General features: G+C 59.2%; 48 protein-coding genes and 5 pseudogenes. 19 read left to right on the top strand and 34 right to left on the bottom strand.

Annotation, left to right across the window (positions count from 1 at the left end; translation table 11 throughout):
- Nucleotides 1-67 precede the first annotated feature (67 nt).
- Nucleotides 68-631: pseudogene (locus JZX87_RS32075) on the bottom strand (M81 family metallopeptidase).
- 472 nt (nt 632-1,103) lie between these two features.
- Nucleotides 1,104-1,382: an HU family DNA-binding protein gene (locus JZX87_RS26315; RefSeq protein ID WP_148147172.1), complete on the bottom strand. Its 279-nt coding sequence runs from the start codon at nt 1,380-1,382 to the stop codon at nt 1,104-1,106.
- Nucleotides 1,383-1,611: 229 nt separating this feature from the next.
- On the opposite strand from JZX87_RS26315, the gene ligD reads away from it, so the two are divergent.
- The 12 genes and pseudogenes from ligD (at nt 1,612) to JZX87_RS26375 (ending at nt 14,735) form a co-directional block, all read left to right on the top strand.
- Entirely contained in the window at nt 1,612-2,661 is a 1,050-nt protein-coding gene (gene ligD / locus JZX87_RS26320) for a non-homologous end-joining DNA ligase (protein ID WP_206828853.1), read from the top strand.
- Between the two features lie 172 nt (nt 2,662-2,833).
- A complete protein-coding gene (locus tag JZX87_RS26325; RefSeq protein ID WP_183687445.1) occupies nt 2,834-3,844 on the top strand; it encodes a LacI family DNA-binding transcriptional regulator in 1,011 nt (336 codons plus the stop codon).
- 35 nt (nt 3,845-3,879) lie between these two features.
- Complete coding sequence (locus tag JZX87_RS26330; protein ID WP_148147169.1) at nt 3,880-5,157, top strand: ABC transporter substrate-binding protein; 1,278 nt, start codon at nt 3,880-3,882, stop codon at nt 5,155-5,157.
- A 148-nt stretch (nt 5,158-5,305) separates the two neighbouring features.
- Nucleotides 5,306-6,157, top strand: coding sequence for a carbohydrate ABC transporter permease (locus tag JZX87_RS26335; RefSeq protein WP_148147168.1), 852 nt, complete (start codon nt 5,306-5,308; stop codon nt 6,155-6,157).
- Nucleotides 6,158-6,165: 8 nt separating this feature from the next.
- Nucleotides 6,166-6,996, top strand: coding sequence for a carbohydrate ABC transporter permease (locus JZX87_RS26340; protein WP_148147177.1), 831 nt, complete (start codon nt 6,166-6,168; stop codon nt 6,994-6,996).
- A gap of 11 nt (nt 6,997-7,007) precedes the next feature.
- Nucleotides 7,008-8,060, top strand: a complete 1,053-nt coding sequence (locus tag JZX87_RS26345) for an ABC transporter ATP-binding protein (RefSeq protein WP_183687449.1) — start codon at nt 7,008-7,010, stop codon at nt 8,058-8,060.
- Between the two features lie 17 nt (nt 8,061-8,077).
- Complete coding sequence (locus tag JZX87_RS26350; protein WP_148147166.1) at nt 8,078-9,343, top strand: MGH1-like glycoside hydrolase domain-containing protein; 1,266 nt, start codon at nt 8,078-8,080, stop codon at nt 9,341-9,343.
- A gap of 131 nt (nt 9,344-9,474) precedes the next feature.
- Nucleotides 9,475-9,665: pseudogene (locus tag JZX87_RS31525) on the top strand (DUF4147 domain-containing protein); the annotation flags it as partial.
- An 8-nt stretch (nt 9,666-9,673) separates the two neighbouring features.
- Nucleotides 9,674-10,440 (top strand): annotated as a pseudogene (locus tag JZX87_RS31530) (molybdopterin dinucleotide binding domain-containing protein); the annotation flags it as partial.
- Nucleotides 10,441-10,912: 472 nt separating this feature from the next.
- Nucleotides 10,913-11,803, top strand: a complete 891-nt coding sequence (locus JZX87_RS26365; protein ID WP_206828856.1) for an N-formylglutamate amidohydrolase — start codon at nt 10,913-10,915, stop codon at nt 11,801-11,803.
- Nucleotides 11,800-13,689 carry a flavohemoglobin expression-modulating QEGLA motif protein gene (locus JZX87_RS26370; protein WP_206828857.1) on the top strand — a complete coding sequence of 630 codons (1,890 nt, stop codon included), beginning with the start codon at nt 11,800-11,802 and terminating at the stop codon, nt 13,687-13,689. Before JZX87_RS26365 ends, JZX87_RS26370 begins: the two co-directional genes overlap by 4 nt.
- The gene (locus JZX87_RS26375) at nt 13,689-14,735 is read left to right on the top strand and encodes a glutathione synthase (protein WP_183687460.1); all 1,047 of its coding nucleotides are present in this window, start codon (nt 13,689-13,691) and stop codon (nt 14,733-14,735) included. The genes JZX87_RS26370 and JZX87_RS26375 overlap by 1 nt, the downstream gene beginning before the upstream one ends.
- A gap of 184 nt (nt 14,736-14,919) precedes the next feature.
- On the opposite strand, the gene JZX87_RS26380 is transcribed toward JZX87_RS26375, so the two are convergent.
- From JZX87_RS26380 to JZX87_RS26395, 5 genes are all read right to left on the bottom strand, one after another.
- The gene (locus tag JZX87_RS26380; protein ID WP_353654266.1) at nt 14,920-15,888 is read right to left on the bottom strand and encodes an aldo/keto reductase; all 969 of its coding nucleotides are present in this window, start codon (nt 15,886-15,888) and stop codon (nt 14,920-14,922) included.
- A complete protein-coding gene (locus tag JZX87_RS31900; protein WP_353654264.1) occupies nt 15,821-16,375 on the bottom strand; it encodes a hypothetical protein in 555 nt (184 codons plus the stop codon). Before JZX87_RS31900 ends, JZX87_RS26380 begins: the two co-directional genes overlap by 68 nt.
- A 518-nt stretch (nt 16,376-16,893) precedes the next feature.
- On the bottom strand, nt 16,894-20,148 hold the full coding sequence (locus JZX87_RS26385; RefSeq protein ID WP_206828859.1) for an error-prone DNA polymerase: 3,255 nt from the start codon (nt 20,146-20,148) through the stop codon (nt 16,894-16,896).
- A 14-nt stretch (nt 20,149-20,162) separates the two neighbouring features.
- Nucleotides 20,163-21,677, bottom strand: a complete 1,515-nt coding sequence (locus JZX87_RS26390) for a Y-family DNA polymerase (RefSeq protein WP_206828860.1) — start codon at nt 21,675-21,677, stop codon at nt 20,163-20,165.
- Nucleotides 21,595-22,353: an ImuA family protein gene (locus tag JZX87_RS26395; protein WP_206828861.1), complete on the bottom strand. Its 759-nt coding sequence runs from the start codon at nt 22,351-22,353 to the stop codon at nt 21,595-21,597. Before JZX87_RS26395 ends, JZX87_RS26390 begins: the two co-directional genes overlap by 83 nt.
- A gap of 296 nt (nt 22,354-22,649) precedes the next feature.
- Between JZX87_RS26395 and JZX87_RS26400 the strand changes: the two genes are divergently transcribed.
- The gene (locus JZX87_RS26400; RefSeq protein WP_206828862.1) at nt 22,650-23,243 is read left to right on the top strand and encodes a DUF6088 family protein; all 594 of its coding nucleotides are present in this window, start codon (nt 22,650-22,652) and stop codon (nt 23,241-23,243) included.
- Nucleotides 23,236-23,489: pseudogene (locus JZX87_RS26405) on the top strand (nucleotidyl transferase AbiEii/AbiGii toxin family protein); the annotation flags it as partial. The gene JZX87_RS26400 and the pseudogene JZX87_RS26405, both read left to right, overlap by 8 nt.
- A gap of 318 nt (nt 23,490-23,807) precedes the next feature.
- Here JZX87_RS26405 and JZX87_RS26410 read toward each other — a convergent pair.
- From JZX87_RS26410 to JZX87_RS26420, 3 genes are all read right to left on the bottom strand, one after another.
- Nucleotides 23,808-24,416: a TetR/AcrR family transcriptional regulator gene (locus tag JZX87_RS26410; RefSeq protein ID WP_353654265.1), complete on the bottom strand. Its 609-nt coding sequence runs from the start codon at nt 24,414-24,416 to the stop codon at nt 23,808-23,810.
- 66 nt (nt 24,417-24,482) lie between these two features.
- The gene (locus JZX87_RS26415; RefSeq protein ID WP_206828864.1) at nt 24,483-27,599 is read right to left on the bottom strand and encodes an efflux RND transporter permease subunit; all 3,117 of its coding nucleotides are present in this window, start codon (nt 27,597-27,599) and stop codon (nt 24,483-24,485) included.
- Nucleotides 27,599-28,714, bottom strand: coding sequence for an efflux RND transporter periplasmic adaptor subunit (locus tag JZX87_RS26420; RefSeq protein WP_206828865.1), 1,116 nt, complete (start codon nt 28,712-28,714; stop codon nt 27,599-27,601). The genes JZX87_RS26415 and JZX87_RS26420 overlap by 1 nt, the downstream gene beginning before the upstream one ends.
- 99 nt (nt 28,715-28,813) lie before the next feature.
- Between JZX87_RS26420 and JZX87_RS26425 the strand changes: the two genes are divergently transcribed.
- Nucleotides 28,814-29,401: a TetR/AcrR family transcriptional regulator gene (locus JZX87_RS26425; protein ID WP_148147152.1), complete on the top strand. Its 588-nt coding sequence runs from the start codon at nt 28,814-28,816 to the stop codon at nt 29,399-29,401.
- A gap of 178 nt (nt 29,402-29,579) precedes the next feature.
- Nucleotides 29,580-30,878 carry a beta-ketoacyl-ACP synthase II gene (gene fabF, locus JZX87_RS26430; protein WP_206828866.1) on the top strand — a complete coding sequence of 433 codons (1,299 nt, stop codon included), beginning with the start codon at nt 29,580-29,582 and terminating at the stop codon, nt 30,876-30,878.
- Between the two features lie 80 nt (nt 30,879-30,958).
- On the opposite strand, the gene tnpB is transcribed toward fabF, so the two are convergent.
- The 6 genes from tnpB to JZX87_RS26460 all read right to left on the bottom strand — a co-directional run bounded on the left by tnpB (nt 30,959) and on the right by JZX87_RS26460 (nt 32,929).
- On the bottom strand, nt 30,959-31,099 hold the full coding sequence (gene tnpB / locus JZX87_RS26435; RefSeq protein WP_206828867.1) for an IS66 family insertion sequence element accessory protein TnpB: 141 nt from the start codon (nt 31,097-31,099) through the stop codon (nt 30,959-30,961).
- Entirely contained in the window at nt 31,080-31,502 is a 423-nt protein-coding gene (tnpA, locus tag JZX87_RS26440) for an IS66-like element accessory protein TnpA (RefSeq protein ID WP_148147149.1), read from the bottom strand. Before tnpA ends, tnpB begins: the two co-directional genes overlap by 20 nt.
- Before the next feature lie 88 nt (nt 31,503-31,590).
- On the bottom strand, nt 31,591-31,866 hold the full coding sequence (locus tag JZX87_RS26445) for a hypothetical protein (RefSeq protein WP_148147148.1): 276 nt from the start codon (nt 31,864-31,866) through the stop codon (nt 31,591-31,593).
- A 98-nt stretch (nt 31,867-31,964) separates the two neighbouring features.
- Nucleotides 31,965-32,345, bottom strand: coding sequence for a DUF6481 family protein (locus tag JZX87_RS26450; protein ID WP_148147147.1), 381 nt, complete (start codon nt 32,343-32,345; stop codon nt 31,965-31,967).
- Between the two features lie 30 nt (nt 32,346-32,375).
- Nucleotides 32,376-32,600 (bottom strand): hypothetical protein, encoded by a 225-nt coding sequence (locus tag JZX87_RS26455; protein ID WP_206828868.1) that lies wholly within the window; start codon nt 32,598-32,600, stop codon nt 32,376-32,378.
- Nucleotides 32,601-32,719: 119 nt separating this feature from the next.
- The gene (locus JZX87_RS26460; RefSeq protein ID WP_018902430.1) at nt 32,720-32,929 is read right to left on the bottom strand and encodes a cold-shock protein; all 210 of its coding nucleotides are present in this window, start codon (nt 32,927-32,929) and stop codon (nt 32,720-32,722) included.
- Between the two features lie 832 nt (nt 32,930-33,761).
- On the opposite strand from JZX87_RS26460, the gene JZX87_RS26465 reads away from it, so the two are divergent.
- Nucleotides 33,762-36,866 carry a hybrid sensor histidine kinase/response regulator gene (locus JZX87_RS26465; protein ID WP_206828886.1) on the top strand — a complete coding sequence of 1,035 codons (3,105 nt, stop codon included), beginning with the start codon at nt 33,762-33,764 and terminating at the stop codon, nt 36,864-36,866.
- Between the two features lie 121 nt (nt 36,867-36,987).
- On the opposite strand, the gene JZX87_RS26470 is transcribed toward JZX87_RS26465, so the two are convergent.
- The 8 genes from JZX87_RS26470 to JZX87_RS26505 form a co-directional block, all read right to left on the bottom strand.
- Entirely contained in the window at nt 36,988-37,944 is a 957-nt protein-coding gene (locus JZX87_RS26470) for an ABC transporter substrate-binding protein (RefSeq protein WP_206828869.1), read from the bottom strand.
- A complete protein-coding gene (locus tag JZX87_RS26475) occupies nt 37,941-38,990 on the bottom strand; it encodes a FecCD family ABC transporter permease (RefSeq protein WP_206828870.1) in 1,050 nt (349 codons plus the stop codon). Before JZX87_RS26475 ends, JZX87_RS26470 begins: the two co-directional genes overlap by 4 nt.
- Nucleotides 38,987-40,015 carry a FecCD family ABC transporter permease gene (locus JZX87_RS26480; RefSeq protein ID WP_206828871.1) on the bottom strand — a complete coding sequence of 343 codons (1,029 nt, stop codon included), beginning with the start codon at nt 40,013-40,015 and terminating at the stop codon, nt 38,987-38,989. Before JZX87_RS26480 ends, JZX87_RS26475 begins: the two co-directional genes overlap by 4 nt.
- Complete coding sequence (locus JZX87_RS26485) at nt 40,008-40,841, bottom strand: ABC transporter ATP-binding protein (protein ID WP_206828872.1); 834 nt, start codon at nt 40,839-40,841, stop codon at nt 40,008-40,010. The genes JZX87_RS26480 and JZX87_RS26485 overlap by 8 nt, the downstream gene beginning before the upstream one ends.
- 14 nt (nt 40,842-40,855) lie before the next feature.
- Entirely contained in the window at nt 40,856-43,249 is a 2,394-nt protein-coding gene (locus JZX87_RS26490) for a TonB-dependent siderophore receptor (RefSeq protein ID WP_206828873.1), read from the bottom strand.
- 163 nt (nt 43,250-43,412) lie between these two features.
- Nucleotides 43,413-44,399, bottom strand: a complete 987-nt coding sequence (locus JZX87_RS26495; protein ID WP_206828874.1) for a FecR family protein — start codon at nt 44,397-44,399, stop codon at nt 43,413-43,415.
- A gap of 32 nt (nt 44,400-44,431) precedes the next feature.
- On the bottom strand, nt 44,432-44,935 hold the full coding sequence (locus JZX87_RS26500; RefSeq protein ID WP_206828875.1) for an RNA polymerase sigma factor: 504 nt from the start codon (nt 44,933-44,935) through the stop codon (nt 44,432-44,434).
- A gap of 244 nt (nt 44,936-45,179) precedes the next feature.
- Nucleotides 45,180-45,914, bottom strand: a complete 735-nt coding sequence (locus JZX87_RS26505; protein ID WP_206828876.1) for a sulfite exporter TauE/SafE family protein — start codon at nt 45,912-45,914, stop codon at nt 45,180-45,182.
- Nucleotides 45,915-46,052: 138 nt separating this feature from the next.
- Here JZX87_RS26505 and JZX87_RS26510 point away from each other — a divergent pair, with 138 nt between their 5' ends.
- On the top strand, nt 46,053-46,160 hold the full coding sequence (locus JZX87_RS26510) for a hypothetical protein (protein WP_286195088.1): 108 nt from the start codon (nt 46,053-46,055) through the stop codon (nt 46,158-46,160).
- A 50-nt stretch (nt 46,161-46,210) separates the two neighbouring features.
- Here the strand turns inward: JZX87_RS26510 and JZX87_RS26515 are convergent, their stop codons facing one another.
- Genes JZX87_RS26515 through JZX87_RS26525 form a run of 3 tightly spaced genes read right to left on the bottom strand, consistent with a single transcriptional unit; the run spans nt 46,211 to nt 49,191 of the window.
- Entirely contained in the window at nt 46,211-46,900 is a 690-nt protein-coding gene (locus JZX87_RS26515; protein ID WP_206828877.1) for an RraA family protein, read from the bottom strand.
- Between the two features lie 22 nt (nt 46,901-46,922).
- A complete protein-coding gene (locus JZX87_RS26520) occupies nt 46,923-47,795 on the bottom strand; it encodes an NAD(P)-dependent oxidoreductase (RefSeq protein ID WP_206828878.1) in 873 nt (290 codons plus the stop codon).
- A 37-nt stretch (nt 47,796-47,832) separates the two neighbouring features.
- Nucleotides 47,833-49,191, bottom strand: a complete 1,359-nt coding sequence (locus JZX87_RS26525) for a CitMHS family transporter (protein ID WP_206828879.1) — start codon at nt 49,189-49,191, stop codon at nt 47,833-47,835.
- Nucleotides 49,192-49,383: 192 nt separating this feature from the next.
- Between JZX87_RS26525 and JZX87_RS26530 the strand changes: the two genes are divergently transcribed.
- A complete protein-coding gene (locus JZX87_RS26530) occupies nt 49,384-50,271 on the top strand; it encodes a LysR family transcriptional regulator (protein ID WP_183687510.1) in 888 nt (295 codons plus the stop codon).
- Between the two features lie 148 nt (nt 50,272-50,419).
- Here JZX87_RS26530 and JZX87_RS26535 read toward each other — a convergent pair whose 3' ends face one another.
- The 7 genes and pseudogenes from JZX87_RS26535 to JZX87_RS26565 form a co-directional block, all read right to left on the bottom strand.
- Nucleotides 50,420-51,367 (bottom strand): D-2-hydroxyacid dehydrogenase family protein, encoded by a 948-nt coding sequence (locus JZX87_RS26535; RefSeq protein WP_206828880.1) that lies wholly within the window; start codon nt 51,365-51,367, stop codon nt 50,420-50,422.
- Between the two features lie 27 nt (nt 51,368-51,394).
- A complete protein-coding gene (curA, locus tag JZX87_RS26540) occupies nt 51,395-52,411 on the bottom strand; it encodes an NADPH-dependent curcumin/dihydrocurcumin reductase (RefSeq protein WP_206828881.1) in 1,017 nt (338 codons plus the stop codon).
- 138 nt (nt 52,412-52,549) lie between these two features.
- On the bottom strand, nt 52,550-53,344 hold the full coding sequence (locus JZX87_RS26545) for an ABC transporter ATP-binding protein (RefSeq protein ID WP_206828882.1): 795 nt from the start codon (nt 53,342-53,344) through the stop codon (nt 52,550-52,552).
- Between the two features lie 12 nt (nt 53,345-53,356).
- A complete protein-coding gene (locus JZX87_RS26550; RefSeq protein WP_206828883.1) occupies nt 53,357-54,049 on the bottom strand; it encodes an ABC transporter permease in 693 nt (230 codons plus the stop codon).
- 70 nt (nt 54,050-54,119) lie between these two features.
- On the bottom strand, nt 54,120-55,142 hold the full coding sequence (locus JZX87_RS26555) for an ABC transporter substrate-binding protein (RefSeq protein ID WP_206828884.1): 1,023 nt from the start codon (nt 55,140-55,142) through the stop codon (nt 54,120-54,122).
- Complete coding sequence (locus tag JZX87_RS26560) at nt 55,142-55,999, bottom strand: ABC transporter substrate-binding protein (protein WP_206828885.1); 858 nt, start codon at nt 55,997-55,999, stop codon at nt 55,142-55,144. Before JZX87_RS26560 ends, JZX87_RS26555 begins: the two co-directional genes overlap by 1 nt.
- Nucleotides 56,000-56,335: 336 nt before the next feature.
- Nucleotides 56,336-56,455 (bottom strand): annotated as a pseudogene (locus tag JZX87_RS26565) (IS6 family transposase); the annotation flags it as partial.

The following is a 56,455-nucleotide window of genomic DNA, read 5'->3' on the forward strand; positions in this document are numbered from 1 at the left end:
GGGAAGCGATGGCGCTTGTAACTGACTGGCGAGATGGTCATGCACGTGCGTCTATCGCAACCGCTCCTCACAAGGCGTTACCGTGACTCGCCCCACAGGCGGCTATGTCGGCGGCGGGAAAACCGAAGGAGGACATGGACACCATGTCGAGCTTTTCTTCCAATGCGCCGACCAGTGCATAGATGGACTTTACAGGCTCCACCATCGTGCATTGCCAGGAGATGGGGATGAGATAATCGATCTGTCGGTAGGCCTTGGCGAAACGCTCTCCTCAACCTGTCAAGAAGTTCGGCCGCTCTTCGCCCCGTCACGGCCATATCGATATGCGGATAGGTCCGATAGCCGACAAGCATGTCGGCATCGGTCATCGACTGCTCGGTTATGTTTCCGTGCAGATCGAGGCATACGGAAATGGGAACATCGTAACCGATCGCCCGGCGAATACGGGAAAGCAGCTCCCTTCACCGTCATCGACATGCTCAGCCACCATGGCCCCATGCAGATCGAGAAAGATGCCGTCGAGCGGCAGGCTTGCAACGAGACAACACTGGGCCGGACTCTTGCGCCTTGCGGCCTCCATCACCACGCGTACCGTCGGACCGTCGGCTAGGATCTCAAGACCAAGTAGCATCCTAGATGCACCGGGTCCTCAAGTTGTTGCCTGCGGCTTGCTGCCTCTCGTCTTATGCGCACCAGCCGCCCTTCCCAGAAGCCAACCGCCAGCATGACGAGCGTGGTGAGCCAACCCATGGTCAGCAGATCGACGAATGGCGCGACGGGAATGAACGCCAGAAGCGCCACTACACCGGTTGTCCGTCATCAAATGATTTGAGACTTTTGGGGCTCTGGAAGAATGGAGTTTCCGGCTCGGTCTGCATGGGCGTGGCAAGCGTCGCGGCAACGTTTTTGGAGAGATCCTCTACTCAAAACGATCCGGGTTCAATTTCTGTGAGAGACAATTTGGCGGGCTCAACGAACTACCGTGCCCTCGAGCGGATACAGGCCTGCCACCCTACAATTCGCCTGATTTTTGGTCCGTCCGCTATGACCGTTCAGCGCCGACGTATGGCGGCCTGCGCTCCAAGGGCGTGGCCGCCACCACTTTACTTGTTGAGCGTATCTTTCAATGCCTTTGCCGGCGAGAAGGTCAATTTCTTTGCGGCCGCGACTTTGATCATTGCTCCTGTGGCTGGATTTCGGGCCTCGCGCTCCGGAGTATCTTTAACCTTGAACTTTCCAAATCCCGGGATCGACGTCTCGGCACCGGACGTTGCTGCTGATGTGATAGCAGCGAATACTGCCTCGACTACCGCTTTGCCCTGAGCTTTTGTCAGGCTATGCTCAGAAGCAATCTTGTCGGCGATTTCATTTGTTGTCGTCATAACAGTCCTCGTTCAATTGAAAGATCAAAGCTTTCTCCAGTTGGGATCAACTGTCAGCAGGAACTGCGATAGATGAGCCTAGAGGGCGACGATTTCCACAGCTTAGGTGCCAAACCGGCCGAAGACTTCGCCCGTAACCGATCCAAGCAAATAAGCCCAACTGCGTGGTCGGCCGGAACGATTTCCGTGGCTCGAACTTGAGTCGCGTCACATGGAAGGGAGTTCCGTAATGCGTCAGTCCCGGAAGCGTCGCACCAGCCCACTGTTGCAGAGCGACCAGATTGCCCAGTCGCAGCCGCGTCGTCGACGAGACCCCGCCCAACCCAACCTCCCGTTCGACCCGATGCCTAACCGGATCGAGCCCTGTCTGGCGCTCCTCAAATCCTCCCCTCCTACCGGACCCGACTGGATATATGAGGTTAAGTGGGACGGTTACCGGCTCGCAGTCCATGTAGAGCCGGACGGCGTCAGGATCATCACGAGAGGCGGTCACGATTGGACGAGCAGATTTCCGGCAATCGCTGACGCGGCAAAGCGACTTGGCGTTCGCAGCGCGATCCTTGACGGCGAGGCCGTTGTCCTTGATGGAAACGGCCGGTCGGATTTCGGGGCGCTGCAGAAATCGCTCGGAGGACGTGGCGGAAAGAGGGCGTCGACTGAAGCGATCCTATATGCCTTCGATCTGTTGTATTTCGATGGGCATGACCTGACAGGAACGGAACTCTCGGTGCGCCGGCACCTGCTCGGTGACCTTCTTGATGGCTTCGATAGCGCCATTCAGTTTTCCGAAGACGTTTCCGGTGATCCGGACGAGGCTCTTGCGAATGCCTGCAGCCTGGGTCTTGAAGGCGTGATCGCCAAGCATCGTGACAGACCCTACCACTCCGGCCGAACCGGGGACTGGCTGAAAATCAAATGCATCCAAAGCGAAAGTTTCATGGTCGTCGGTTACGAACAGTCGAGCGTCGCGCGCGGCGGAATCGGAAGCCTGCTTCTCGCCGCTCGGCGCGGCTCAGGCTGGATCTCGGTCGGATCAGTTGGAACCGGGTTCAAGGGACGAGATGCGGTCTATCTCAAGACAACGCTCGACAAGCTGAAGACGAAACAGCCGGTCGTGCCGATGAAGGGAAAGAACCTCGTGTTTGCACAGCCGACCTTGATTGCCGAGATCGAGTTTCGCGGCTGGACCGATGACGGCAACCTTCGCCACGCGTCTTACAAGGGTTTGCGCGAGGTTCAGGACAATGCCGCAGTGTTCGACATCGAGGACAAGCCCTGAAACGAAAAAGCCTGCCGCGGGAGGAGGTGCGGCAGGCTTTTCGAATGATGTGAACGACGACGATGCATAGCTGACCGTGATGGCTATTGAAGCATCGGAACCAACAATCAAAACGTTTCGGGTTGACTTCCAAAACGTTTTGGACAACTCTTCGGCGGTCTGGGAGGACAATTTGGCCAATCTCAAGCAACTCGCCCAATCGCTGGGGCTTTCGATCACCACCGTCTCGAGGGCGCTCGACGGTTATTCCGACGTATCGGCCGCCACCCGAAAGCGAGTGCAGGAAGCCGCCGACAGGGCCGGTTACCGCCCCAATGCTTCGGCCCGTCGTCTGCGCAAGCAGCGCGCCGAACTCGTGGCAGTAACGCTTCCAAGCGAACCCGGCCACATCGGCCCGCTGCATTTCCTCGACATGCTGTCGGGCTGTGCGGAACATCTGGCCGGTGCCGGCCTCAACCTAGTGATCGCGCCCGTTCCTCACGGAGAGAGCGAACTCGACATGTGCCGCCGTTTCGTCGATGGCCACAGGGTCGATGCCATGCTGCTGGTGCGTACCAAGCGCCATGACGAACGAGTCGAATTTCTGCAGTCACGCGGTTTTCCCTTCGTCACCAACGGGCGGACGGAATCGGCGATCCAGCATCCTTATATCGATGGCGACGGATTTTCCGGCTTTCACGCCGCGACGATGCGTTTCCATCGCGCCGGCCATCGCCGCATTGGACATGTCGGCGGCCCGCAGGACTATTTTTTCGCCCATGTCCGCCGTCAGGGCTGGGAGGCCGCGATGACCGAATGCGGGCTTGCCACCGATCTCTATGTCGAACGGATGCCGACCGAACAGGGCGGTTACGAAGCCGCACTTTCCCTGCTCGGACAGCCGGATCGACCGACGGCAATGGTCTGCGCCACGGATGAAATGGCGATCGGGGTGCTCAGGGCGCTGCGTGAGGTCGATGGCGGACAGTCCATCAGCGTCGTCGGACATGACGACCTGCCGATCGGCGCCTTCACCAGCCCGGCACTTTCCACCATGCGCATGACCGGCGGCAATCTCGGCCGCAGCTTCGCCTCGCTGCTTCTGCGCACAATCGCCGGAGAACCCGCCGAAGCGCTGCAGGAATTGCATGCGATCGAATTCGTCGATCGCGACAGCCACCGCCTGCCGCCGATTGCGGCCTGACATTCATTTAACAGAGAACACCCGGAGGAAAAGTAATGAAAGGACTCTTGTCCATCGCCATCCTGGCATCGACCGCCATCGGCTTCGCCGGCCAGGCCCAATCGCAAACGGTTTTCCTGTCCACCCAGCTCCGCCCGATCGAGGAGGCGACGGCGGTGCGAGAGGAGCTGTTGAGCGGTCTCGACAAGCCGGTCGACTACGTGGTCGAGGAGCCGCCACAGTTTGCCGTCCGCATGGAGGCAGAACGTCAGGCAGGCAAGCACACGATCAGCCTCGTTGGCGCATTGCACGGTGAACTATCGCCGCTTGCCGACAAGCAGATGCTCGAGCCCCTCGACGATCTGGCCAAGAAGCTGGCAGATGCCGGCATGCCGCAGTCGCTGATCGATCTCGGCAAGCTCGGCAAGACCGAACAGCAATATATCCCGTGGATGCAGGCAACCTATGTCATGGCCGCCACCAAGGACGCGCTGCAATACCTGCCTGAAGGCGCCGACATCAACAAGCTCACCTATGATCAGCTGATCGAGTGGGGCAACAAGATGAAGGACGAAACCGGCGCGCCGCAGATCGGCTTCCCGGCAGGACCGAAAGGCCTGATGCCGCGTTTTTTCCAGGGCTATTTCTACCCGTCCTTTACCGGCGGCGTGGTGCGCACCTTCAGAAACGCCGATGCCGTAGCCGGCTGGGAAAAGCTGAAGGAACTATGGACCGTCGTCAGCCCCAACTCGACCAATTACGATTTCATGCAGGAGCCGCTGGCTTCCGGTGAAGTCATGGTTGCCTGGGATCACGTTGCCCGCCTCAAGAACGCCATATCCGGCTCGCCGGACAATTACGTCGTCTTCCCGGCACCGGCTGGTCCGAAGGGCCGCGGTTACATGCCGGTCGTCGCCGGCCTCGCTATCCCCAAGGGCGCACCGGACGCGGCGAACGCCACCGCCGTTATCGAACACCTCGCCACCCAGGATGTGCAGCTGCAGACGGCCTCGCTCGTCGGCTTTTTCCCGACCCTGAATGTGCAATTGCCGGAAGATCTTGACCCGGGTGTTGCCCTGCTTGCCGGTGCCGTCACCGCCACCCAGAGCGCACCGGATGCCGTGATTTCGCTGCTGCCGGTCGGCCTCGGCGATAAGGGTGGCGAGTTCAACAAGGTCTATATGGACGCCTTCCAGCGGATCATCCTGCAGAACCAGCCGGTTGCCGACGTCCTGAAGATACAGGGTGATACCATGACCAAGCTGATGGCCGACACCAAGGCCCCCTGCTGGGCCCCCGACGCCAAAAGTGACGGCGCCTGCCCGGTCGAGTGATGGTTTCGGCCTGCCTGGGCTTCGGCCCGTCGATAGCATGGCAGCCCCTTATCCGCCTGCCGGCACCTTCTCCCCGCTCGCGGGGAGAGGGCTAAGGTGAGGGCCTTTGGCCGCTCATCGCAAAATTCAAAAAAACAAAGGGTAACCGATGACCCAAAGCCGAAGCTGGATCCCCTACGCGCTGATCCTTCCCTCCGTCGTATTTCTAGGTCTGTTGTTCGTCGTACCGCTAGTGCAGACGCTGTGGCTGGCGGTATCCGACAACGGCACGCCGTCGCTTGCCAACATGACGACGATGGTGACCGACCTCAATTTCGGTCGTTCTGTGCTGAACACGTTTGTGCTGACGCTCGCCGTTGTGCCGATCCAGATCATCATGGCGCTGACTATGGGCTCGATGGTCGCCAAGATGAACGGCGGCCGCGAGACGATCCTGTGGATCTGGACCATCCCGCTCGGCATTTCCGATCTCGCCGCCGGCATGGTCTGGCTGTCGATCCTGCAGAATACCGGTTATCTCAACTCGATCCTCTTCGGTATGGGCCTGATCGAGCGGCAGACAGCTTGGCTCACCTACCAGACACCAGTCGCCCTCTTTATCGGCATCGCCATTGCCGAGATCTGGCGCGGCACCGCGATCGTCATGATCATTATCGTCGCCGGCCTCAACCAGGTGCCGAAGGAGTTCAAGGAGGCGGCCGAAATCTTCGGCGCCAGCCCCTGGACCCGCTTTACCCGCATCACCCTGCCACTGATCCGCCCTGCCCTGCAGTCGGCACTGATCCTGCGCACCGTCCTTGCCTTCGAAGTTTTTGCCGTCGTCTACGCGCTCGGCGGCCGCAATTTCCCGGTCCTCGTCGGCGAGGCCTATAACTGGCAGAACCAGAACCAGAATTATGGTGTTGCCGCCGCCTATGCGGTGCTGATCATGGTCATCTCGCTCGCCGCTACCCTCGTTTATTTGAAGGCCGTCAAGGTCGATCCGGAGCGTCTGCCATGAGCAACACCATGAACACTTCCAGCACTGCCGGTTTCATCTCGGCCCGACGACTGCTATTCTGGAGCGGCATCGTTGCGCTCTGCGCCTGGGTTCTCGTCCCGATCTATCTGGTGGCGCTCGGCGCGCTGGGCGGCCGCACCGGCGCCTATCAGTGGCCGAAGAATTTTCTGCCCACCGATATTTCGCTACAGCCCTTCCTGCTGTTCCTGAGGACGGAAGGCGTCTTCCAGTCTTTTCTCAATTCGCTGGGAGCTGCCGGCATCACTGTAGCGCTGTCGATCGCGCTCGGCGCACCGGCCGGTTATGCTCTGGCGCGCTACAATTTCCGCGGCAAGGACAGCTACCGGCTTCTGGTTCTGCTCACCCGAGCCTTCCCGCTCGCCATTCTGGCCCTGCCGCTGACGGTTTCCTATATCCGGCTCGGCCTCTACGACACCGTCCTCGGTGTCGGCCTCATCCACACCGTTCTGGCACTACCCTTCGCGGCACTGGTCACGCAAGGGATCTTTCTCGGCGTCCCACGCGAGCTGGAAGAGGCTGCCTGGGTGTTCGGCTGCACCCGCATCCAGGCCTTCTTCAAGGTCGTTGCACCGCTTGCCCTGCCCGGTCTGGTGGCAACAGCTGTCTTTGCCTTCGTCATCTCATGGAATGAGGTTTTTGCAGCCTCGGTACTTACCGTGCGGCATCGCACTTTAACGGCCTATCTGCTCACCGTGCTATCGGAAAGCCCGATGCACTACCGCTTTGCCGGCGGCCTCATGCTCATCCTCCCCTCGGTTGTCTTCATCTTCGCGGTCAGGCGTTACCTGTTTGCGATCTGGGGCGTCTCTTCAAAATAGCAGGTAAACTCATGGCCAACATTGTCATCGAAAACATCAAGAAGAGTTTTGGTGCCTTCCAGGCGCTCAAAGGCGTCTCGCTAACGATCAATGACGGCGAGTTCGTCTCGCTGCTCGGACCGTCCGGATGTGGCAAGACCACGCTTTTGCGCATTATCGCAGGTCTGGAAACATCCACCTCGGGCGACGTCCTTATCGGCGAAAAATCCGTCATCGGCTTGCCACCGAAGGATCGCGGCCTTGCCATGGTGTTTCAGAACTATGCCGTCTTTCCGCACATGACCGTTTACGAAAACGTCGCCTTCGGCCTGCGCATGCAGAAGGCGGATGATGCTCGTGTTAAAAAGCAGGTCGAAAAGGCGGCCGGCCTTTTGCATATCGAACCCTATCTCGACCGTTATCCCAACAAGCTCTCCGGCGGCCAGCGCCAGCGTGTCGCGGTTGCCCGCGCGCTTGCCGTTGAACCCGGCGTGCTTCTGATGGACGAGCCGCTCTCCAATCTCGATGCACTCCTGCGTCTGGAAATGCGCACCGAACTGAAGACCGTGCTGCAGGAGGCCGGTACCACGACCATCTACGTCACCCATGACCAGACGGAGGCAATGGGCCTGTCGGACCGTATCGCCGTCGTCCATGACGGGCGTATCGAACAGGTCGGAACACCGGTCGAGGTCTATAACCACCCCGCCACCCGCTTCGTCGGCGGCTTCATCGGCAATCCGCCAATGAACTTCATCACCATGCCGGTAACCAACGGGCAGGTCGCTGCCGGTTCGCAGCAATTTGCGGTTCCTGCCCAGGGCGGCGAGATCGTGCTTGGCCTGCGTGGCGAAACCGTCGAGCGGGCACAGAGCGGGCAGGGACTGGACATGCAGGTTCGCGTCGCCGAACCAATGGGCTCGCACCTGCTCCTCACCGGCAGCATTTTCGGCCAGCCGGCCCGCGTCATCCTGCCCGCCACCGAAACCGTGAAGAACGGCGAGACTGTCGGCCTGACCCTTGACCCCAAACGTCTGACATGGCTGTCGCCCGAGAGCGGCGTCTCTTATCCGGCAGCAGCTTAAAATTCTGGAGTTCCAAAATGACCAAGCACTTTGACGAGGCTTACCGTATCCTCGCGGCCAATGATCGCGGCGGCTACACCGTGCCAACCGATCGTCTGTATCCCTTTCAGTGGAACTGGGATTCCGCTTTCGTTGCAATGGGTTTCGCCACCTATGACATCGACCGCGCCTATCGTGAACTGGAAAGACTGGTTGAGGGCCAGTGGGAAGACGGCATGATCCCGCATATCGTCTTCCACCAGCCGAGCGACACCTATTTCCCCGGCCCCGGCGTCTGGCGCACCGGGCATACGATCCCGACATCCGGCATTACCCAGCCCCCGGTCTTTGGCATCGCGCTGCGGGCCGTCCATGAAGCCGCGGAAAAGGCCGGTACCGCAAACGCCAGGGCACGCACGCTCGCCCTTTTCCATGCCGGCCTTAAATGGCATCGCTGGTGGTATTCCGCGCGCGATCCCGAGGGCACCGGCCTCGTCGCCCTGCTTCATCCGTGGGAAAGCGGCAGCGACAATTCTCCCGCCTGGGATATCGCCCTTGCTCGCGTACCGACCACGACCGACACCGCCGTCGTGCGCAAGGATACCGGCCATGTCGATGCCGCCATGCGCCCGCGTGACGAAGATTACCGCCGTTTCATCCATCTGGTCGATACCTATGCCGCCTGCGGCTGGGAGCCGGCAAAACAGTGGGAAAAGGCCCCGTTCAAGGTTGCCGAAGTCCAGACCACCGCGATCCTGCTCAAGGCTGGAGAGGACTTGGTACATCTTGCCGGCATCCTCGGTTTGGATGAGGCGGCTGAGGAACTGGCCGTCTATAACACGCTTACCCGCGAAGCCCTGTTGGCACAGTGGCGGCCGAAGCTTTCCCGTTTCGTATCGCGCGATCTAATCTCAAACGAGGATATCGAAGCGCCGACCCATGCCGGTTTCATTCCGCTCCTTGCGCTCGATCTGGACAAGGGCATGGCCGATGCGGCGGCAGCCGAAATGAAACTCTGGTCGGATGGCATGAAGGTAGCGTTTCCGACCACCAAGCCATTCGTCGGAAGTTTCGAAGCAAAGCGTTACTGGCGCGGTCCATCCTGGGCGATCATCAACTGGCTGCTGATCGACGGACTGACGCGCAACGGTCTGGCCGACATGGCTGTATCTCTACGCTCAAGCACAGTCAGCGCCATCGAGACCGAGGGTTTTGCCGAATATTTCGATCCAATCACCGGTGAGGGATGTGGCGGTCTCGGCTTCTCCTGGACGGGCGCGGCCTATCTCTGCCTGGCGGCGTAACTTCGGCGTGCCTGCCGTCGCATCAAGCAATGTTGGCGATCTAGTCCGTACAATGAACGGTGGGGCGAAGACCGCCCCACCGTTCAGGCCCAATAGCCACCGATGCTGCAAGTTATAAGGCAGAATTGATTATGTCGTGGAATGATCAAACGGTTCGAACTCTGTGCGCCGGATGTTTGACGCTGCAGTCGAAAGCGCCTCACCGTCTGCGGCGGTGTTGCGTAACCTGCCCCCGAAACCGTCAGGCAGATGCATTGTCATTGGGGCCGGCAAAGCATCGGCTGCAATGGCAGCAGCACTTAATGCAGCCTGGCCGGACGTGGCTAGCAAGCCTACATCCTTCCCTGCCTTTCGCGCCTGGAAATGGATAGGCAGGCGAGTGGATCTCAGACAGTCACGACGGAAGACAGTTTCTCTCATATTTTGGCTTCAATCGGAAAGCGGACACCGGCGTCGCCGCACCTCAAGAGCGAGCTGGCGATCGTTGCCGGCATCGCCAAGGCCACGCTTTCCGATAACCCGAAGTTGAAATGGGATGAATGGACCGCCGATTACGGACTGGTTCGCGACCTGATTGAGGCAAGCTATCCCAAGGACTTCAAAGACTACAATCAACGCATGTTTCAGCCGGGGGGGGCTTTTTTCGGGGTAATGATGCACATGATCGCGTTTGGAATACGGATGAGAAAAAGGCTGTGTTCACTACTCCGGAACGGCTGAATGCTCTGTCCTTCGAAGAACGTGCTGGCCGATACCGCCTCGTCACCATGCGCTCCAACGATCAGTTCAATACAACGATCTACGGCTATTCGGACCGTTTCCGTGGCATTGAAGGGACACGCGACGGGGTCATGATGTGCGAGGAGGACATCGAGGCGGCGGGCCTTTCTGCCGGACAAAGTATCCGACTGGTCAGTGATTTTGACGATGGAAAACGGCGGGAACTCGGGGGACTGATCGTTACCCCCCATAATCTGCCCCGTGGTACGATTGGCGCCTATTATCCGGAAAGCAATGTCCTTAACGCGATCGATCATCACGATCGACTTTCCAAAACGCCTGCCTCGAAGGCTATCCCTGTCCGGATCGAGACGTAGCGACCTCGGCTGTCTTTATGTGACATGAACAGAGCGGAGCACTGGGACAAATGGAAACCACACGGACATTCAACGCCGTCGACGGCGATGTAACAGCGCGACGATTATCGAGGTAACTACGATGTCTGATATTGACAAGACACACCAGGGTACAGAGGGCCCATTGGGACGGCCCTTCAGCGTGGAAGCTGGAGAAAGCCTAGATCCGCAAGACGACGGCTCGTTCGTTGGAACCGAGACGAGAAAGGTTTACACCACGTCGTAATCGGTAGTCCTGGGATCCAGAGGTATTGACTGGTTATGATTGCCTAAAACTCTGAAATTAAGACAAGCTCTCGAACGGAATCGAACCACCTGACATCGGCGATATCTGATTGGACGGCCACTAAACCGCTTCGGCGATCAAATTCTTTCTATTCTTCGTAACAAACGATCGGCAAGTGCGTTCTCCCGTGGCACTGGAGAACGCACTATGCAATCTGCAAGGTCTACCGATCACTTCAAGACAGCGTCGACAACGGAAGTCGAGCTCGAACGGGCATTCTCGCCGAAAACTCTGATCACACCACCAGTTGCACCTACAGCGCTGTGGACCATCGAACGGGGCATGTCGCCTGTAATCGCAACTGCGGTCCATGAGGGACACTCTACACGACTGAACCTACAGCCTTTATTCGGCTTGGATCATCAGGAGCGGTTACGGGAGGAGGATCCCTACACCGAGTTCACCATTCGCGATGTTCCCAATCGCATCGTCTTTCATCGCTCGCGTTTCGAAGTGGACATCAACCGCAATCGGGAGGGCGCCATATATCTGACGCCGGAACAGGCATGGGGTTTAAATGTGTGGGCAGGAGCACTTGCGGACGACGAGATAGAAGCCTCCCTACAAACCCATGACGCCTATTACGATATGCTGCTGGCTTTCCTGAAGGGTATCGAGCGCCAATTCGGCCGATTTGTCGTTCTCGACATCCACAGCTACAATCATCGCCGTGATGGGCCAGCCGCTCGACCTACGCCGCCGGAGCGGGCACCGGACATCAATATAGGCACATTCTCGATGGACAGCGAGCGCTGGGCGCCGGTAGTCGATGCACTCATCGGCCATCTCCGATCGCATACGATCAATGGCAGCCCTCTGGACGTGCGCGAAAACGTAGCATTCCAGGGCAAGGGAGAACAGACCCGGTTCATCCACGAGCATTTTCCCAAAACGGGCTGCGCAATCGCGGTCGAATTTAAAAAGTTTTTCATGGATGAATGGACGGGTGAACCAAATACTGGTGTCCTCGACCAGCTTCGCCAGGTCGTTGCAACAGCCGTCCCGATACTCGAGAAGACGCTCGCGAGCCAGCCATGACCAACGCCTCGTCGCAAACTCGCAGCAGTGACGACAACTGGCTCGACGAGATCGTATTCTGCCTTGCCCACGGCAAGTCGATCCGGCGCGACCTGCCCGGCGGAGGACGGCTGCATATCGACCGGCCGCTTCCCTTCCTTTGCGTCCATATCGCCGAGGACGGAGCAGAGCCGGCCGCCCGCGACATCGCACAAGCAAACGCGTCCTATCTCATAACTCCGCATGCGGCCTCCGCGATCATGGTGATCGAGGCCATAGAGGCTCCGCTGCGCAAACAGTTCGGCGCATTCATCCTGTTCGACATCGGCGAGTTGAAGCAGGATCGGTTCCTGACCGACGATGCGCCTTTCCTGCCTCCATTCGAAATTGCTATATGGGCGAGCGCGGACATGGCGGAGGCGGCTGAAACATTCTCCGCCGCGATAAGCGACAGCGAGACAAGGTTTCGAACGCCGCGAGTCGAACGCGCGGAAGCGCCTCCGGCGCGCGAAGATAAGGCGTTGGGGCGTGACCTCGGCTGTTCGACACTTGCCGTCAGGTTTGCCCCCGTCTACCGGCAACCCGGCAGCGACCAGATTTATCCGGAACTTCACGACCAATTGGTGTCGGTCCTGTTCGACGCGGGTCTGCGAGCCATCGCGTGTGTCGTCGAAGCCGGAAAAATCCTCCAGCCGAAGACGCATCGGGCACTCGGACGCAGGGCCTTCGTGGATGCGGTCTCGCGTGTCGACCGAAGCATTGACGAGGTGGCCTCGACATTCGATTTCCTCCTGGCGGTCACGCCGATCAATGCCGAGTCGGCTTTCGAAGCGTTCAAGCAAGAGGGCCATCAACCCGTCTTTCTGTACCGTCCTCTTTCCCTGCAGGTCGAGGCGGCAAAACGGAAGCTCTTTTCGATTTCCTTCGACCATCTCGAAGACCCGGTCCTGCACCAGCTTTATCGCGAAAAACAACAGGAACTCGATCTTCAGCTCTCGCTCCTTTCCTCCCGCCAGAAACCGCAGTTCGTCGAATTCGGTCGCGCGCTATACGGTCCGGTGGAACCCTCGCTGCTGCGCGAGGCGCAGATCATTCTGTCGCAGCTTACCAATACGGAACCGAGCGGTGACGACGACGGGGCGGCACAGGGCCGGATGGCCGACTGCTTTCAGGTGGAACGACGTGCCCGCACGATGATTGCCGCCTATCATCGCCGGCTGAAGGAGTTCGACGTCTCCGTCGAGCTTCGCGACGACCTGCCGTCCGGCCTCATGGTATCTGGCCATCGCTTGTTGATCGCACGCAGCACCGTGATGGACATGGCTCGGGTCGAGCCGCTGCTGTCGCATGAGATCGGTGTCCACCTGCTAACCTATTTCAACGGATCGGCCCAGGGCCTGCGGCTGTTTCGCTCCGGCCTTGCGGGATATGAGGGCATGCAAGAAGGTCTGGCCGTTTTCGCCGAATACCTGTCGGGCGGCATGACGCCGGCGCGCTTGAGGCTGATTGCCGGACGGGTGGTCGGATGTGCGTCGATGCTGGACGGAGCAACCTTTACCGAAACCTACTCTCTTCTTGTCGAGCAGCATAATTTTACGCCGCCGGCCGCGTTCAATATCGTTCTGCGGCTTTATCGCGGCGGCGGCCTGGCCAAGGACGCGATCTATCTGCGCGGTCTGCTTGCCCTGCTCGATCATCTGCGCACCGGTGGCGCACTCGAACCCTTCTGGATGGGTAAGATAGCCGCCTCGCATTTCGGTGTGATGCAGGAGTTGGCAGAGCGCGGCCTGCTGCGCCTGCCGGCGGTTCGTCCCCTCTTTCTCGAAACCGAAGACGGCCGCACCCGACTGGCACGCGCCAGAGACGGCATGCGTCCTCTCGACATGATTCAACGACAGGAGGCGTGATGCGGATTGCATTTTTTGTGAACTCGATTGCCGATGAGGCCGCATTCTATACGACTACGGCGCTAGCGCTTGCCGCAATCGCCCGCGGCCATGAGGTTTGCTACCTGACACCCGGCGATTTCGTGTTGCGCCCCGATGACAGCCTGATGGTGCGCGCGACCACTGTCAAAAAAGGCAAGACCAGGAAGCCAGATACATTCATAGCGGCGTTGCAGGGCGAGCAGGCTGAGATCCATACGATCCCAATCGAGGAGATTGACGTCCTGTTGCTGCGGAATGACCCCTCTCAGGACGCTGATGAGCGGCCTTGGGCAGCCCATGCCGGCATCATTTTCGGTCGTCTAGCGGCCGAACGCGGCGTGCTTACGCTCAACGACCCTGACGGCCTGGCCCGCGCGCAAAATAAGCTTTATTTCCAGGGTTTTCCTGAGGCCGTTCGCCCAACAACCCTTATCTCTAAAAGCATCGAGGAGATCCGCGCCTTTATCGACGAGCAGAAACAGGGCGCCATCCTCAAGCCGCTGCAAGGTTCCGGCGGGAAAAACGTTTTCAAGATCGCCTCCAGCAAGGAAGCCAATCTCAACCAGATATTCGAGGCCGTCAGCGGCGAAGGTTACCTGATCGCGCAAGGCTATCTTCCCGACGCGACGGCCGGCGACATTCGTCTTTTCCTGATGAACGGTCGCCCGTTGCAGCGGGACGGCGCCTACGCCGCGCTGCGTCGTGTTCCGGCGAAGGGCGAGGTGCGCTCCAACATGCATGCTGCTGGTACTGCGGCAAGCGCCGAGATCACATCCGAAATTCTTGCGGTGGCGGAAATGGTTCGCCCTAAACTGATAGAAGACGGCATGTTTCTGGTCGGCCTAGACATCGTCGGCGACAAGATCCTCGAGATCAATGTCTTCACTCCAGGCGGCCTTCCGGATATTACCGGGCTTCACGGAGTGGATCTGTCGGTCGACGTCATCATTGCGTTGGAACAGAAGGTCGAAATCCGGAACAATTACGCAGGTCAGATCAACAACCGTGCTCTCGCCACGCTGTAAAGTGGCTGATATCTTTCATAGATCGAGCACTGCGGTCTAGAAGGGATCAGACGTATGACCCGTCATTCCGACCAAGCGACGCTTCTAAAGCTCAGCAATCGCTTACCCGCGGTATCAACCGCATTTTGAATTGGCATCACCAATTGTCAAAAGGATCGGCCGTGTCACGGCCAATCCGGCCAAATTACACCACCGGTGTTGTGGCGTCATTGTGGACAAGTCCGTGCGACTTCAGCTCCTGCCAGAATTTGTTCGGGATCTTGGTTTGCATCGCATTCCAGTCCTCACGGATCTGGCGATCGCTACCGGCGCCGATGACAAGCGCAACGGCGACATCTGGAGCCGCGGAAAACTGGATAGCGGCAGTGCGAAGGTCAACGCCATTGCGTTCCGCGACGTCGCGGAGTTTCGCCCGCTTTTCGATGACCTCGGGTGGGATCTTGTAGTTCTCCGCGCCGTAATTGTAGCGCGGGCTACCGCCAAGGAAACCGGCATTCAGGCTGGAGCCGATGACGAGCGAGACGCCTTTTTCGCGCACGGCCGGAAAAAGATGGTCGATGGTCTCAGCGTGGTCGATCAGCGAATACTGTCGTGCGCAGAGGCACACGTCCGGATCGGCATCGTCCATCACCTTGTGGATCGCCATCGGTGTGTTCACGCCGACGCCCCAGCCCTTAATCATCCCTTCGTCGCGCATTTTCGACAGCTCCGGAAACGCTCCCTTGCGGGCGATCTCGTACTGCTCTTCCCAAGGCGTCGGGAAAAACGCGAAATCCGGCGACAGGTCGTGGACGAAAGCAATGTCGAGGCTGTCGACACCAAGCCTCTGAAAACTGTCCTCGATCGAGCGGCGGACGCCATCCGCGGTGTAATCGATGACAAGATCGTTCGGAGAATCCGACAGAGGATACATCTTCTCGTGGCTGTTGGATTTTGACGCCTTGAGAAGCTTGCCGACCTTGAACGACAGAAGATAGTCGGAGCGCTTCTGATTGTGCAGGAAGTGGCCAAACCGACGCTCAGCCAGACCGAGGCCGTACCAGGGAGCGACGTCGAAATACCGGACGCCCACGTTCCATGCCGTTTCAAACGCGGCTTGCGCCTCCTTGTCGGTGATCTTGTTGAACTCGTTTCCGAGCGAAACGCCGCCCATCCCGAAGCGGAATTCCGGCTTGAAGATATCTTTGGCACGTCCGGTCTTTGTCATTGCTGGCTCCGTCGCTGTTTGGATAGGGCACTGGCAACTCTTCGATCATCATCGTGAGGTAGTTGTCTTCACGTCGCTCAACACGAACCTCGAGGCGACGCACCTTTTTGACGTGATAATCCCAATATTCTGCCTGACCGTCGGAAATCGGCCGATCAAGCAACTGATACGATGCGAATTCCGTCATCCCTTTGCGCAGGCTGAAGTTGCTAAACCAGCCCGGGTTCGCTGGGACCATCGCCGATTCCCAAAGCTTTTGAGGCGGCTTTTCCGCGATATACCGATCCGCATTCAGCCGAATGAACGTGGGCGCATCCGGCCATTCATTACGAGCCCAGTTTACAATTTCGGGAGACAAATAGGAGCAGAGCTCTGTGTAACCCTTGCCGGCGCGATAGACTTCCCCGCCGTCTACGGACGCAGTGGCGATCACGTTAATCAGTTCCTGATCTCGCGTCCCGCCCTGCCGCTGACGAATGTTCCTGTAAAGGTCAGGAGCATTTTCAAATAGGAGCTGGCTTTCAGTGTACGGTTCGCAAAGCGCTCGGACGGCAGTCTTTTTTCACTCGCGCTGCGCTTCGAAGGGCAACGCAAATGCCGCAAGGCGCTCGTGACGGGTCCAACCGGCGAAAAAACCGATGGTCAGATACCCATTGAGCCAGCTTTCGTCCTCCGAGGTTAAATGCTCTCACGGAAGGCGAGAAGTGGAACCAGCAATTCCGGATCGCGCTGCTCCACCAGTTCCTGCATGGCAGACCGACACTCTTAGCGTGATGCACCAATGCGACCAGTTTCTCGAAATAATCATCAATATCCATGCGACGCCCCAATATTCGTATCTCAAATGGCTGTACCCACTGCGCGCTAGATCCGCACTGTATCGCAATCAATCAAATTACATTACTCGAACGATCGCGCATGATTATGGTCACAATTCTTCTACACCTCGTATCAGTGGAAGTTCCGGCTTTTCACCTTCAGCGTATCGATATGGAGATCCGGAATGCAAATTTCGCGAGCCTGGGGCATCGGCCGTTCGCGTGGATCTGGACCGGCACCATGCTTGACCTGGTCGCCGCGTCCGTGCGGAACCGGAAAATCATTGTCCCGCTCGCCCAGGCTTGAGAGATCGGCCGAGAAGTCGAACAGCCGCTGAGCCACCAGATGCACCACCTCGCCTTCGCGCTGGATCTTTCCGTGGATCCCCATCATCGATGCGGTCATCAGCACCCGGCGCTGGCGCTCAAACAGTGACGGCCAGACGACGGCGTTGACGATCCCGGTTTCGTCTTCGAGGGTCAGGAACATCACGCCCTTGGCCGATCCCGGCCTTTGCCTCACCAGAACAAGCCCGGCGGTCCAGAGCCAGCGACCGTCGCGCTCAGCCATTGCCTCAGTGCAGGTGACAATACGCTTCTTCCTCAGGTCTTGGCGCAGGAAGCTTACGGGATGCTGGCGAAGCGTCAGACCGGTATGGGAGTAGTCTTCGACAACCTCCCTGCCCTCGGTCATCGATTTCAGCACGACGTCGGGCTCGATCAGTTCGGACGACGTCCTTGCCTCGCGTTCATCAGCCGCCGCCCAAAGCTCCAGCGGCTGGTCGCGCAGCGGCTTGATATCCCACAGCGCCTGACGGCGTTCGAGGCGAAGCGATGGCAGAAACGCATCTGCCTCCGCGAGAAGGACAAGCGTTACGGTCGGCACGGCCGAGCGCCGCCACATGTCGTCGACCGATGTGAACGGGGCCTCTCCGCGGGCGAGCACGATCCGCGCCGCGTTTATCTCCGACATGCCCTTGACCACACGCATCCCGAGCCGAACTGCCAGGCGCCCTTCCCGGCCTGTCGGCTCCATGGTGCAGTCCCAGCGGGATCTGTTCACACAGACTGGCCGGACTTCGACGCCATTCTTTTGCGCATCCTGAACGATCTGGGCGACACTGTAGAAGCCCATCGGCTGGCTGTTAATCAGCGCCGCGCAAAAGACATCCGGGTGATGGCATTTGATCCAGCAGGATGCGTAAGCGATCAGGGCAAAGCTTGCGGCATGGGATTCGGGAAACCCATAGGAGCCGAAGCCTTCCAGCTGGCCAAATGTCTGCTCGGCGAATTCCCGGGTATAGCCGTTCGTCAGCATACCGGCGATCAGCTTGTCCTTGAACTTGCTGACGCCGCCGGTGAACTTGAAGGTCGCCATGGATTTGCGCAGCTGGTCGGCCTCGCCGGCGGTAAAGCCGGCACAGACCATAGCCACCTTCATCGCCGATTCCTGAAAGAGCGGCACGCCAAGGGTCTTTGACAGAACCGCCTCAAGCTCAGGCGTCGGATAAAATGGCTCTTCCTTGCCCTCGCGCCGGCGCAGATACGGGTGAACCATGTCGCCTTGGATCGGACCGGGACGGACGATCGCCACCTGGATGACGAGATCATAGAAGGTGCGGGGTTTCAGGCGGGGCAGCATCGCCATCTGCGCCCGGCTTTCTACCTGGAACGTGCCGAGCGTTTCGGCTTTGCGGATCATCGCGTAGGTGGCCGGGTCCTCCTGCTCGACATCGGCAAGGCCCATGGGCAGATCCTTGTGGACGGCCAGAAGATCGAAGGCGCGGGCCATGCAGGACAGCATTCCGAGGCCGAGCACGTCCATTTTCATGAACTTCAAGACTTCGATATCGTCCTTGTCCCATTCCACGACTTGTCGGTCATCCATCGCCGCAGGCTCGATCGGCACGAGATCGTCGAGCCGATCCTGGGTCAGGACGAATCCACCCGGATGCTGGCCGAGATGGCGAGGCGTGCCGATCAGCTGCGCGGAGATCTCGAGCGCCAGGCGCAGTCGATAATCGGTGGCGTTGAGATTGTTGTCCTTCAGCTGCTTTTCGCCGATCGCTTCGCGGCTAAAGCCCCAGACGCCCGAGAGAAGCTGGGCGATCAGATCTTCTGGCAGGCCGAGCGCCTTGCCGACATCCTTCATGGCTCCTTTGGTCTGGTACCTGAGTACGGTGCAGCAAAGCGCCGAGCGCGACCGGCCATAGGTCTCGTAGATCCACTGGATGACTTCTTCTCGACGATTATGCTCGAAGTCGACGTCGATATCCGGTGGTTCGTCGCGTTCTCGGCTGACGAAGCGTTCGAAGAGCAGATCGGAGGTCTCTGGATTGATGGACGTGATGCCGAGACAATAACAGACGGCGGAATTGGCGGCCGACCCTCGCCCTTGGCAGAGGATGTTCTTCGATCGGGCGAAACGAACGATCGAGTAGACCGTGAGGAAATAGGGTGCATACTGCATCTCGCGGATGAGCTCTAGTTCATGCAGGATGGCCTTGCGCACCTTTTCCGGAACGCCTTCCGGATAGCGGTCGGCCGCGCCTTCCCAGGTAAACTTCGTCAGCGACTGCTGCGCATCGAGGCCCGGTACGATCGCCTCCTCCGGGTACTGGTACTGCAGCTGAGACATGTCGAAGCGGCAGCGCTCGACAATCTCGCTGGAGCGGGCCAGCGCCTCCGGATATTCAGGAAAAAGCCGGTGCATTTCCTCCGGCGCCTTCAGGAAGCGGTCGGCATGGCGCTCGCGGTCGAAGCCGACATCGTCGATCGTCGTGTGATTGCGGATACAGGTGACGATGTCCTGCATCTGCCGGCGACCCGGCTCATGGAAGAGCACGTCATTGGTGACCACAGTCTTCACTTTGTACCTTACGGCGAGGTTCGACAGATTATGGAGACGCAGCCGATCGTTCGGGCGTCGGCGCAGGCACAGGCTCACGTAGGCGCGATCGCCGAAGATCTCCGCGATCTTCCGCAGTTGGCCGGCATAGACTTCATCCGCCTCGTCGGGGACGAGAACGGCGATCAGCCCTTCGCTATAGGCTTCGACATCGGTGAGATCGAGGATGCACTTGCCTTTTCCGCCCCTGCCCTTTCCCAGTGACAGAAGCCGGGTGAGGCGCGAATAGGCCGGCCGATCTGTCGGATAAACGAGAAGCGACATGCCGTCGGCGAGATCGAGCCGGCAGCCGACGACAAGCCGGATCCCGGTTGTCCGCGCTGCCTCCCAGGCGCGCACGATGCCGGCGAGACTGTTGCGGTCAACGATCCCGATCGCCTCGATGCCCAACGCTGCCGCCGTCTCGAACAGTTCCGGCGCCGAGCTTGCGCCGCGCAGGAAGGAAAAATGGCTGGTCACCTGCAGCTCGGCATATCTCATCCGAAGCCCCCCCCTTATCCGAAGACGCCTTGGAGAAACCAGCGATGGGCACCGGTCTCCATATGGACGCCGTCACCGGTGCGAAACACCCAGTAGCGCTCGCCCTGCTCGTCCTCGACCACAAAATAGTCCCGCACCGCCTGCATTTCGGTCGGCCGAACCCACCATTCGCCGAAAATGCGTTCCGGCCCATCAGCGCGCGTCACCCGCCGGCGCTTGCCGCGCCAGGTGAAGACGGCCGGCGGATGGTCGGGCAGGACGTTCATCACTTCGATTGGATCGGGAAAGGCGAGCAGCCGCGACGGCCTCGGCCATTTCGCGGCCCAGTCGGCGCCAGTCTCGGCCGCCGTCGGCGCAATCCTGCGAACCGAGCGTTCGGGGACGTCGGAGGCAATGGGCGTGACCCGGTAGAGGCGCTGGCCGCGATTGCCGAGAATATCGACGAGCGGGGTGACATCGATGACCTCTTCCTCGATCAGCGACGAGGCGACCTGCTTTTCTTCGAGCGGCTCGGCCATGATGGCAACAAGCACCATACGCTCGATCCCGAAACCCGGATCGATCGCCTCGATCCGGTCGCAGAGAAGCTTCGACAGGCGGGCGGGATCGCGCACCGGCCTTGCGAGGCCCGCACGGATCGACTGGCGGGTATTGTCGACCCGATGGATGATCAAATCCGAGCGGCGCACCCCGAGCCCCCGCATTTCCAGCTTTTCGGTCAGCTGATCCACGAGCCGGCGGACATATTTAGCGATTGTCTCGGCCGCGCCGATCGGCTCCTGGAAACTCCTGAAGACCTCGACAAGCTCGGGGGTGCGCAAGGGCTCGATCGGCTCGGCGAGCCGGCCGAACATCTGGTCAAGCCGCCGACCGAGCTCCGGCCCGAAGCGCAAGGTGAGCGGCGCGCGCGGCATGGCCGACAGCTCGCCGACGGTCTCAACGCCGAGCACGCGCAGCGCCTTGATCGTATCAGCGGGCAGCCGCAGGCAATGGATCGGCAGGCCGGTCACCGCCTTGGCGGTCTCACCGATCGGGACGACACTGGTTTCGGCCCCTGTCATGCGGGCAACCGAATATGCGGCGCCCCATGTGTCGGCAACCGCAGCGCGCGCGGTCAGCCCCCTCGCCCGCAACGAGTTGACGAAGCTGGAGATAAGCGACAGCTCGCCACCGCGAAGGTGATCGGCGCCCTCGGTATCGAGGATCAGCCCGTCGGTCCCGTCGACAGCGACGACCGGGCTGTATTGCCGAAGCGCCCAGAGCGCGAGGCGTTCGAGCGCCGCGGCATCCGCCTGAGGATCAGCATCGATCATCGTCAGATCGGAGACCAGCGCCTGCGCCTTGCTCGCCGGCATGCCGACGCGCAGACCAAGCTTCAACGCCTGCGGCTCGACCGCCGAGAGAAAGCGTTTAGCGCCGGATTTTGCGACGACAACCAGCGGCTGGTCAGCCGGTACGTTGTATCCACTGGTGCGTCGGATGCGCTCCGTCGCGAGATAGGGGAAGAAGACAGATACGGCCCTGGGCATCACAGGCTCCAATTTCGAACTCGGCACACTCGCCCGCTTTGACGCGCATCAGTTCGGCCAGCCAGCGTGCGCGTCCGACGCCGGCGACGGGTAAGGGTTCGGAGGGCAGGACGCTGACTCGCCACCTGGTCGTCGAAGCCGTCGGCTGGCCGTAATCGGAGGCTTCCGCCTGCCGACGCCAGCGCCTGAGTGCGATCCCCATTGTTCCGGTCTTCTCCGCGGCCAGCTGGAGGCGCCTGGAGGCCGTCATCGGAAGCCGGACCAGTTCGCCGACAACGGTGCCAAGACCGCCGAAGGCAAGCCCCTCTTCCATCGAGGCCAGCACGTCCTCCTCCTTATCGGCTTCACAGAAGATGACGCGGTCAGGATGCAGCCCTGCCTGAGAGATTGCCGGAAAGAACAGATCAGGTCGGGTCAAGCACCAGAGGACCTTGCCCTTCGAGCGCGCGGCGATGCCCGCGACGAAAAGAACGGCCGCGGCTCCGTCGACTGTCCCTGCCCCTCCTCCGGCAACCTCATGCAGCGCGCCGAAAGCAAGCCCGCCCCCGGGCAGGTGCTCGTCGATCTCGGCCACACCGAAGGGCAGGACCACGGCTTTTCGGCTCGCTGATCCCTCAAGGTGAGCAATTCTCTCTCTCAGGTCCTTGAGAACGCGAGGACTGTTGGCGCGCGACATCGTTCACGGACCTCCTCAGGCTCGCGTTTCAGGTTTTAATGTCCGAAAGGACGGCGATGTTCCTTTTTTGTTCTCGAAACTAATAAGAGTCAAGCGGGCGGATTCTCCCGCTTACGGTCGTGAATTGGACTTCTGCACACGATTCACAAAGAGAATCATGGGTATATCCTGGTCATTCGGGGAAGAAGACGAATGAAAATTTTCCTATTCAGACTTCCCTCAGATAGGAAAAGGCAGGCAACCACCACAATGCAAACTGTCAGAAAACTGCATATATTTCTGACAGGAGAATTGCCATGCAACGACTGACAGCACAGATCATGGCCTATGCCGAACAGCTGCCCGAGGGAACGGCCCTGTCCGCGAAGGCCTTCCTGCATTTGGGAAACCGAGCGGCGGTAGACCAGGCGTTATCGCGTCTTTATGAACGCGGCGAGCTCGTTCGGGCCGGTCGGGGGATCTATCTCAAGGCAATCAAGAGCCGCTTTGGAAGCCGGCCGCCGACGGTCGAGCAGGCCGTCGAAGCCGTTGCGCACCAGCGTGGCGAGGTGATCGTTTCGACTGGTGCCGCGGCTGCAAACGCGTTGGGGCTGTCCACTCAGGTACCGATCCGGTCCGTCTATTTCACATCTGGCCGCAGCCGAACCATGACTGTCGGTAGTCAGACGGTCGAGTTGAAGCACGTGCCGCGCTGGCAGCTCGCCTTGGCGAATAAGCCTGCCGGCTTGGCTGTGCGCGCGCTGGCATGGCTTGGTCCGGAAAAGGCAGAAGAGGCACTTCCGAGCATCAAGCGGAAGCTTTCCGCCGAAGCGTTCGGCGAGCTCGTTACAGCCGCCCCTCAGTTTCCCAGCTGGCTTGCCCGCAGTGTAGGAAAGGCCGCTTATGGCTGAACAGTTTTTGCAGCTGTCTCGGGACGATCGAAGGGAAGTTCTCGCAATCGCCGCGGAGAAAGCCGGCGGCCGATTCATCTTCTGAAAAAGGACACGTGGGTCGTCTGGGCACTGCAGACCCTTTATGGAACGGCGCTCGGTGACCATCTCGTCTTCAAAGGCGGCACGTCCCTCTCTAAAGCCTACAACGCTATCCGCAGATTTTCGGAAGATGTCGACCTGACCTACGATATCCGTGAACTTGCTCACAAAGACCCGCCCTGCGAGAACCCATCATGCGGCGACAGCATGTCGACCGCGGAGACAACCGTGCCCACGGCGCCGGACGAATTTGTGGGAATAGTGATGCGACCCCTTAAACGTGAAAAAATACTGTGATGCATAGCTTGCAGCACGGCAACGAAATATATCGTCTAAAATCTGCTTGACCTCATACAGGCGATTAGACAACGGATATGAACCACAGACCCGCGAACTGTTCCGCCATGGGCCTGATTATATTCGAATTTACGGCCTATCATTGCCAAGGCATCTTCCACTAGACCCCTTTCGCTCGCTACCGGATTAACTCCCAAAAGCTCTGGTGACGCTCAGAGCCTTGATTAAAAACGCGATCTGGTCGCGAAGACCTGCTTCAGTGTCGTTGCCTTCCCGGACCTCCTGTTCAACGAGCACAGGGTGATAGAATGGCGTGAAGGCAGTCATCACATTTCTTGCTTCACGCCCGGGATCCTGGACTTCGAATTCCCCGGAGACTATCCCGTCCATCACAATGGTCCGGAGGATTGTAACAACTTCATCATTATGCGCTTTGTAGATCGCCCAATTTTCACCTGCCGCCGCCGCCATCAACTCATGAACGCGCTTCTCTTCGACAAACGTTGTCTTTCGCATCTGGTGTAGTAGCGTCAGAGTTTTTTCGAGCTTCGTTTGAGCCGATCCACAAACGCACGCGGTCGACTTTACGGCTTGGATGAATTCCATGAAGAACCGACCACAAACTGACGCATCTATCGCCATCCTGGAAGGAAAAAAGCGATAGATATTTCCAGTGCTCATGCCCAAGCAACCTGCAATATCAGCGACTGTAGTTTTCCGGAAGCCGATGCGGCGAAAGTGATTTTCCGCCACATCCAGGATACGTTCGCGCGTCGTCGCGACTTCAAGTTCCACAAGTTCAGGACGGCTCCTGAGTAGTCGAGCAGATCTCTTATCCATCCAGCGTTCCAACTGAGATCCTTATTCGGCAGCCATCGCCCGCGTATGTTCCGGCTCGACATCCTGGACCGGATGGCTATGGACTGCCACCTTCGGGGGCGTAATCCGGAACCACACAGCATAGAGGGCCGGAAGAAAAAGTAGGATCATCACGGTGCCTGCGGCCGTTCCGCCAATCAGGGTATAGGCCATCGACCCCCAGAAAACAGAATGCGTCAACGGTATGAATGCGAGGATCGCCGCAAGGGCAGTGAGGATGACAGGACGTGTCCGCTGCACGGTCGCTTCGACGACAGCATGGTAGTCGTCGAGACCCGCGGCCTGATTATCCTTGATCTGCTCCGTCAGGATCAACGTGTTTCGCATCAAGATACCCGCTAGCCCTATAAGGCCAAGAATGGCGTTGAAGCCGAACGGCTGATTGAACAGGAGCAAGGTCGGAACCACACCTGCAAGACCAAGCGGTGCTGTCAGCATCACCATTGTCATCGTCGACAAGCTACGAACCTGAAGGATGATGACGATCAGCATAGCCGCAATCATCAGCGGGAAAACTTGAGCGAGTGCCGTGTTTGCCTTGAGAGACTCCTCGATGTTGCCGCCCATCTCGATATGGTATCCAACAGGGAGCGACGCGATGAGCGGCTGTAGTGCCTTCCTGACCTGTTGCGAAACCTCCGGTGGCTGCGTCGCCTCGTTGATGTCGGACCTGATCGTGATGACCGGGGTCCGGTCACGACGTTTCAGGATCGGCTCTTCAAACCGGATCTCGGAGTGCCCGAGTTGATCCAACGGCACCTGACGGCCATCGCGGCTCATCAGCGAGAAGTCGGCAAGCTGCGATGGGTCGAGACGGATTTCGCCGGCACTGCGTGCGACGACGGGCACATTTCGAATATTGTCGCGCACCTGCGTGACGGGGATGCCGGTGAGCAGCACCTGCATCTGTTGGGACGCCTCCGACGGAGAAAGACCAATCAGATTAAGTCGCTCCTGATCAGGGATAAACCGCAAGACCGGTGTCCGGTTGCCCCAGTCACGGTTGGCCTGCCGAACATCGGGAACGGTCTTCATGAGCGCCAGAGCCTGCTCTGAGATCTTGTAGAGTTCGTCCTGATCGGGTCCCATAATCCGGAATTCGACCGGGAACGGCGTGTACGGACCAAACACGAGCTGCGTCACCCGGACAGACGCTTCAGGAACAAGACCCTCCGAAATAGCTGCACGAAGACGGTGCTTCAGTCCTTCGCGTGCATGGGCGTCTGGCGTGAGTACGACGACCTTGGCGAAGGCGGGGTCGGGCAGTTCCGGTGCCATGGCAAAGAAGAACCGGGGCGCGCCCTGCCCTATATAGGACGTGACGATATTGCTCTCGGGCTGGGTCTGCAGCCAGTCTTCGACCTTCTTGACTGCGGATGTCGTCGCTTCAATGCTTGTGCCTTCGGGCATGCGCACCTCGACCAGGACCTCTGGACGGTCCGATGTGGGGAAAAACTGCTGCTTTACGGCGCCCATTCCGCCAACCGAAGCGGCCATGGAAATGCCGACCACGGCGCAGACCATGAACTTATGGCGGACGGCGAACTCGATGACGGAACGCAGACGACGATAGTTCGGCGTGTCATAGATGGCGTGATGACCGCCCTCGACCGGCTTGATGTTGGGCAACATCTTCACACCGAGATAGGGCGTGAAGGTGACGGCGACGATCCAGGATACGATGAGCGCAAAGCCCACGACCCAGAAGATGTTTCCGGCATATTCGCCTGCGGTCGACTTGGCAAAACCCACGGGCATCAGTCCGATGATCGTGACCAGCGTTCCGGACAGCATCGGCGCTGCCGTATGACTCCAAGCATAGGCGGCCGCCTTGATGCGGTCCATGCCCTCTTCCATCTTCACCACCATCACTTCGATAGCGATGATGGCATCGTCAACCAGAAGTCCGAGCGCGAGGATCAAAGCGCCCAGCGTAATGCGGTCGAAGAACCGTCCGGTTTCCAGCATGATCAAGAAGACGACGGCCAGCGTCACCGGCACGGCCAGTGCGACAACGATGCCGACGCGCCAGCCGAGTGCGACCAGGCTGACGAACAGAACCACACCCAGCGCCATGGCAAATTTGAGCATAAACTCGCCGACGGCTTCATCGATGTTGACGGCCTGATCGCTGACCTTGGTCAGCGTCATGCCCAGCGGCAGTGTCTGCGCGATTGCTTCGGACCGAGCCTCGAGCGCCTTGCCGAGATCAAGACCGTTCCATCCCGCCTGCATCACCGCACCCAGCATGATCGTCGGTTCGCCCTCGTGGCGGATGAGGTAGGTTGCAGGATCCTGATAACCGCGACGCACCTCAGCGAGGTCGGAGAGCTTCAGGGTTCGTCCAGCAGCAACGATCGGCGTGTCGGCAATCGCCTGGACGCTGTTATAAGCTCCGTCGAAGCGGATAAAGACCTGTGGACCCCGTGTGTCGATAGAACCCGCCGGCGTCACCGTGTTCTGTCGCTGCAGCGCAGAAGCGATATCCTGCCCGGATATGCCGAGTGTCGCGAGCTTCGCATAGGAGAACTCGACAAACATCTGCTCGGGACGCTCGCCGACGATGTTGATTTTCTTGACGCCAGGCACGTGCAGGAGGTCCTGGCGGATGACTTCCGCCTGGCGCACGAGATCGCGCATCGGCATTCCCTTGGCCTTCAGGGCATAAAGGCCGAAACTCACGTCGGAATACTCATCGTTGACGAACGGTCCGATGACGCCAGGAGGGAGATTGCGGGCTTCATCCCCGAGCTTCTTGCGCGCCTGATAGAATTCTTCTGCGACGGCGCTCGCCGGCGTGTTGTCCTTCAGCGTGACTGTGAGGAAAGCGTAGCCGGGCCGCGTCGTCGTTTCGACACGGTCGTACCAGGTGAGTTCCTGGAGGCGCTTTTCGAGGGGTTCGGCAACAAGGTCCTGCATTTCTCGCGCGGTCGCGCCCGGCCAGACGGACGTGACCGTCAGTGTCTTGATCGTGAACGACGGATCTTCGGCGCGTCCCAGCTTGACGAAGGCGTAGGCGCCAGCGGCGGCCAGCAGCACGATAAAGAAAAGAGTGATGGCACGCTCGCGAACGGCGATGGCGGAAAGATTGAAGTTCATTAGTTTTCCACCTCTTGTTGCGAGGCAATCCTGACGGTTGCGCCATCGTTGAGAAGATGAGCGCCCAAGGCAACGACCTGCTCTCCAGTCTCAATCCCGGTAATAAATGCCGTCTCCACGCCAATCTGGCGGACCTTGACTGGTGTGAACTTCACAGTCGAAGTGGTGCCGTTGACAACCCAGACGCCTGTACGATTGCCGTCGTCCAGAATAGCGCCGACGGGTACTGCAACTTCCGACTGGCGGTCGGCGTCAGGGATTTTGATTGTCACGGTCGAGCCAAGCGGGGCTGAAGCCGCATCGCCATCGAGAATGTAACGAGCCTCGTAAGTCCGGGTTTGGGGATCGGCAGAATCGGAGATCTGCCGCAGCCTGGCCTTGCCGCTGAGACTGCCGCCTCCGTAGACATCGGCCTGCGCCTCGGAGCCGAGAGCAGGCCGCAGGGTCTCAGGAAGCCAGACGACGGCTTCCCGTGGTCCGGACCGTGCCAGTTGCACGACCGTCTGGCCTGCTGCTACGACCTGCCCGGGATCTCCAAGCGTTTGGACGATGGTTCCGTCAGAGTCTGCGACGAGAAGCGTGTAGAGGGTTTTGTTTTCAGCCACTTTGGCGTCGGCTTCTGCTGCCGCGAGTTGAGCCGTCGCGGTATCCAGCGCCGCTTTTGCCTGTTCATATCGCTGTGGAGTGGCTGCCAAACCATTTTTTACCAGCGCTGCATAGCGTTTCTCGTCCGCCTCCGCCTGGACCAGAACGGCGCGTGCTGCCGTAACGGTGTTGCGCCTGGATGTCAGCGCCAGTTGAAGATCGGTTTCATCAATGCGCATGAGTGCCTGGCCTTTGCTGACCTGCTGCCCCACATCGACCATCCGCTCGACGATCTTGCCCGGAACACGGAAACCAAGGTTGCTCTGGACACGGGACGCGACCGTTCCTGTGAAAGAGCGCTCAGTCATTCCGGTATTAGTGGTCTCTGCGACCCGAACCAAGGGGGAGGCTGTCCTCGGATCAACAGCCACCGCTTCCTGCCTCGTCGGTTCGTAGAACATGAAAAAGGCTCCGCCAGCGCCAGCGGCTGCCACGAGGCCGACGACAGACAGGACGTGTTTGCGTTTCATTTTTGCGTTCTCTTCTTGACCAGCGACCCAAACGAATTAGATTGCGATCTAACTCTATTTATGATATAGATGTCAATTGAAATCTAATTGGAGATCGATATGAGAGTGAGCCGCGCGCAAGCTGAAGAGAATCGGGACAGGGTCATTGATGTCGCGAGCCGTATGTTTCGTCAGCATGGTTTCGATGGCATCGGGCTCAAGGATTTGATGAAAGGGGCCGGTCTCACGCAAGGAGCGTTTTACAAGCAGTTTGCGTCGAAAGACGATCTGGCCGCTATCGCGTCAAGGCGCGCCATGGAAAGCGCCACACGCAGATGGTCAGCGGCCGCCAATGACAGTGCCGACCCCCTTGAGGCTGTTATGGCCTTCTACCTATCCTCGGATCATAGAGGAGAAAAAGCGGAAGGTTGTCCGCTGGTAGCGTTGGGATCTGATGCGGCCCGACAAAGCGCTGAGGTCAGGCAACCTTTCGAAGACGGTATTCGTGCTCACTTCGAGGTGCTGAATGAATTGACAGGTGACAGCAAGAGTTCCGAACCAGGTAGCAAGGCCATGGCAATCCTTTCTCTTATGGTGGGCGCCGTGACGCTATCGCGAATCATGGAAGACGCGACCATGTCACAAGGCATTCTTGATGCAGCGGCTGACGAAGTCAGACGCATTGCCCGCCGCGATGATGTCGCCTGAAGGTCAAGCCGGGTCCAACGCCCTGGCATGATAAGGGCCAAAGTTTAGCGCCCCGACAGGGTGAGGCCTCTTTCGGCACTTGCTTAAACTGCATGTATTTACAAAAGGCCCTGACCGCATTGTCGGACGGGATGCTGAAGGCATGCCTATTTCTAATGAGACAAAAGGTGGAAAACAGATGCGTCGTATCGTTGTTACGGGAATGGGAGCCGTCAGCCCTCTGGGTGCGAATGTCGGGATCTCATGGTCGCGCCTGATTGCGGGACAAAGCGGTTTGCGGCGACTGTCGGACGAGATCGTCGCAGACCTGCCTTCGAAGATCGGAGGCGTCGTCCCCTCAATCATTGAGGATCCGGAAGGCGGCTTCGATCCGGATACGGTCCTCGCTCAGAAGGACCAACGCAAGGTCGACCGGTTCATCATCTTTGCACTGGCGGCCGCCGAAGAAGCCCTCGCGCAGGCGAACTGGAAACCGACGTCGAACGAGGACCGGCTGAGAACCGCGACGATCATCGCATCCGGCATTGGCGGCTTTCCTGCCATCACCGAAGCCGTCCGCACCGTCGATCAACGCAGTGTGCGCCGTCTTTCGCCCTTCACCATCCCGTCGTTTCTCGTCAACCTCGCAGCGGGACAGGTCTCGATCCGCCATGGCTTCAAAGGTCCTCTGGGGGCACCAGTCACGGCGTGTGCTGCTGGTGTCCAGGCAATCGGCGATGCTGCCCGGCTCATTCGATCTCATGAAGCAGACATCGCAATTTGCGGCGGGACAGAAGCCTGCATGAACATCGTGAGTTTGGGCGGTTTTGCCGCCGCCAGATCGCTGTCGAGCGGTTTCAACGAATCGCCCCGCCGCGCATCGCGCCCCTTCGACACATCACGCGACGGCTTCGTCATGGGCGAAGGAGCCGGCATGCTTGTCATCGAAGCTTTGAGCCATGCGCTCGCGCGCGGTGCAACGCCACTTGCCGAACTGGTCGGATATGGCACGACCGCTGACGCCCATCACATCACCTCTGGACCGGAAGACGGCAACGGCGCACGCAGGGCGATGGAGATCGCCATTGCGCAGGCCGGAATTTCTTCGCGCGAGATCGGCCATTTGAACGCTCATGCGACGTCTACTCCGGTCGGGGATCTTGGTGAAATAAGGGCCATCAAGAGCGTATTCGGGTCCGATAAGACGGTCGCCGTTAGCGGGACCAAATCGGCAACAGGGCATTTGCTCGGTGCGGCCGGCGGTCTCGAAGCTATCTTCACAATTCTGGCGCTTCAGAACCAGATCGCGCCGCCGACGCTCAACCTGAACAGTCCCGATCCTGAAGCCGACGGCATCGATTTCGTTGCGAACCAAGCGCGTCGTTTGGACGCTGAGTACGCCATATCGAACGGCTTCGGCTTCGGCGGCGTTAATGCCAGCGCACTCTTCCGGCGTTGGCCAAAGGTAAACGGCACTTCGACATCTGCCATCGCCTGACAGTTAGCGTCGAGCGACGATCTCCTGAACAGCCTGATTGATCGAAGAACAACAGCTTCATCCGGTCACGCCGGCGATTGCTAGAAGGCAAACACCGCAGGGGCAAACGGGTCCAGCGCCATCGTCTGCTGGACCAGGACCGCAAGGCTGTTGATGCCGGCCCGGAAGTCGATCGGCTCCCGATGCAGGTAGACCTTCAGATCAGCGCCCAGTCTGAACATGACCCAACGCTCCTATGATTGCCGCCAGCCCATTCTCATCGTCATACTCAAGGGTCAGGCTGATCCCGTTCGGCAGGAGCGCACTCACCTTGGACGTCTGATACGGCTTGCCCAACGGCACGCTCTTTGTCAGTAAATCGCCGCCAGAAGTCGGAGGCATATCTGGAGCAATCTGAACCGGAACGAATGCCGAGACCAAAGGCAAAGGACGCTTCTCCATGGCCTTCTTTTTCCACTTGCGAACGAGATTAGCATTCACGCCATGTTCCCGAGCAAGTCGAGAGACCGAAACGCCGGGCTCCAAACACGCTGCGACGAGCTGATCACGCGAAGCAGGGTCATATCGACGGCGGCCGTCGCGACCAACAAGCCGCACCTGCAATTTAAGAGCATCTTCATCCATGATTTGGTGTCCACCTATTTTGGTGTACACCTCATGCCTTAGAGCGCTGCGCTTCAGAAGGTGCGCAGAAATTCGCGCTTACCTTCAATCATGCGCGATCGTATGTGAAGGATGTGAGTAGCGTGGTGACGAAATTGCTTGCCCGTTCCTTGACCAGCGTCTCCGTCCACTCGCTGGTGCCGCGGAGCCTCAAGTCTGTCTGGATGCTGTCGACGGCAGCTTCCTCAATTCGCTTGACGTGGGCGTTGAACGTAGCCTCTCCGCCGCCGTGGTACATGTCACGAATGACCATGCGCAGAATTTCCTGGATCGCAATCTGCCAGGCCGTATTGATCGCCTGCAGGTCTTTGGTGTTAGTTTCCATAGTTGCGGTCCTTGGGAGTTATGACTGAATGACGGGCGCGCCTCGAGTGAGGGCGCATCGCTGGATCGGCAGAAGCGTAGATCCGCCATCCTACAGGCCTAAGCCTGGCGGGACTTGCGGGCGGCGTAGCGTCGGTCGCGCTCAGCCTTGCGAGCGGCCTCGTCCTGAACCACCCGCGAGATTCGGGCATTTTCGGCCGAATTTCGCGCCTCGATCTCGGCCACGGCGGCCGCCTCGATGGCTGCCTGTTCTTGAGCGGCAAGGGTGACGATCCGGGTCTGTTCCTCGTGCTTTAGTCGTTCCCGCTCTGCACGGCGCGCCTCACGAGCTTCAACGAGGGAGATCCGCTCGGCCTGTCTGGCGGATCGTGAAGGCTCGGCCGCCTTCTTTGCTGAGCGGTAGGCGATGAGAAGGGCAGCTTTGGCGTCTGCAGCAGCCGAGCGTCGATCGGTGAGTTCGTTGTTTCTGGCGTGTCTCAAATCTTTATCCTGAGTTATCGTTTGGGATGTTCAGCTGAACTTCGATCGTTTGGCAAGCAGTGCGGATGTTGCGGATGCTCTGTCGGCGCGTTCCTTGGCGAGGCGCGCTTCGCGCAGCCTCATTGTCTTGGCGTCGCGAGCCTGAGCCATCGTTGCGAGCTCTTCCGCCGCATTGTTCTTGGCGAAGAACTCCGTCTGAATATTGCCAAAGGCAGCCTCAGCCTGTTGTCGAGATTTACTGTATGTCTCTGTCATTTGTCGTCGATCTGGCTATGAGCCGAGATGAAAAAGGCCAGGCGAACCGCCTGGCCTCAAAATGATAACTGCTTCCGGCAGTGCCAGTACATCCGTGGTCAAAGGGAAGCAGATATCGATCAAGCGGACTGCAGATTGCAGGCTGACATCTTGCCCGACTTCATGTCGCGCTCGAGTTCGAAGCCGATCTTCTGGCCTTCGACGAGTTCGCGCATTCCTGCGCGCTCGACAGCCGAGATATGAACGAAGGCGTCAGCGCCGCCGTTGTCAGGCTGGATGAAGCCGAAGCCCTTGGTGGAATTGAACCATTTTACTGTGCCAGTGGTCATGATGAACCCTTTCAAAGCATAGAGTGAGGGACCGCGAAGCAAGCACCACGCAGCGGAAAACCGACTATTTTTGAGAGAGAAGTTCGCTTAAAGCGCGGTGCCAATCGCGCGGTAGACAAAGCTCGGCAAGCAAAAGATCGATGAAGCAGAATTACCGAATAAAGAGTGCTACGTCAACGTTTAGTTTTCAAAATGACACATTTACACCCTCGGGTTGCGTTATCTTTAAAAACGGTGCGGCGCTTCGGCTGGATTAATTCCGGCGCACAGTATTCAGATCAGGGCATGGTCGGGCAACGAACCTATCCCGCAGTCTCTGTGGACGGGAAAACGGCGGCAGCGCTCGCCTGATCATTCATGAGCTTGCGACGAACTCAGCGAAATATGGCGCTCTGTCTACGGTTAGTGGTTACATCAATTTAGAGTGCCATCACGACGACGACACCCTAAATATCGTCTGGCGTGAGACAGGGCGGACCGCCTTCGCCCGGCGAGCCTACGAAAAGAGGCTTTGGCACGAAAATGGTCAACAGGACGGTGGAGGCCCAACTTATGGGCAAGATCGCGCGACAATTTAAAGGACTCGGCTTGGTGATCACACTTGCCGTGCCGCTAGCTGTCATTGGACGCTAGCGGTGGCTCGGAACAGCTAAGGCAGGCATTCGCTTTCCATACCCCTGCCGCGCCGGAAGACAACGCTCTAATGATCCAGCTTGATCGCTCTGGACTTGCTTGACGAGTGACCTAAGTCGCCCCTGCGATATTCGATGGGATTGCTATGACCTCACACGTTTCCGACCGGTACAACGACATATTCGTTGGCGATGGCGAGATGGCGCAGATGATGCGTCTGCACAATTGGGCGGAAAGCTCGGTTGGACCGCCCGAGACATGGCCCGAAGCACTCAAGGTGGCCATCCGTCTTCTGCTGACCTCCAAGTTTGAGATGTGGCTCGGTTGGGGGCCGGACATAGCCTTCTTCTATAACGACGCTTACCGGCCAACTTTGGGCGGCAAGCATCCCAATGCGCTGGCTGTCCCAACAAAGACGCTTTGGGCGGAAATCTGGGATGATATCAAAGACCGGCTGGAAACCGTGTACGGCACAGGACAGGCGACCTGGGACAGGGCACTGCTTCTTCTTCTGGAAAGGAATGGCTATTCAGAGGAGACCTATCACACCTTTTCCTATAGCCCACTGATAGGGGATAGCGGCAAGGTTGAAGGGGTATTCTGCGCCGTAAGCGAGGAAACAGAACGGGTTATAAGCGAACGGCGTCTGGGGACTATGCGGACCCTCGCATCAGGCCTGGCTGCAGCCAATACCGCAACTGAGGTTTTCCAGGCGTCACGCGACGCCCTTGGGGCAAATCTTCAAGACCTCCCATTCAGCGCTCTATACGTTTTCGACGCGCTAGGAGATGCCACGCGGGAGTGGGTCTGCGGTGCTGCAGCTAACCATTCTTTGTTTCCGACAGAAATTAGCCTTGGCGATATATGGGACGTCCAAAGCGCCTGGTCAAAACAAGCCGTCGCACTGATAGATCTTTCAGGGACGGACGGCGTTCCATCGGGACCTTGGCCTAAAAGTCCGACGCAAGCGGTGGTGATCCCTCTCACTGGTCAGGGAGTTGAAAAACCGAGAGGCGTCTTAATCTGCGGCATGAATCCGCACCGGCCGGTCGGCGATGAGTACCTGGATTTCCTCAAGCTGATTTCGGGCCAAATCGCTTCGCGTCTTGCCAGCGCTCACGCATTCGAAACTGAACGGCGACGCGCGACAGCATTGGCTGAGGCTGCCGACATGCGGGATCAGGCAGCGGCCGCACTTGAGCAACTCAACCGGCAGCTCTCCTCGGAAGTCCAACTGCGCACTGCAGAACGAGATCGCATGCGAGCGCTGTTTCAACAGGCGCCGAGCTTCATGTGTATCCTCCGCGGTCCCGATCACGTGTTTGAGCTTGTCAATGATGCATACCTCCAGCTCGTAGGTAATCGACAGCTGGTTGGTCTTAGCGTCCGGGACGCTCTCCCAGAAGTCGCCGGTCAAGGCTTTTTCGAACTATTGGACGGCGTATATCGGTCGGGTGAACCGTATCTCGGCCGGTACTTGCCAGTCTCATTACAGCCCGATGATGAGAAGGAAGCTGATCAGCGGTTTATCAATCTTATTTATCAGCCGATATTCGATCACGCAGGGAACGTAACCGGAATTTTTGTCGACGGGTTCGATGTCACAGATCTGAAGCGCGCCGAAGATCAGCTCCAGAGCCTTAATCACACGCTTGAACAGAAGGTAGAGCAGCGGACCCAAGAGCTAAGGGCCGCGCTCGTCAAGCTTGAGAACGAGACGGTCGAGAGAGAAACTGCGCAGATTGCGCTGAGACAGGCGCAAAAAATGGAGGCCCTCGGTAATCTTACTGGCGGCGTAGCGCACGACTTCAATAATTTGCTGCAGGTTGTCAGCGGCAATTTGCAGCTCTTGTCCAAGGATGTTAAGGGCAATTCCCGCGCAGAGCAGCGCCTTCAGAACGCCTTGGCGGGCGTTGCTCGTGGCGCGAAACTGGCCTCTCAGCTCCTGGCATTCGGCCGTCGGCAGCCGCTTGAGCCAAAAGTCGTCAATGTGCGCAAACTAATCCAGAACATGGATGACATGCTTCGGCGGGCCTTGGGTGAGGAGATCGAGCTTGAAACCGTCGTCTCGGGCGGCCTGTGGAATACCTTGATCGATCCCAGTCAGCTTGAAAATGCGATCCTCAACCTGGCGATCAATGCGAGGGACGCAATGGACGGCCGTGGACGGTTGACGATAGAAACCGCAAACTCGTTCCTTGATGACGAATATGCCCGCACCCATGAGGACGTACGCCCGGGACAGTACGTTCTTGTTGCCGTGACAGATAATGGTTCAGGCATACCGCCCGATATCATAGAGCATGTCCTCGAGCCTTTTTTCAGCACCAAGAAGGAAGGAAAAGGAACCGGCCTTGGCCTGTCCATGGTTTACGGATTTCTGAAGCAATCTGGAGGTCACCTCAAGATTTATAGCGAAGTCGGGCACGGAACGACGATGAAGCTGTATATGCCTCGCACTGTGCAAAACGAGGATAACCTGTCAGACGTAAACGCCATTGCACCGCGTGGCGGTACTGAAACCGTGCTGGTCGTGGAAGACGATGACGGTGTTCGAGAAACATCAGTGGCGTTGTTGACTGACCTCGGATATCGCGTTCTCAAAGCAAACGACGCGCAATCCGCATTTGCTATCGTGACCAGCGGGGTTGAGATAGACTTACTATTCACCGACGTCGTGATGCCTGGGCCGATGCGCAGCACAGAGCTTGCAAGAAAAGCCAAGGCGCTATTCCCGGGAATGGCGGTGCTTTACACTTCTGGCTATACGGAAAATTCAATCGTGCATGGCGGGAGATTGGATGCGGGCGTCGAGCTTTTATCCAAGCCCTACACGCGAGAGGCCTTGGCCCGCAAGGTACGTCATGTTTTGACGAATGCGCAGCAGCAGCAAATTGCGTTGGAACGCCTTGACCAAACCCCACACGCTCAACCGGACAAACAGATAGCATCCCCGACTGTGCCAGCCCATGTGCTTGTCGTTGAGGATGAACCTCTGATCCTGATGGCGACAGCCGATATGTTGGATGAGCTCGGCTACGTCGTGCACGAAGTGGGTTCGGCCGAAGATGCACTCGATATCTTGGAACGCGAAAGGATCGACGTTCTACTGACTGACGTGGGCCTGCCACAAATGTCTGGCACTGATCTGGCACGGATGGTCCGCGACCGGTGGCCAACCGTGCGCATCGTGTTCGCAAGCGGGGATGAAAGTGCCAAGTCGGTTTCGGGGATTTTAGATGCTCTTCAACTATCGAAGCCATTTACGTTAGACAGTCTGCAGAGTGTCCTGAGCGATGGATAACTAGAGGACATCGAGATTTAGACCTCCTATCACACGCTAATGTGCCGCGCTTTCGCCTTGAAGGGATGTGAACCTATGCTGCCTACTTTGCCATCATTCTTTTGTCAGGCAGGCAGTCAGGTTAGCGAAATGACGAAATGATCCCGGTCAGCACTGCAATCGCCATCATGCGTGCGGCATAGGTCGTCGACTTGGCTTCGTCCCGCGGCAGAAAATAGTAGCGACCCTCGCGGCAGGCGCGCAGGAACCGGCAATAATCCGGCATCAGCGCCTCCATCCGCTTTTTCGCATCTCTCGCCGTCTCCTGGCGGTCGTTGCGGAACGTATCGAAAATCACGTCGGCGTCGAACTCGGGCAGGGCTTCCGGGCTGAACATGGCGCCGGAATTCTCGGCGATCGCCTCGGTCAGCTTCGGTGACGGAAAGCCTGCAGCGCGCAGCGCCAGTCCTATGCTGCCATAACTTCGCTCGACGCTGATCTTTCGGTCGGAGGTCGCGGAGATGACCGAGACCACGGGCGGATTGTCGCCTGCCAACCTGCGCAGCTGCTGGACCTGCGCCTCGTACCGTCGCCGCAGGATGGCGAGCTGCTGGTGGCGTCCCGTCAGCTCGGCCAAAAGATCGTAGACACCGTCCGGTGCACGCAGAATATCGTCGATGACGACCACCGGCGCGATCGCCTGCAATTGCTCCGCCGGCGTCGGCCGCCCCTTCAACGTCACGATCAGATCAGGCTTGAGCGCCGCAACGCTTTCCACGTCGATCGGCTGCAATCCGAGAAAGGCCATGCCGGCATTGTCGAAATCCAGCCCGGTCAGCGTCAGCCCGGACCGCAAAAAACGGTGACCGTCGCGGCCCAGCCGGCCGGGGCTGGCGACCGGAACCACGCCCAGCTCCAGCAGCGGCACGGTCAGGTCGGCGTCGTCCAGCGAGATGATCCGCAGCGGCCTGTCCGGAACCTCGACGGTTCGTCCCTCGTCATCGGTGATGACCCGCCCCAGCGCGGGCACTGCCGGCAGCAGCAGGCCGAAGCAGAGCGCCAGGGCGCAGGCGGCGGCGCGATAGCTTGGCGAGGTCATAACGTATCCCTTCTTTGCAACATGAGGCCGAGGAAAAACGGCAGTCCAAGCACGGCCATCAAAATGCCTGCCGGGATCTGGACGGGGGCAAACGCCGACCGACCGACCGTATCCGCGGCAAGCACGAGAAGGCCTCCGATCACGGCGCTGCCGAACAGAAGCGGCATCTGCGACGAGCCGAAGCAGAGCCGCGCCAGATGTGGCGCGATGAGGCCGACGAAGCCCAGTCCGCCAACGACCGAAGCGCAGGCGGATGTCAGCAGGACTGAGGCCGAAAGCCGCGCCGCGTTCAGGTGTCGCGCACGAATGCCGAGACCGACGGATGCCATGTCGCCCAGCATCGCAGCATCGGCGGATCGGGTCGTGGCGAGCAGAATTGCACATCCCAAGATCGTCCAGGGCAGCGCAAGCCGGAGATCGGACCACGATGCGGCGTGCAGACTGCCCCCAAGCCAGATCATCGCCGTCTGCACCTCGTTGATGGCCGTCATCGTCATGAACAGGGCGATGGCCGATGACAGTAGCCAGGAGACGCCGATCCCGATCAGCACGAAACGCAGGCCTGAGAGCGAACGGGCAATGCCGATAACGACGATCGCGACGGCAGCCCCTCCGGCAAGGCCCAGAAATGGGCGCCAGAAGGCCTGCATTTGCGGGAAGAACAGCAGCATCGCAACGACGGTGATGACGGTGCCTTCCTTGACGCCGATCAGGCCAGGATCGGCCAGGCCGTTGCGTGTCGTCGATTGCATCGCAGCGCCCGCTGCGCCGAGCGCTGCGCCGCAAAGCAGAGCGAGGAGGATGCGCGGTAGGCGCAACTGGCCGATAATGATCGACAGCAGCTCATTCTTTCCCGACCCGGCGAGCCAGGACAGAACGGCCGGCACCGATGTCGGCGCACTGCCGATCATCGTGGCGGCAATCGCACCGGCAAACAGAAGCGCGGCAAGGCTCAGCAGCGCCACTAGCCCGACGGGCCGGTAGATGAGGAAGGACTTGTCCCCGCCGGCTTTGTGATATCCCGAGGTTAGGCGAGATCTGCTCATCGGACATGCCGCGCGACTAGAATGACGAAGAACAGCGCCCCTACGGCGCCGGTTACCACGCCGGTGGCGATCTCCGCCGGCGCAATCAGTTGACGCGCAAGCATGTCGACCACCAACAGCAGCAGCGGCCCGCCGAACAGGCAGGCCAGGAACTGAAGCCGGATACTCTCTCCCATGACGCGGCGCACCAGATGTGGTACGATCAGGCCGATGAAGCCGATCGGGCCGGCCAGCGTCACAGCGGTACCGCTCAGGACGGCCGCTACCAGAAGCGCTGAAAGACGCGTCGTCCTGACATTGATGCCCAGACCCCGCGCCACCTCGTCGCCCAGCGCCAGCGCCGCAAGCCTTGGCGCGAGCAGAAAGGCAGCCACCACGCCGACCGCTATCACCGGGACGGCGACGGCGATATTGTCCGACGACTGCACGGCAAGATCGCCGGCCAGCCACAGCCTCAGATCCTGCAATGCCTGATCATCCACGAGCAAAAGGGCCGACGTGACCGACGATGCGAAGGCGGATACGATCACGCCGGCCAGCGTTACCTTCAGGGGTGTCGCACCGGAGCGGCCGAAGCTGGAAAGCGCCAGCACGACCGCGAAGGCTGCGAAAGCGCCGGTGGCGGCAATCGCCGGGCGGATCAGGCCGGCCGCGTCGAGACCGGCCACCGATGTCGCGACCACCGTAAGCGCCGCGCCGGAATTAAGGCCGAGCAGTTGCGGTTCCGCCAGCGGGTTGCGGATCACCGCCTGCATCAGTGCACCGGTCAGCGCCAGCGCCCCCCCGACGAGGATGGCGGCGACCAGCCGCGGCATGCGAAACAGGAACAGCGCCTGATGATCGAAATTCGAGGCGTCGTAGGCGGTCAGCGCCGACAGGATCGTCCCGGTAGCCATCGGCCGCGCACCGATGGCGATTGAAAGGACGGCGGCACAGGCGACAGCACATGCGAGACCCATCAGCACGAGAAACCTGGCGGTCGGAAACGTCCCGTGGGGTTTTCCCGCAACCGCGCTCTCAGTCATCCCGGCCACCCTCTGACGTAACCGGCAGTCTCGGCACGAAAACCGGCCTTGCCGTTCTCGGATCGACAAACACATCGACGGCCACGTCGAAGACAGCTTCGATCGCTGCGGCCGTGCAGACATCGCCGGTCGCGCCCGCCCCGTGCACGACGCCTTGCCTGAAGAAGACCATCTGGTCGGCATGGGAAGCCGCGAGATTGAGGTCGTGCATGGCGATCACGATTGTCCGGCCATGGCGGCGGCTAAGGTTTTGCAGAAGCGCCAGGATTTCGAGCTGGTAACGTAGGTCGAGCGCCGAAGTCGGCTCGTCGAGCAGCAGGATGGGTGTTTCCTGTGCCAGCGCCATGGCGATCCAGCAGCGCTGCCGCTGGCCGCCGGACAATCCGCTGACCGGACGATCCGCGAAATCGCCGACGCCAGTCATCGCCATTGCGTGATCGATCGCAGCAAGGTCCGCGGCACTCCACAAGCCTAAGAGGCCGCTATGTGGGTAGCGGCCTCGCGAGACCAGTTCGAAGACGGTAATGCCTTCCGGCATCGGAGGGGATTGCGGAAGGATCGCCAGCCGGCGGGCAACGGCCTTGGTCGGCTGGCTCAGGATCGGCCGGCCGTCCAGCTCGACGGTGCCCGAAGAGGGGCTAAGAAATCGCGCAAGGGCCGCCAGAAGGGTCGACTTGCCCGATCCGTTTGGCCCGACCAGCGCCGTCAATCTGCCCGGAGCGATGGCGGCACTGACCCGCTTGAGGATTTCGGTCTTCCCGTAGGAAAACGTCACGTCCCGGGCGGTCAGCGTCGCGGTTCCGGCCGGCTCCTGCGGATGAGGCATCACGTCCGGCAACCTCAGAAGGTCGAGGAAAGCTTGAACGTCACCGCACGTGGCTCCCCGTAATAGTTCTGGCGCTCGCCGTATCCGACCGACTGGTAATAGGTCTTGTCGAAGACATTGGTGACGGTCAGGCTGGCCTTGAGGTTGTCGTTGAACCTGTAGCCCAGCTGGAGGTCGACGACCGCATATCCCGGCTGGCTGAAACGCGCGCCCTCGTCGATGCGATAGACATCAGTGAAGGCCCGGATGCCGCCACCAATGCTCAAGCCTTCCAGTCGACCCGTCGGTACGGTGTACTTGTTCCACAGGCGGAAGGAATGCCTCGGTGCCCGCGGTTCGAAGACGCCGCCGGAATTGTCGGGATCCTCCAGATATTTGCTCGTCAGGTAGGTGTAACCGGCCGTCACGTTCCACGACGGCAGCAGCTCGCCACTGACATCCACCTCGAAGCCGCGGCTGCGCGCCTTGCCAGAGGGGAGCGAATAGTCCTCATCGGCGGGGTCGGTGACGGCACGATTGCGATCCTCGATCTGGAACAGCGCAAAGCTGGCATTCGCTGCGCCATCGAAGAGTTCAGTCTTAACCCCGACCTCGTACTGCTTGCCCTCACGCGGATCGATGACCTGATTGTCCCGCGTGACAGCGTCCTGCGGCACGAAGATCGAGGCATAGGACGCGTAGATCGACGTCGTGTCCGTGATGTCGATGATGCCCGCGACATAAGGGGTAAATTCAGCATCGATCGAGGCCCGCGACGTTTCCTCGCCAGTCTGCCGGTCCGACGACTGCGTCTCCCACCAGCTGAGGCGCCCGCCGGCTATGATCGTGCCCCATTCCACCGGCTTGATCTGGGCCTGCCCATACACACCGTATTGCCGGCTTTTGACCTGCTCGAAGCGGTTGAATTCGAAGTCCGGTTCGGGGATTCCATAATCCGGATCAAAGATATCGAGCGGCACCTCGTCGCCGCGGGCGCGGTCCATCTGTTCGGTTGCCTTGTGGTAATCGGCTCCAAGCACGACTTTCTGCTCCTGCCCGCCGACGTCGAAAGGAATGCTGACCGACGTGTCGAGATTGAGGTTATCTTCCCGGTCCATCCGGTGTTCCGGCAGAAGCTCGGTGAGGCCGGTCGCGGGGTCGACCGCCGCATTGGCGAAAGCGATCTTTCCGTCACGCTTGCGGTCGAGATAGTTGGCGCTGAAGTCCCACAGCGCACCGCCCTCGAACTCGTGCTCAAGCTTGGCGAAGACATCCGTCGATCGGGTGCGGCTTCTATCCCAGTCAGCGCCTGCATAGGTGGAGCGGGGCACATCGAGCAGGGTACCGTCAGCATAGGCCGGCAGACCACGGGAATTGCGTCCGTCACCTTCCTGCCATGCCCCGCCGAGCGTCAGCGTGGTCCGGTCGGTGATGTCGAAATCGAGTGCCCCATATAGGAGCCTGCGGTCGTAGTTGACCAGATCGATGAAGGAATCACCCTTGTCCCAGGCTCCCACGATGCGGCCGCGAATGCCGCCGTCGTCGGTCAGCGGGCCACTGATATCGGCATCCACCCGGCGCTGGTTCCACGAGCCGACTTCGCCATCGATCTTGATCTGCCGTTCGTCTGTCGGCTTCTTGCGCACGAGGTTGATCGTGCCGCCCGGCTCGCGAGCGCCCTGCAGGATGCCCGCCGGTCCCTTCAGAACCTCAACGCGGTCATAGATCGCCGTATCGAATGTGGTCACGTCGTTATTGGCCGACATCGAACTCCCGTCCACCTGCAGGCTGCTGGCGACGAACCCGCGGAACTGCAGTTCGGTGCGCTCGTTCACGTCGTCGTTCTTGATCAGCGTTGCGCCATTGGTGGCACCGATGACATCCTGGACGCTGTTGAGATCCTGGTCGTCGATCTGCTCGCGCGTCACGACGGTAACGGAATTCGGGATCTCGCGCAGGCTGCGCGCCATCTTGCCGATCGTCACCGTCTCTGCCCGGTAGGAGCCACTGCCCTCCGTCGTCGCAGTACCCGCCTGAACCACGATCGGCTTAAGCGTGGTGGCATCGGTTGCCGCGTCTCCGATGTCGGGCGCAGCTGCCGGATCGTAGATCTGGATCGTCCGGTTGTTGCTGAAACGGTAAGACAGCCCCGTGCCATCGAGAAGCGTGGACAGCGCCTGCTCGGCCGTCATTGAACCCCGTACGGGTTTCGCCGAGACCGCCATGTTCCGGTTTTCCCGGAAAACCACCGCAAGCCCGGTCACGCGGCCGATATCGTTGACGGCCTGCGGGACCGACTTCGCCGGAATGTCGAAGCTGAACTGGCGTGCCGCTGCTTGCTGTGCCTGCACCAGCGACACACCGCTGACCGTCGTCCACAAAACCGCGGCTAGAACCAGCCGCGCCCCACGCATTCCATATCCCGACATGCCCACTATCCCCTACGCAATTGTCCCCGAAAGCGCGGGCGGCTTTCATGCCGCTGTCCTTACTCTCCTGATACATTCACGTATGAGGCGGCCGATCACTGAACCCGGCACGGCGCATATTTTTCCGAAAATCTGATAAATTACTGATATCGATCAGGAAAAATCAGGGACTTACTACGGTGAAGCGGCTGGTCAGATGATGCAGGCCAAAACCGACGCTTGCCTGAAGCGAGGCCAGCGCCGCGTCCGTGTCGTCGAGCGGAAAGCTTCCAGTCACCCGTTCGTCGGCAAGGGTGGATGTCACGATCACGATACGTCCGCGTCGATACCGCGCGATCTCCTGGATCACATCGGCCAGCCGCGCGCGATAGAAGGTGTATCGCCCTCCCCGCCATGCTAGCGCATCACCGAGTTCGACGAATTGTGCGGCGGCCACGCCCTGTGGTCCGAAATTCACCTGCTGGCCAGGTTCGAGCGTCGTTGTGCCCGCATGTGCATCCGTTCTGACGGAGACCCGCCCATGCGCAAGCGTCACCGATCCGCCATCTGCGACAAGCCGGACGTCGAAGCCCGTTCCCAGAACCTCCACACGGCCACCCGCCGCCTCCACGACGAAGGGGATCGTGGAAGGGACAACTTCGAAGAATGCGCCGCCGCGGAGCAGCCTGACCCGACGTTCTCCGGCCGCGGAAACATCAACTAGGGCACTATCGGCATCGAGCAGAACCGAGGAGCCGTCCGCGAGCATCACGGTCCGCCTTTCGCCGCGCGCCGTCATGTAGTCTGCTCGCAGGTCTTGAATGAGGCCGGGACGTTCCAGCCATATAGCGCCCGCTACCAGGGCTGCCACGACAATGCCCAGGGTTCCGAGCCGCTTGCCTGTCTTACGATCACGCTTGGCCCGGTCCATGGCATCAAGATAGACCGATAATTCGTCCGCCTCCTTGTCTGCCAGCCGCTTGCCGGGATTTTCCATGGCGTACCAGGTCGCCTCGATCGCCTGATAGGCCTCCAGGTGAGCCGGATCGGCATTCACCCATTTCTCGAACTCGGCCCAACGTGCTGCTGTCGGATCGGCGAGCAGGGACACGAACCATTGCCTGGCCGTCTCTCGCAGTTCGGTAAACTCGTGGGCCTCGGGCGATGTCATGGGGGTCCGGAAAACTTGGCGGTCGTCAGTGATCAGACGACCTTTTCGCATGCGGCGACCGCGCGCGCCATATGCTTTGCCACGGCCCGTTGCGAGATGCCGAAGACGCCGGCAATTTCGGAAAAGCTTCGACCATGAATCCGGTTGAGCAGAAAGATATGCCGGGTCTGCTTCGGCAGCGCGGACAGTGCATCATCGATACTGCCGAGCGATTGACGTGCCGACATCACGTCATGTGGGGAGACAGTTTCGCAGGCATATTGCCAAGCATACTGCTCCGGCAGAATCCGCGCGAAATATTCATTGCGCCGTCGCTCGGAGCGGACATGGTCGATCGTTGCGTTGCGCGCGCATCTGGTCAGATAGGCTGCATCGCTGCCGCTCCGTTGCGTCGCCTTTTCCCACAGCCGAAGGAAGATGTCATGAACGAGATCCCCCGCAGTTGCCCTGCAGCCGATGCGCCTGAAAATCTGGCGCTCAAGCCTTTCATGTTCGGCAGCATATAGTTCGGCAATTTTTTCGGATGTTAAATTCATTGGAAAAGGCTGGCTCGCTTGCTCAGGAGACATCCTTGCTACGAAAGTCGTAGAAGCCTTTCAACCTCAATAGTTTAGATCAATTCTACGACCACAAGCGCATCGCGCAAAAACCTTCATGCTACTGTCATGTTTTTGCAGCCGAATTTCGCTGTTGTCGTCATGTCGTACGTTTCTCGCCCCAGTTTACAGGATTCGCGGGAGAACATGCTTTTGTCGAACCGTTGCGAAGATGCGACACGTCCTAAAGCAGATGGCCAAGACCGAATGCCAGAAGCGAGGCGCCTGACACCAGCGTCACGACATCCATCATTGTCCTGAAATGATGATCGCCAAGGCGCGCCAAGAGGGGGCGAATCAGAAACGTCCCTGCCATCAGCGCACCACCGATGACGACGCCCCGCAGCATGTTTGTCACCGTAATGGCGCCGAATTCCCGGAAGCTGACGATCTTGGCGGCCTGGACGAGAAGCGACGCGGCCGCTTCCGTTGCGATGAAGGCGCCGCGCACAAGGCCGAAGGCCAGGAATGCCGGGACGCTCAGCGGACCCGTCGAAAGGAATATCCCCGTCAGGAAGCCGACCACGGCGCCGGTCAATGCCAGATGGCCGATCTCGGCCGTTGAAAATCTGGCCGTGGCCATGCGGCGGATCGGCACCAGCGCCATGATGAACAGGCCGAGCATCGCTTCCGGCCATCCCGCCGGAAGGTGGATGAGCGTATAGGCGCCGAGCGCTGCGGCCGGCATGCCCGGCAGTGCGTAGGCGAGCACCGCTTTCCAGGCGATCGACCGCCACCAAGCCAGTGCCCGCGACAGATTGGCGAGAAAACCCGCCACCGCCATGATCGGGATCGCTTCGACCGCGCCGAACATTGGCACAAGAACCGGCAGAAGCAGAAGGCTGGCTCCGGTGCCAACCAGTCCGCTCAGCGCACCTGCGGCTAGAGCGACGCTCAGAAGGACGAGCCATTGATCCAAACGAATATCCTTTTCCGGTCCGCTTCAGCTTGGAAAAGCGTCGTTCAATTTGGTGGTCGCCTCGTAGGTCAGCAGCGAGACGGGGCGATTGCCACCAGGAAGAAGAGCTTCGCCGCAGTCGCCGGAATGCCGGGTGTCATGAAAACGGCAGAGATCATCCACTTGGAGCTGCAGCGAAACATGGCGCTGCTGGGTGTCGCGAGTATTGACGCGATATCGGTCGATCATCTGCGCCGGAAAAACTGATAACATCCGCAATTCGTAACGCAAATGGGAAAAGTCTGTTTCGGCGCCTCTTACTGGTAAACGCCGTCGATGATTTCGCAGCCCTTGGCCGACAGTTCCTTGTCGATCCAGTCCGTGTTGAGCGTGCCGGCCTTGATCGAAGCCATCTTCTCTTCTTCGGCTGCGTGTTTTTTGCGCGCCTTGGCAGCGATATCGGCAGCATCGGCCGGACGCACCACAACGATCCCATCATCATCTCCGACGATGATGTCACCGGGATGGACGACAACGCTGCCGATGGAAACGGGCACGTTGATTTCACCCGGACCATCCTTGTAGGGACCTGCCGGCGTAACGCCCGCTGCAAAGATCGGGAGATCCATTTCGCGCAGCGTCGCCAGATCGCGGATCGCACCATCGATGATCACGCCGCCGAGCTTCTTGCGCACCGCAGTCTGCATCATCAGCTCGCCGGTAATGGCATTGGTGAGATCGCCATGCGCATCGAACACGATGACATCGCCCGGCTGCGCCATGTCCAGCGCCTTGTGCAAAAGCAGGTTGTCGCCGGCGCGGCTTTTTACCGTGAATGCAGGTCCGAGCACATTGCCCTTTGAAATTTTCGAAATGCGGGCATCAAGCTGCGAGGAGCGATTGAGGCAATCGCCGATATTGGCCGCCGGCACACCACGAAAACCTTCGATCAGCGACGGTTCCGGACGGTTGATTTGGGTGAAGATACGAAATCCGACATTGGACATCTTTTGATCCTTTCTGGAGCGCTTAACGGGCGAGAACGGCGAAAATGTCGTGGTAATCGGCCGGTGGCTGCGCATTGAAATGTTCACGGAAACCCTGGCTTACGCACCATGCGAGCTTGTTCTTGGTGGCAACCGACATGGTGGCATCGACATCGAGGCTGTTGAGTGTGGCGATGACCTCGTCCATTTCGTGCTCGCGCCGCTCGGCATGGATGACGCCACGGGCAATCAGATCATTGACCTGCTTCAGGAAATCGCCACCGGTGATGGTGTCGCGGATCGAAACGAGCACGTCGTCTTCGAGGCCGAACTTGCGTCCTGCGACCACCGCCTCCAGAAGCAGCATCACATAGCCCTTCATGAAAATGCTGCGGAACATTTTTGAAGCCGATGCCTTGCCGGCCGGACCTTCGAGCGCGGTCACCTTGGCCCCAAAACCGTTGAGATACTCAGCGATTTCCTGGGCGCCTTTGCCGGCGGCCAGCATCGGCACTTTGTGGCGGTTGCCGGGCACGGTGCCCATGACGGCCACATCAACAAAAGTGGCATGATGAGCGATGATCTTTTCGACCTCGACCTTGGTATCCGGCCCGGCCGAATTGAGATCGACATAGATCTGGTCCGGGCGCAGCGAAGATGCCACCTGCTGAGCGACCGGCACGGCCATGTTGGCACTGATCGAGCAGACGACGATATCGACTTTGCCGATCAGGTCTTCGGCGGAGTTTTCCAGCACCACGCCTGCGCGCTCGGCACGTTCTCGCACCACTGCGCCATAAGGCTCGCGCTGCCAGCCGGCATCGAATGCGCGGATACCGCTCAAACCCTCGTCGCGCAGACCTTCGGAGATATTGAATGAGGCTTCGCCGAAGCCGAGAAAGCCAATGGTTTTCATACTATGTTTTGTCCTTTTGTGATTTGAACGCCCCCGATCAGATCGGGAGCACGCCGGTCAAAATGGCGACGACAAGGAAGATGAAGAACATCGGGATGGAGTATTTGAAGAATTCCTTCTGGTACTCGGCGAAAGACATCTCCGTGCGGTCCATCAGTAGGAACAGCCATGCGACGGTCGGAGAGCCGTAGCGGATCGCCTGCCCCATGAAGGAGGCCATGCCGATCTCGTGTGGTGTCAGGCCGTATTTCGCTCCGATCGGTGCGATCACCGGCAGGATCCCGAAATAATAGGCGTCGATAGGCAGCGCGTAGCAGGCGATCGCACCGACAAAGGCGAAGATCAGACCGATATGGCCGCCCAGCGATTCCGGGATGAGGTAGGTGAGCGTCTCGGCGATGGCAGTCGACATGCCGCTACCGTTGAGCACGCCGAGGAAGAAGCCCGCCGCGATGATGATCGAGGTGACGGCGATTGCATCACCACCATTTGCCGTGATGCGTTCGCGTTGTTCGGCAGCGGAATAGTTGGCCGCCAGCGCAATGGCCGTGGCGATCGTGAAGGCAAGCGCACCGCTGACCCAGCCCATCAGTACGGCAACCAGGGTTGCGACGGTCAGCGCCAGATTGAAGAGGAAAAGGCGCGGACGCTTCAGTTCCTTGTCATTGTCGAGAATGACATTGACCATCTCTGCGATCTGGGCCGGATCGAGCTGCTCGGACGACTTCGGATCGTAACCGAGACGTTTGCGCTCCTTCTTCCCCATGAAATAGGCAAGCACGAAAATATAGATCAGCGACACCGCCAGAATGGGCAGGATCTGGATGAAGAGCTCGTTGACCTCGACCTTCAGAACGGCCGCGGCGCGCACCAGCGGACCACCCCATGGCAGGCAGTTGCCAAGCCCGGTCGGCAGGATGATCAGCATCGCCAGATTGGAGAGCTTCATGTTCATGCGGCGATAGAGCGGCACGAAGGCGCTGGTGATGATGAGAATGGTCGTGGTGCCGTCGCCGTCCAGCGTGACGACCGAGGTGACGAAAACCGTAACCATCAGCACCTTGAGCGGATCGCCCTTGGCGCGTCGAATGAGGAAGGTGCAGAGCGGATCGAAAAGCCCGACATTCATCATGATCGAGAAATACATGATCGCGAACAAGATCATGATCGTCGGGTTGATCGTGCCGAGGCTGACCTTGCCTGCCTGGTTGACGGTATAGAACAGGCCATCACGGAACCAGCCAAAGATCGGCTCTATCGACCCGACGTTCCAAAGCGCTGCGGCACCGCCGAACACGATGGAAACGGCAACGAGGCCTGCGAATACAGAAATATGTTTCCTGATCACGAGAAGCAGGAATGACGCTATCATCAGATAGCCAAAACTGGCGATCAAAGTTTCCTCCCAGCGACTCTCCGTCGCCATCTTCCAGACTATGGATCAGCTGCGGTTCCTCCCGGTGATCCATAACTCCCGATTTTGAATCATTTTCCGGCAGGTGTTCTTCCTCCGGCGAAGGGAATATTGACGTTGCGTTTTGCTAAGTCTATTTGCAAATATTCAACGTCTCATAACTGTGAGTTATCGATGGACATCCGCGACATCCGCTATTTCCTCAAGGTTTCGGAACACGGTCATCTGGGTAAGGCGGCGGAAGAACTGCATATTTCGCAGCCCGCCTTGTCGAAATGCATCCAGCGGCTGGAAGCGATTTACGATGTGCATCTATTCGAGCGCGCCGGACGCGGCATTGCCCTGACGGAGGCCGGGCACCTGTTGCGCGAACGGTATCAGTTGCTTGAACAGGATTTGCTCGACATACGTCGTGAGGTGTCGTCTTACAGCAGCGGGATTGCCGGCACCGTGCGCATAGGCTGCTCTGGCTCGATCGCTTCGTTTTTCCTGCCGTCGGTCTGTCGCGCAATGCAGGAACGGGCGCCGGACCTCAAGGTTCTGATCCGTGTCGGCATGGACGACGCATTGGAAGATGCTCTGCGGGCAGGCGCGATCGACGTCATCATCGTGCCGGACCGCAAGGAAATCTCCGACGGGCTGATCGTATCGGCGCCGCTTCTGTCGGACACGGTGGTTGTTGTTGCCCGCGAAGGGCATCCTCTGGCCGGACGAACATCGACACTTTCCGAACTGCTACAGTTCGGCTGGGTTTTGCCGACACCGACAGTTTCTATCCGCCAATGGCTCGAAAAGGTATTTGCCGATAAGGGTCTGCCAGCCCCTCAGCCAACGGTGACCGCTGCACCGCTGGTACCCGCCCCCTATATCCTTGCGGAAACAGACTTGCTGAGCTTCATGTCACGGCGAAACCTGACAGCCCGGCGCCCGCTCGTGGAACTGGTGAACGAGCAAACCACGATGCATCGACAGTTCGTCATCAGCCATCGCGCACGCAGCTTTGTATCGCCTGCGGTCCGATATTTCGTGACGTTGCTGCAGCAGGAAGCACGCGATCTATAGGATATTAAAGTATGTGCTTGCAGTGGGTTTAGGTGGTTTAGCGACCTATTCATCCCGGGTCTTGAATGGGTTCGAACCGGTGACCCATTATTGTGATGAATGGGCTTCAGGAAAATCGCCGATTCTCATATTCAGCGGCTTGATCGTCCTAAAGGGATCTGATCGGAGCACCGTCGAGCCACGCCAGTATGTTCTCGACAGTCTCTCGATAGAAAATCCGGAACGATCGCTCGGTGACAAAACCGATATGGGGTGTCGCAATCACATTGGGAAGCGATATCAGGCGGTGCCCACGTTGAACAGGTTCGTGGTCGAACACATCTATGGTGGCACCCGCAATCTTGTTGTCGGTGAGAGCTGCAACGAGTGCATCCTCATCGACGAGCGGGCCACGCGACGTGTTCACGAGCCAAGCCGTCCGCTTCATCAGAGCGAGTTCGTCACGACCGACCACACCTCGCGAGCGATCGGAGAGGACGAGATGGAGGGTGACCCAATCTGACCTCCGAAGCAGCTCCTCCTTGTTTACACGGGTGACACCTGCGGCTCGGGCCGTTTCTTCCGTCAGGTTCTGGCTCCATGCAATGACGTTCATGCCGAACGCCGTCCCGACGCGCGCAATCTGCGATCCGATCCGGCCAAGCCCAATAATGCCAAGCGTGCTGCCATTGAGGTCACGACCGACTGTCGTCTGCCATCCTCCGGACTGAAGAGACTCCACCTCGGCAGGGATCTGCCTTGCGGCAGCCAGGATTAGCGCCCAGGTCAGCTCAGGCGCGCCGCTGCCATTGGCTCCGGTGCTCGACACCGTGATATTGAAATCGCGAGCGGCCTCAAGATCGATCGACGCATTCCGGGCGCCTGTGGATGCTATAAAGCGAAGGCTGGGCAAGCGCTCAAGCACTGATCGCGGCAGTGGGGTTCGCTCGCGCATCACGCAGATTGCGTCGAACGGCTCCAGCCGGGCGACAAGTGCCTCCGCATCCGCCACGTGATCATTAAAGACAATGACATCCGCTCGTGCCTGGACGGCAGACCAGTCCGCAGTCTGCAGAGCAACGTTATGGTAATCGTCCAAAATCGCGATCTTTGTCATTCAGTCCTCTCGGCTTTTCCGATCAGTTTACTCGGCGATCTTGACGATCAACTTGCCGAAATTCCCCCCGGACAGCATGCCGATGAAGGCTTCTGGCGCATTCTCGAGACCGTCGACAATGTCCTCCCGGTACCTGATTTTGCCTGAAGCCACCTGTGGGCCGACTTCATTCAAAAACTCGTCAAAATGATCAGCTGCGAACTCGGTCTGAATGAAGCCACGAACAAGGAGGCTCCGTCTAAGGATCGTCGACATGGTCGCCGGCAGCTGGTCGGTATCGGCGGAACCTGACCCATTGTAGTGCGCGACGAGACCGCAGACCGGAACGCGGGCAAACTGGTTGAGAAGCGGCAAGACGCCATTCCAGACGTGCCCGCCAACGTTTTCGAAATAAACGTCGATACCGTCGGGACAAGCAGCCTGCAGATCCGAAGCGAAGCTGTCCGAGCGGTGATCGACCACAGCATCGAAGCCAAGTTCGTCCTTCACGAAAGCGCATTTCTCAGGACCGCCGGCGATGCCGATGGCTCGGGCTCCCGCAAGTCTTGCAAGCTGACCGACCATCGATCCGACGGGTCCGGAAGCGGCTGCAACTGCAACAATCTCTCCCTGCCTGGGCTTTCCGATGAATTTCAATCCGCTCCAAGCCGTGAAGCCAGGCATGCCAAGCGAACCGAGCGACGTCGTAATCGGCGCACCATGGGTCTCGACGCGCCGAAGCTGATCGCCGTTGATCACGGCACCGCTGCTCCACCCGGTACGACCACGGACTAAATCGCCAGGCGCAAAGTCATTGTGTCGCGATTTGACCACTTCGGAAATCGCCTCCCCTTCCATCACGCCACCGACGGGAACCGGCGCTGCATACGACTTGGCATCGCTCATGCGGCCGCGCATGTAGGGATCGAGGGAGAGATAAAGTGATCTGACAGTGACGTCGCCTTCGTTAGCCTCTGGAAGATCGAACTCCTCCAGACGAAAGTTATCCTGTCCTGGCTGACCGGTCGGCCTGCTTGCTAGGACGATGTGGCGAGCTGACGTCATGAACTACTCCTTGATGTTTCATGCGAATGTCTGATCTAGGGAAAATCGAGTGATTTCCAAGGCGAACAGACAGATACTGACTGAGAGATGATGCGGATTGCGAACAGCAGAGCACTGCGACTGCGACGTTCGGTTTGATTAGAAAAGCCCGAGATCCGACATCAGACGCGATCGGATTGCGTCAGCGGCTATGCCCACTCGTGGCCTGGGCCGCGCAATTTCCACGGAGGTGACGGACTTGATTTCTCCAGGACGTGGGGACATCACGATGACGCGGTCGCAGAGATGGATCGCCTCGTCGATGTCGTGTGTGATCAGGACGATCGACATCTTCCGGCTTTGCCAGATCCGGATGACCTCATCCTGCAACTGCATCTTCGTCAGAGCGTCCAGGGCAGCAAAGGGTTCATCAAGCAGAAGTAGTGATGGTCGTGAGGTCAAAGCGCGGGCCAGAGCCGCACGTTGGGCCATGCCACCAGAGATCTGGTGGGGAAACTTCGTCTCGAACCCAGCCAGTCCAACCAAGGCAAGATTGCTCGCGACGAGTTCCTGCTTTTCACCTGAGGGCATTCGGGTTTCATGGATGGAGATCGCAACGTTTTGTTCGACCGTCAGCCAAGGGAAAAGGCGCGGTTCCTGAAATACCACCCCTCGTTCGAGTCCCGGGCCAATAACCTCCCGGCCATCCAGCGTGATGCGTCCGTCGAAATCACGATCCAGTCCAGCGATCAGCTTGAGCAATGTGGACTTGCCGCACCCGCTCCTGCCAACGATGCCAAGGATTTCCCCCTCACCCACATTGAACGAGATATCCCGCAGAACTTCCGTAGTGTCTCCTTTGGCCTCATAGGACTTGGAGACGCCCTCCACGGTCAGACCGCCGTCCTTCAGATCAATAGGAGGAATTATTGCACGGTTAGTGATCTGATCCATCGCAAGCGCTCCTTAAACCGTCGCCACCCGCCGCCAGCGGGTCACATATCGTTCGATGCCTCCGATCACCCCGTATTCGAGTAGTGCCATGACCCCTGCGAAACCGATCGTCCATGCAAGGACACCGGCCACATTCATGGCGCTGTATTCGGTATTCAAGCGGTAGCCGACACCGCTCGACAGACCGAAAATCTCGACAAGTACGATAACCTTCCAGCCCATGGACAGGCCGATGCGAATTCCGTTCAAAAGGAATGGCGTGAGCGTGGGAAGGAAAAGGAACCGTAGCCGGGACCAGATGGAAAGGCGGTAGACCGCGGTTATCTCCTGGAGATCGGCATTCACTGTCTTTATGCCCTGCGCGATGCTCAATGTCAGGGGCGGAGAAAGGCTCAGCGCCACTGCGAGAGTGGATGTCGTCAGCGAAATGCCAAACCAGGTGACGCAGAGAAGCGCCCATACCAGGCCGGGCACGGTAAGCCCGATCAGGATCGCTGGCTCGAAGAACTGTCGGGCGTATCGATTGCGCCCCATGCAGATGCCAAGGATAAGCGACACGACAAACGCAACCAGAAATCCGAGCGCCACCCTTCCAAGCGTGATCGCCATGTGGCTGAAAAAAATGCCGCTGGCGAAGATGGCGACCAGTTCCGTCGCCACCTCTGCCACATCCGGGACCAATGGATTGGCCAGGCGCCGCGCCATCACTTCCCAGCCCAGCGTCAGCAGAGCAAGGAAAGTGATGGGCAGCCCCAACGCCCCAAGGACGGAATGGCTAGAGAACCCGAGTGTAGCTGTAGTTCGGCCGGCTCTCGACGATCTTGAGATCGATCGCGACTTCGAGCTGTCGATTGAAGTCATTGATAACAGCCTCATTCCATTCCGTTGCATAGACCCTCGGAAGACGCTCTTCGAGAAGCGTGAGAAGCTCCTCGGATGAGTTCTTCAGACCCATCCCAGCCTGTATTGCAGGATCTCGGATGAGCGACGGTTCTGAAACAAACCGCTTGTTTACCCCGAGCGTCATCTGCGCAACGCGCCGAGCTGTCTCTTGGTTTTCGTCGACCCACCTGGCGGACGCGGATACACCGACAAGCGAAAGCGTGGCGCTGTCGCCGGTCGCATCTCGCCACTGATCCGCTACCTGCGCGATCTCGCGATGCCCCTGCGCAATCAACTGCGTCGAGACAGGCTCGATCGAAATCACGGCATCCACGTCACCTCTGTTGAACAGGGCGACATTCGATACCGACGGCCCGAATGAAACCTGAAAATCCTTCTCCAGGTCCAGCTTGTGGAGGGCCGCGGCCATTCGAGCATGCCGATAGGTGTCGCTCGTCGGCAATTGCGTCGCGATGCGTTTGCCCTTGAGGTCCGACGGATGCTGGTACGGACTGTCGCCCTTCACGATCCATGACCCGTGATTGTTCAGGCGTGATCCGAAAATCACGAGTTCCGCGCCCTTCTGTGCAGCTTCTGCCAGGCCGAGCGCGCCGAACGGACCGCAATCGAGCGCTCCGCTGATGAGCAACATCTGGAACTGTCCTGGGGAGCCATCAATCCAGTCGATATCGAGTCCGGGATCGAGTTCGGGGAATTTCGCAACGAGGTCGTCCTGGATCGTGCCTGCGGTACCCGGTCCGGCCTTGCTCATGCGGACTGGCAAACGGTCTGCCGCTCTGGCGATCGCCGGCGAAAACAGGCCCGATGTGACGGCAGTTGCTGCCAGACCCATCATCACCTGCCGACGGCCCAATGCAGGGCCGCCGATGTTTCCGATTTTCTGGAACGACGTCATCAGGCAACGAGCCTTTTGTATTCGCTCGTTCCCTTTGTCAGGTTCCAGGTCTTCATCCATTCGTAGGTGTAATCGAAGCGCTTTTCATCGAGCGGCCGCGAGTGTGCGTAATGGACGAAATGAGAGGCGAGTTCCTCTGGAGCAAGCCGTCCATTAAGTTCTGCGACGACGTGATGCTTGTATCTGTTGAAATCGGCCCGAATTAGATCCGCTGCCGCGTTGACGGACGCGACATACGTCTCGCGCTTGTCGGCCGGCACGTCCGGAGATATCACCTCGGCCCCGCGGTAGAAATTGACCGCAACGATATGAGCGCCTTCCTTCAGCGCCAGGCTGATGAATGGTTCCATGATCGCGATTGCCTTGAACTTGCCGTCCTTGAGAGACTGGTAGCGCTCATGGGGCGGGCCAGCGTGCTCGACGATGATCGTGTCGCGCGGGATGGCACCTTCCAGAAGCTGGAGGGTCGTGTAGTGGGATCCGGTCAGTTCGTTGATACCGACGGCGACGTTCTCGAGATCACGCGGCTCCTGGATATCCTCGTCGAATGTGATGATCGCCTGCGCCGCGACCGCCGGCCGCAATCCGAAGACCTGGCTGCCACGGCTGCTCTTTTCCGAACGGTCGAGGCCAGCCCATTCGCAGAGATTGTAGGCCGATGCCACACCCGCTTCATAGAGCGCCTCTTTCTGACGCTTGAACGGATCCTGGGATGAACTCGCCGGATCGTACTTGTCGACGAACTCGACTTTCAAGCCGTTCTTCTCGAAGATACCCTCCTCAAGGGCGACATAGATCGGGAGATCGAAAACGGGGCCGTTGGGTGATATTGTGAAGCGGTAAAGCGTGTCGGACATCGTAGGCTCCTCTGATTTGACCGCGAAACCGTATCCCTTAGGCTACTACTCTATAGGCATAGTCGTCTAAATTTCCGTCATTGGCGAGGTTTGTTTTTTGTTAAATCAGGAGGTGGTTGCGCAATGCACCCTTGGACACCTTGATCCACGATGATGAATGTTTAGTCGCGGCTGCCACTACCGTCGTGCGAGTTTGATCCGCTCCTAGCCTGACCCGGGCTCATTCGTCTCGGCGATCGGCACCATCTCGCGGTCGGCCTCCGCGGCAAAGAGCGGTAACGTGGGAGTTGTCACGTTATCGAGCGGTGATCGAACTACGCCTGCGGCTCTCCGAGATCAGGCAATCGCGCCCGTCACGGCTTTCCAATGCGCTATTGCGCGGGTGCGGTGAATATGCGTGGCCAGGGCGGATCGTTTGTGATGCGGGGTGACGAAGAGATTTCGGAGCGCCGAGAA

Source organism: Agrobacterium sp. Ap1 (genome assembly GCF_017313375.1).
GTDB classification, from domain to species: domain Bacteria; phylum Pseudomonadota; class Alphaproteobacteria; order Rhizobiales; family Rhizobiaceae; genus Neorhizobium; species Neorhizobium cellulosilyticum.

What these genes read in the sequence shown, in the direction of transcription:
- JZX87_RS26385 (WP_206828859.1), bottom strand. Translation starts at nt 20,148, where the DNA reads ATGAGATATGCCGAGCTGCAGGTGACCAGCCATTTTTCCTTCCTGCGC.
- JZX87_RS26350 (WP_148147166.1), top strand. Translation starts at nt 8,078, where the DNA reads ATGACCAAGCACTTTGACGAGGCTTACCGTATCCTCGCGGCCAATGAT.
- JZX87_RS26390 (WP_206828860.1), bottom strand. Translation starts at nt 21,677, where the DNA reads ATGCCCAGGGCCGTATCTGTCTTCTTCCCCTATCTCGCGACGGAGCGC.
- JZX87_RS26340 (WP_148147177.1), top strand. Translation starts at nt 6,166, where the DNA reads ATGAACACTTCCAGCACTGCCGGTTTCATCTCGGCCCGACGACTGCTA.
- JZX87_RS26550 (WP_206828883.1), bottom strand. Translation starts at nt 54,049, where the DNA reads ATGGCGCGGCGCCTGGCCAATCCATTGGTCCCGGATGTGGCAGAGGTG.
- JZX87_RS26425 (WP_148147152.1), top strand. Translation starts at nt 28,814, where the DNA reads ATGAGAGTGAGCCGCGCGCAAGCTGAAGAGAATCGGGACAGGGTCATT.
- JZX87_RS26380 (WP_353654266.1), bottom strand. Translation starts at nt 15,888, where the DNA reads ATGGGCGGCGTTTCGCTCGGAAACGAGTTCAACAAGATCACCGACAAG.
- JZX87_RS26495 (WP_206828874.1), bottom strand. Translation starts at nt 44,399, where the DNA reads ATGACATCGCCCGAGGCCCACGAGTTTACCGAACTGCGAGAGACGGCC.
- JZX87_RS26415 (WP_206828864.1), bottom strand. Translation starts at nt 27,599, where the DNA reads ATGAACTTCAATCTTTCCGCCATCGCCGTTCGCGAGCGTGCCATCACT.
- ligD (WP_206828853.1), top strand. Translation starts at nt 1,612, where the DNA reads ATGCGTCAGTCCCGGAAGCGTCGCACCAGCCCACTGTTGCAGAGCGAC.
- JZX87_RS26445 (WP_148147148.1), bottom strand. Translation starts at nt 31,866, where the DNA reads ATGGAAACTAACACCAAAGACCTGCAGGCGATCAATACGGCCTGGCAG.
- tnpA (WP_148147149.1), bottom strand. Translation starts at nt 31,502, where the DNA reads ATGGATGAAGATGCTCTTAAATTGCAGGTGCGGCTTGTTGGTCGCGAC.
- JZX87_RS26480 (WP_206828871.1), bottom strand. Translation starts at nt 40,015, where the DNA reads ATGACTGAGAGCGCGGTTGCGGGAAAACCCCACGGGACGTTTCCGACC.
- JZX87_RS26370 (WP_206828857.1), top strand. Translation starts at nt 11,800, where the DNA reads ATGACCAACGCCTCGTCGCAAACTCGCAGCAGTGACGACAACTGGCTC.
- JZX87_RS26330 (WP_148147169.1), top strand. Translation starts at nt 3,880, where the DNA reads ATGAAAGGACTCTTGTCCATCGCCATCCTGGCATCGACCGCCATCGGC.
- JZX87_RS26555 (WP_206828884.1), bottom strand. Translation starts at nt 55,142, where the DNA reads ATGACGTCGTTCCAGAAAATCGGAAACATCGGCGGCCCTGCATTGGGC.
- JZX87_RS26545 (WP_206828882.1), bottom strand. Translation starts at nt 53,344, where the DNA reads ATGGATCAGATCACTAACCGTGCAATAATTCCTCCTATTGATCTGAAG.
- JZX87_RS26365 (WP_206828856.1), top strand. Translation starts at nt 10,913, where the DNA reads ATGCAATCTGCAAGGTCTACCGATCACTTCAAGACAGCGTCGACAACG.
- JZX87_RS26535 (WP_206828880.1), bottom strand. Translation starts at nt 51,367, where the DNA reads ATGACAAAGATCGCGATTTTGGACGATTACCATAACGTTGCTCTGCAG.
- JZX87_RS26560 (WP_206828885.1), bottom strand. Translation starts at nt 55,999, where the DNA reads ATGTCCGACACGCTTTACCGCTTCACAATATCACCCAACGGCCCCGTT.
- JZX87_RS26335 (WP_148147168.1), top strand. Translation starts at nt 5,306, where the DNA reads ATGACCCAAAGCCGAAGCTGGATCCCCTACGCGCTGATCCTTCCCTCC.
- JZX87_RS26485 (WP_206828872.1), bottom strand. Translation starts at nt 40,841, where the DNA reads ATGCCTCATCCGCAGGAGCCGGCCGGAACCGCGACGCTGACCGCCCGG.
- JZX87_RS26490 (WP_206828873.1), bottom strand. Translation starts at nt 43,249, where the DNA reads ATGTCGGGATATGGAATGCGTGGGGCGCGGCTGGTTCTAGCCGCGGTT.
- JZX87_RS26520 (WP_206828878.1), bottom strand. Translation starts at nt 47,795, where the DNA reads ATGAAAACCATTGGCTTTCTCGGCTTCGGCGAAGCCTCATTCAATATC.
- JZX87_RS26515 (WP_206828877.1), bottom strand. Translation starts at nt 46,900, where the DNA reads ATGTCCAATGTCGGATTTCGTATCTTCACCCAAATCAACCGTCCGGAA.
- JZX87_RS26465 (WP_206828886.1), top strand. Translation starts at nt 33,762, where the DNA reads ATGGCGCAGATGATGCGTCTGCACAATTGGGCGGAAAGCTCGGTTGGA.
- JZX87_RS26530 (WP_183687510.1), top strand. Translation starts at nt 49,384, where the DNA reads ATGGACATCCGCGACATCCGCTATTTCCTCAAGGTTTCGGAACACGGT.
- JZX87_RS26510 (WP_286195088.1), top strand. Translation starts at nt 46,053, where the DNA reads ATGAAAACGGCAGAGATCATCCACTTGGAGCTGCAGCGAAACATGGCG.
- fabF (WP_206828866.1), top strand. Translation starts at nt 29,580, where the DNA reads ATGCGTCGTATCGTTGTTACGGGAATGGGAGCCGTCAGCCCTCTGGGT.
- curA (WP_206828881.1), bottom strand. Translation starts at nt 52,411, where the DNA reads ATGACGTCAGCTCGCCACATCGTCCTAGCAAGCAGGCCGACCGGTCAG.
- JZX87_RS26420 (WP_206828865.1), bottom strand. Translation starts at nt 28,714, where the DNA reads ATGAAACGCAAACACGTCCTGTCTGTCGTCGGCCTCGTGGCAGCCGCT.
- JZX87_RS26455 (WP_206828868.1), bottom strand. Translation starts at nt 32,600, where the DNA reads ATGACAGAGACATACAGTAAATCTCGACAACAGGCTGAGGCTGCCTTT.
- JZX87_RS26500 (WP_206828875.1), bottom strand. Translation starts at nt 44,935, where the DNA reads ATGAATTTAACATCCGAAAAAATTGCCGAACTATATGCTGCCGAACAT.
- JZX87_RS26345 (WP_183687449.1), top strand. Translation starts at nt 7,008, where the DNA reads ATGGCCAACATTGTCATCGAAAACATCAAGAAGAGTTTTGGTGCCTTC.
- JZX87_RS26400 (WP_206828862.1), top strand. Translation starts at nt 22,650, where the DNA reads ATGCAACGACTGACAGCACAGATCATGGCCTATGCCGAACAGCTGCCC.
- JZX87_RS26470 (WP_206828869.1), bottom strand. Translation starts at nt 37,944, where the DNA reads ATGACCTCGCCAAGCTATCGCGCCGCCGCCTGCGCCCTGGCGCTCTGC.
- JZX87_RS26375 (WP_183687460.1), top strand. Translation starts at nt 13,689, where the DNA reads ATGCGGATTGCATTTTTTGTGAACTCGATTGCCGATGAGGCCGCATTC.
- JZX87_RS26395 (WP_206828861.1), bottom strand. Translation starts at nt 22,353, where the DNA reads ATGTCGCGCGCCAACAGTCCTCGCGTTCTCAAGGACCTGAGAGAGAGA.
- JZX87_RS26315 (WP_148147172.1), bottom strand. Translation starts at nt 1,382, where the DNA reads ATGACGACAACAAATGAAATCGCCGACAAGATTGCTTCTGAGCATAGC.
- JZX87_RS26475 (WP_206828870.1), bottom strand. Translation starts at nt 38,990, where the DNA reads ATGAGCAGATCTCGCCTAACCTCGGGATATCACAAAGCCGGCGGGGAC.
- JZX87_RS26460 (WP_018902430.1), bottom strand. Translation starts at nt 32,929, where the DNA reads ATGACCACTGGCACAGTAAAATGGTTCAATTCCACCAAGGGCTTCGGC.
- tnpB (WP_206828867.1), bottom strand. Translation starts at nt 31,099, where the DNA reads ATGTTCAGACTGGGCGCTGATCTGAAGGTCTACCTGCATCGGGAGCCG.